This window comes from Iodobacter violaceini, from assembly GCF_011601265.1.
In the GTDB taxonomy this organism is placed as follows: Bacteria; Pseudomonadota; Gammaproteobacteria; order Burkholderiales; family Chitinibacteraceae; genus Iodobacter; species Iodobacter violaceini.
The window spans coordinates 1-57,671 of sequence record NZ_JAAOLX010000001.1 but is presented as its reverse complement, the minus strand read 5'-3'; the positions used below and the strand labels follow the sequence as shown (position 1 = coordinate 57,671).

Below are 57,671 nucleotides of genomic sequence, written 5' to 3'. Positions count from 1 at the left end.
TTGTTGTGCTGAAAACTGAGGAAAAACAGCTGTAAACATTAGGATTGTTTTTGGATTAGACATCCCGGTAAGCATCCCTTTACTGAATAAATCTTTAAAGTTTTTAAGGTCTATATGAGTGTTTATTTGTATTTCTTTTCTGGTCCATTGTTTGTAAGCAAGATAAATAATATAGCTGATACCTGTGAGTTGAATGGTATGAGTGAGAAGTGGGTAATCCTTAATTATTTCTGAAAGGCCTATAGCAAAAATAATGATTGAAATTAAATAAGCAAGGCTTGCACCCATTTGTGCAGGGAGCGCACTTTTCAATCCACTTTTCAGACCAAGGCTAAGCAAGAAAATGGTCATTGGCCCCGGGCTGAATGTCATCGTAAAGCAAAAAATAACAAAATAGCTGAAATTTTCTAGAGTTAATCCTGTTGTCATTGTCTTTTCTTTTGTTCCGGGTGAGTGTATTTGCGAGGCAGAAATACTGCCTCTTTTCTTATGCCAGTGCTACATCCCGAATGGCTTGATGTAAATTTATTAATTCTTGCAGGCCTTGTTCTGTAGATTGATTCCTTGTTTCAAATGCAACAAGGCCACTCCATTGGGTCTGGTGTATAGCTAAAATTAGCTCAGCATAATCAATAGATCCATCACCAATTCCTAAATGCTGGTCTTGTATGCCATTGTTATTGCTAAAAGAAATTCATTTTAATTTTTTGTGATAATTTATAATCACATCTGCTGGTTTCCCTTCTCCGATGTGAGTATGTCCAATATCTAAAAAAAGATATACGTTTGTATGGTTATTCAGATTTCTAAGAATGAAATCATACTCTTCAGCACAAGTGAATATATAGTGGAAAGGCCGATAGTTTTTGTAGTTAGAAAGATTTTCTAAATAAATATCTACGTTTTTTTTCTTTGCGCAGTCAGCAAGCTCAATGATTGATTTAAGGTAATTTTCTAATGCAATTTTTTTGCCTGTATAATGGTTTTTGGTTCAACAATACAACCGCCGTTAATAATTAACGGTGCGTTTAACTGGCTTGCAATATCAATTTTTTTTTGTATAATCCACTGCCGCTGCGCGAAAATCTTCAACATCGCTGGCGAGTGGTGCTTTGAAATTACCATGAAATAGTGGCTGAATTCTTGTTGAAAGGATAAGTTCATTTAAATTTGAAATACGTGCTTCATTCCAGTCGCTGACCATTTCTTCAATAAGGCTTCCATCAATATACCAGTGGCTGCATCCCATCTCGTAGGCTGTTTTTATTCCTTTCTCTGCAGTTAAATATTTTTGGTGTGTAATTTCATTGCAAAATGGTAGTTTTTTATTAATGTTGTTCATGGTCTTTTTGTTCTTTATTTATATTTCAGTAAGTATAAAATCTGATTTTCCCATTCCGCAGTCAGGGCATGTCCATGACTCAGGAATCTCTTGCCATGATGTGCCTGGCTCTATTCCTTCGCCTGGGATGCCTTCTTTTTCGGAATATATAAATCCACAGATAATGCACATATATGTTTTCATGTTTAATTTTATTTTTTCTTGCAGAGTTTCCTTAACTTTCATTTTAGAAAATAAATGGGGAATGGTGTTTACGCGGTGTTTTTTTACTGAGTGCTAACTGATATTTCTTCCTGACGTGTGATTTAGCAAGTGTAGTTTGAATAACAAGGGGCATACAGCTTAAGTAATGATTTAACCGACCTTGCTTTACCGGTAAAATAAGCGGCAAACAAAGAGAGTTCCATGACATTTCCTGCTATTCATTTTCAAAAAGGGACTTCTAAAGTCCGGCAAATTATTGAGGTTGTATCTGCGTCAATAGAGAGCGGCGTGTTGCCTGCGGGTAGCAAGTTACCCTCCGTCAGAGAGTTAACTTTGCTTCTGGGGGTGGGTAAATTTACGGTCATTGATGCGCTGGATCGCTTACGTGCGCGAAATTTACTGATATCCAGGCAGGGCAGGGGATATTTTGTGGTGGCGCAAAGTCCACAGGCGATTTATCCGCCGCAGGCTGATTTATTGCCCCAGGATTTGATTAGCGTGCTGCGCCGCTCCTTATTGGTGGATAACGGTGAGCTGCGCCCCGGCTGCGGTCATTTACCTGAATCCTGGCTGGATACCGATGCGTTTCGCCAGGCGATGCGCGCCACTGTTCGCTCCCCATTGCTGCGTGTTTCTGCTTACGGCAGCCCTGCCGGATATTTGCCTTTGCGTGAAGCATTGCAAAAAAAACTCTCTGAACAAGGGATGCCGGTGCATTTGGAGCAGATTGTGACCACATCAAATACGGTGCAGGGTATTGATATGCTGCTGCGTTTATTGCTTCGCCAGGGGGATACGGTACTGCTTGATGACCCCTGCTATTTTAACTTTCATGCAAATTTAGCTTTGCATGGCGCTCAGGTCGTGACGGTGGAGCGGGGAGCAGAGGGGCCTGATTTTGAGCGTTTTCAAGCTGTGCTGGCCAAGCACAGGCCCAGCGTTTATTTAAGCTGTGGGTTGCTGCATAACCCAACTGGGCATTCATTTACGCCTGCCCAGGCTTTCCGGCTTTTACAATTATGCAAAGAGTATGGCTGCCATATTATTGAAGATGATTTGTATGGAGACCTGCACAGCAATCCTCCCCCCAGGCTGGCCGCATTGGCAGGAGCAGACCATGTGAGTTATTTGTCGGGATTTTCTAAGATTTTAAGTGCGAATACGCGAGTGAGTTATGTGATTGCTGCACCGCAATTAGCTGCAAAATTAAGCCACCTTAAATTAATGAGCGGTGGTGGTACTTCAGAGCTATTAGAGCAATTGCTGTGCCGTATGCTTAATGAAGGAAGCTATGGCAAGCATCGTAAAAGGATTGCTGATCGTTTGCTGGAGTCCGGTGGGCGGGTCTTTGCGTGGTTGAAGCGGGCGGGATGCATCCTGCCCTTTCCATTTACAGGAGGGATGTTTATTTGGGCGAAGCTACCCGCAGGCGTGAATAGTGAGATGCTGGCGAGGGAGGGAATGAAGCAAGGCTTATTGCTCGCTCCAGGTGCACTGTTTAGCCGTCAGCCGCACACAGAGCAATATATGCGATTTAATGTTGCGTATAGTGATGATGCTGCTGTTGAGCAAGCGTTTAGTGCTTTGTTAAAGCCGTGTTTATTGAGTGTATAGGGAGCAGATTTAGGACGCATATACAGGATGTGATGGTGCCAAGCAAAAAAAGAATTTTGCAGGCAGAGGTGTATACAGGGCATGAAGACAATCCACCCTAAGTCATTATCTTTTCAGCGCTTTGCCATTGGGCCAGTTGGCAAATTTCCAGTCCTGATAGGTGTTTTGATTGGCGAAGCTGGCAAAGTCGGCGGGGAAGCGCTGTTGTTTGAGGGGTTTGCCTTTGGCCTGGCTATAGACGCCCATAAAGCCACCGCCGGGAGCAGAAATATAGCCCCAGTCTTCCCCTGTCATGGGGTCTTTATAGGCTTTGCGGATAAAGCGCCTTGGTGTGGGGCTGCGCGGATCCTGTACCAGTTCTTCCAGTGTTTTGGGGTATTGCGTGCCTTGCATCATATTTTGCTCGCTGTACAGCCGGATGCCACGGCGGATTTCAGCGCCTGCGCGCAGCAGTTCTTCTTCTTTGGCGCGCTGGGCGCGGTTTTGCCATGCTTCGCCCACTTGGGCGAGGTAAATGCCCATGATTAATACGGCCATTAAGGCCCATGCGTAAGCAAAACCGGACTGCTGTTTACCAGCTGCTGTAGGCCGAGCCGTCATTGCCGTTTCCTTCTGCGCCGCTTTTTATATCGTATACACCGCTGGCGTTTTCAGATTTGATGATTTGCCAGCCATCATTTTTGCCGGTGATGGGATCCATCGGCATTTCTCTCAGGTATTTGCTGCTGACCAGCTCGTCTATCGTGGCAGGGTAATGGCCGGTATCGGCATAAAATTTATCGATGGCATCGCGCATGGCAACAAGGTTGTGTTTGAGCACGGTTTCGTTGGCGCGCTCAGTCTGGTGAAAATAGCGGGGTACGACTAAGGTAAGCAGGCTGGCCATAATGGCGAGCACGACCAGCAGCTCGATCAGGGTGAAGCCTTTGTGGCTGGTGTGGCCTTTATTGGCAGACGACGCATGCGCCATGGTGATCCTATTGATGATGTGGTTTTACTTATTACGCGAGAACTAAAGTCAAAAATGATCAAAAGATCATTTTAGTGCCTTTGGCACGTTGATTTTGGAGCGGTAGCCACCGCGGGGGCCTCCCTTTCTTGAACGGCCAAGAAAGGAAGCAAAGAACGCCGCCCCACGAAACACGAAGGCTCCTGCGCTGCGGACAATCGAGGCGGCGGCAGGTGGGATTGGCTGGATCCTCCTTCCCTGGCCGAAACCCGCCCCGCTTGTTCCTCGCTCCGGCGTGTCTCAAGGGGACTTTAAAAAGCCCCATGCCACAAGCAGCAATAAACGACAGATAACTGGGTTTGAAAGTATTTAAAACCTATTAAAACACCTTAATTCTCCCTTGTTTTTCTCCGTGAAACTCCGTGTTCTACGTGCCCTCCGTCGTTCAGGACTTGGGTTTCCACCGTTCACTATCTACCACTTCCTGTAAGCCGTACCATTCAGCCCAACTCCGCTGCTGAGTGAATACACGTCAAACACATCGCGGCCTTCCTGGGGTGAGTCGGGGGGGCTGGTGTAGCTGCGCAGACCCCATGTTTTTTCATCTGAGCTGCTTGGGCAATCGCAAAAAGGATCTCTGGGCAGGCGGCGCAGAAAGTAGATCATTTTACCATTGGGGTCTTTGGCGTCTTTTACTCCTTCTGTTAAGACGCTCAGATTGGGCGGGTAGCCGCTTTCGTCCAGATTTTTTTTAACTTGCCCCTCGTCTGCCGCTTGCTTATAGGCATCGATAGCACTGCGGATTTGCCAGAGTGCGCGGCGCAGCTCTTCTTCCCGCTGGCGGGCAGAAGCAATTTGCGAAAGCGGCATGGCCACCGTGGCCAGCACGGCCAGGATGGTGAGGGTCACCATCAGCTCGATCAGGGTAAACCCCAAAGCGGGCCGGTAAGCAGGCAAACGGGGCCACATCTTTAGCGCCTTCCCATGCCATTGCCTCTGCCGGTTGGCGGCGTAACGGCCTGAGGGTTGTCTTCTGCAGCTTGCGCCACTGGTGCCGGGGCCGGCTGGGGAGCGGGCTCCGGTACAGCTTGCGGCATTATGGGCTGAGGTGCTGGCATCATGACACTGCCTGCCGCTGTGCTATTAATTTTGATGCTGGAGCTTGGGCGTAAACGCAGCGGGCTGGTGCTGATTGCGCCTTCGGTGCCGCTTTCAAAGGTCGTGATATGGGGCGATGGAATCGCTAAATTACGCACTACGCGGGGGGTAATTAAAAGAATCAGCTCGGTTTTTTTATTGTCGTCACTCTGATTGCCAAATAATCGATTCAGCACCGGCAGCTCACCAAGGCCGGGCAGCGCATTCCCGGTGGATTGGTTGGTGCGGGATAAGAGGCCCGCCAAGACCTGCGTTTCACCGTCTCTGGCGCTCATATTGGTTGTGGCGTTTCGCGTACCAATGGTGTAAACCGTGTTGCCGCTGGTGGTTTTGCTTTTATCGGTTACGTTAGAAACCTCTAAAGACACTTTTACGCTGATGTCGTTATCGATGGATAGCGTAGGCTCCACATTCAGGGTTAAGCCCACATCCAGATAGGTAATGGATTCCGAGGTGACGCCATTATTAGTGGTGCTGGTAATCACGGGCACCCGGTCACCAATTTGTACCTTGGCTTTTTCGCGGTTTTTAACTCTGATTTTAGGATTCGCCAGAATATTGGTATTGCCTTTATTATGGGCAAAATTGGCCGTCACGGCCGGGCTGCCAATATTCACCAGTACATCGCTTTTATTCAGATTATTCAGCTTATCCAGGCTGATTGAATTCCCAGCCGTAATGGCACCCAGGCCATTCGGTACACCAATTGAAGCCGAAACCTTTTGTGGATATTCAATCCCCATATTCAGTAAATCGGTACTGGTTACTTCAAGAATTTCCACATCTAAAATAATCTCTGATTGCGGTAAATCCTGGGCAGCAATCAACCGCTCGGCCACAGCAACCGCTTCGGCGGTATCGCGCATCACCAGCATGGATAAACGCTCGTCGATATACACGTCTTTGGTTTTAACCATTTGTTTAATCATGGCCAATACCTGTTTGGGGTCGGCATTGGATAAATAAAAGGTGCGCATGACCAAGTCTTTATAATCGCGGTCTTTATCCGGGCGTTTGGGGTAAATTAAAATGGTGTTTTCATTTAATACTTTTTTATCGAGCTGATTCGTCGTTAAGATTAAATTAATCACATCTTCTACGCTGCTGTCGTGCGCATAAATAGTGGTGCGTAAATTAGGCGCAACATCACGATCAAAAATAAAATTAACTTTACCAATACGCGAAATAATATCGAATACGCTGCTGATGCTTTGATCTTTAAATTGCAAAGAAATCGGGTTTTTTAAAGATTGCGCCAGGCCGGGGCGCAGCGTGACTTCACGTGTTTTGCGGCTTTCTACCTCATCACGCAGCTTAAGTGCCTGCGTGTTGCGCGGATTGTCGGTCAGCATTTGTGCCAGTACATCCAATGCTTCTTCCGGCTTATTGTCTTTGATTTCCCGCGCATATTTCAGCATGGAATCCTGCCGCGCTGCGATTTCACTCAGCCTTAAGCCTTCCAGTGCCCGGTAATTACCCTTATCGTGCGACAGCATCTGCTGATAGCGATTGGTCGCCAGCTCGATATCGCCACGGGCGCGGGCATTGTCGGCTTCTTTGAGCAAAGCGCTAAGCGTGATATCTAATTGCCGCTGAAAGCTGGCACGCAGTTTGATATCGTCAGGGTATAGCTTGGATTTTTCTTTTAATAGCTGCAGGCCTTGCTCTACTTCGCCTTCATAAATTAAAGACTCACCCTGTTTGCGGGCCATGTCGGCGGCGCAGCCAGTCAGCAAGCTGGCCGCGATAAGGGTCATGCTAAATGCGCGCTTCAAAATGTAGCTCCAAAAGAAAACATCCGCAGCTGCTTGAGCGGCAGGGAAATAATAGGTCGCTGTGTAAGTTGGGTTACGCGATAAAGCCTGCTAACCCAACCTGCAGGGGTGATGGGCTTCAAGGCGTCGCTCCCAGGGAAAGTACCTGCTGCTGATTCAGCGGCATAAAAGTAAAAATAATTTGCTGGCGGGTTACCTGATCCACCCGCCATGAGCCCAGCAAAACCTCACCTTTTTGCACACGGCCAAGGGCATTGCAGCTTTGGCAAACCACCATCTGCTGGCCGCCCGCCTCAAGCACCACGTAGTCAATGCTGCCCTCGTGCCAGGTGGAAACCACTTGAAACGGCAAAGGCGGGGCTACCGGCGGCGGGGTGGGCGTTGGCTTGGGAGTTGGCGTGGGTTTAGGTGGCGGCGGAGGAGGCGGCTGCCATGTCTGAACCGGGAATAAATTCACCGCCACGCTGCTGGCTGCCGGGGCCGAGGATGCTTGTGCAGCAACGGCCGATGCTTTCGCGCTGGCTTCACTGGCCGCGGCCGCATGTTGCTGGCGGCGGGCTGGTATGTCATCAGGCTGGCTGTCTTGCCATGCTGAGTAAAGCGTGAGCAAAACAGTGATCGCCAGAACAATTTGCAAGGGGCGCGAGATCATGGCTGCACCTTACTTAAATAAGACATTTGCACCTGAATACTGAGCATGGCCTCGCCAATTTGTTGCCGTGAAAGGCTGAGGTTTTCGATGCGCACGCCGGGCATGTTTTCCAGCTCTGCAATAAATTGCTGAAGATCGGGGTAAGTGCCATTAGCCGGAAACTGCAAGCCGTAGCGCAGCAGCTCACCGCCCACTTCGGGCGTGGCTTTGTAATCACTTTGCTGCAGCACAATATGTTTTTGCTCGGCCAGCGCATTGAGCTTAAGTAAAAACGCCGTAAATTGATTCGATTGCGGCAGGCGCTCTTCTGCCACACTGCTGGCGGTGGCAGAGGCACCGGATGTGGCCTGCTTCAGCTTACGCGCGGCCTCCTGCAGGCTAAGCTCGCGGCGCTCTAAATCTTTTTGGATGGGTTTGAGTTTTTGCACATAAAGTGCGCCGGTCAGCAGCAGCAAAACTAAGGCCGCAATTGCCAAAACGCCCGCATATTGCCGCCATTGGCGTAAATACCAAATGATCTGTTGTATGAGTCGCTGCATATTCATCGCCGCGGCTCCCAAACGATATCCAGGTTCACCTGCACCGGATGGAAAGGATCGCTGGCACGCAAATTATGCCGGGATAAAGAAACTGTTTTAACCCCCTTGGTGCTGCCAAGGCGATCAACCAGTGCCAGTGCATCGGCAAGCGTTTTGGCTTCTAAATCCAGCTTAATCAGATGCTCGGTACTTGCCAGCTCGATACGGGTATAGGCCACGGTGGGCAGCCATGTTTGCTCCAGCACGGCCAGCACCGGCCCGATAGCCTGTTGCTGAGCCTGATGCGCGGCCAGTACTTTTGCATTACTTGGGGCTTCTTTTTGCTCTTTATTACGCGCCTCATCCAGGCGGCGGCGCTGCCAGCTGATTTCATCTTCACGCGCATCCAGCTGCTGGCGAGCCTGATCGCTGATATCAAGGCGGGTCATCACCCAAAGCAGGGCAATCACTGCCACGACGACAAGGGCCAGGCCCAGCCAGGGGGTAGAGCGGGGTGATTGGTGAAAATCGAGTTGCATGGGCTTCATGCGGTAAAGTCCGGTTGATTGCGCTGTGATGGCAATATCGCAGGGAGGGTGAAACCCGTCATTGTGTGTGCATTTTGAAAATGATGATTCAAATCTATTTGCGTGGCATAGGGCTTAGAGCTCCCCTTAGTCCAGCCGAGCGAGGAACAAGCGGCATGGGGTAGTCGTCGATTCGTGTTTGAGCGAAGCGAGTTGAATCGACGCCATGCCGATTGTCCGCAGAGAGGGAACCCCGCGAAGCGGGGCGCAGACGCCGGGGTCGCCTTCTTTTGGTTCTTTTCTTGGCGAAGCAAGAAAAGAACGCCCCTGCGGGGGCTCCCGCACCTGAATACTGTGCCGAAGGCACTGAGCTTGGTTTTATTGCCGTGGTTTATGGATTCAACTAGTTTCATAAAGCCCAATCCCCGGCAAATAAAGGATGCACTGCGCCCAAATAGCTGACTTCGCATTCTGGCAGGCTGAGTTTGGCGAGCGGGTGGGTGCTGGAGCTGATATAGATTTGTGGTGGCAAAGACACCTGCGCCAGCATGGCGGCCTGGCGCAGCAGCGCGGCCATGCCGCCATTAAGCAGTGCTTCGCTGTCCTGATTCTGCGGCAGGCTGATTACGCCCTGCCATGCCCCATCGCGCCAGAACCCGCAGCAGAGCTGATCGGCCTCGCTGATGACCAGTGCAAATTCGGGGGCTTTGAGCTGTTTTCGGTACAGCTGATGCACAGCAGAAAAGAGCGGCTGCACCTTGCTTAAACGCAGCTTATTTGTACGGGTCAGCTCGATGATGACCTGGTAAACAGATTCATCCATAGCGGCCACCAAGCGCGGTTCGCCAAAGCCCGCCGGGTTGATGCACAGCCGCCAGCCTTCGGCAGAGCCAGCAAATTGCTGGGCTAAAATCAGCCGGGCATAAGCATTCCAGTCGTCTGGCTGATACAGGCCATCCTGCCAGGGCAGCACGGCGTAACGCACCCAGTCTCCACTCAGTAAAATATTCAGTGTGCTGATGCTGCTTTTTGGACGAGTTTCCAGCCGCTGCTGCAAAGCCAGCGCAGCAGATTGCGCATCGATTGTTGCCGATGTCCACTGCTTATCTGCTTTTTGTAAGCGCGGCTGGCTGGCTAAAATCAGCTTCTTACTCGCCAGCCAAACGCTATGCTCAATCCATAAAGGGGGCACGATTGCTTTCCATTAGTGGGTTGGGTTAGTGATGCTTTACCGCTTAACCCAACATGCGCTGGTGAAAGAAATTCTAATAATCAAGATGCTTCAGCTTGTTGCGGTGCATAACACCTGCGGCGTTTTGCACCCTATGAATCTACAAAGAGGCCCAATTTAATCCACAAAAGTCACACGATTGATTTCTTGTAAGGTCGTTTCTCCGCTGGCCACAACGCTGAGCGCTTGCTGGCGCATGGACAAAAATCCAAAGCGTGCGGCAAGTTGTTTCAGCTCTACAGCTGGCGCGCGGCTGGCGATGGCTTGCTTTAGCTCGTCGTTCAGCCGCAATACCTCGGCAATGGCCTTACGCCCCTGGTAGCCGGTATGACGGCAAGCCTTACATCCCACGCCTTTTTTAAAGCGCCAGCCTTTGACTATTTCACTGTTTAGCCCCGATGTGGCGAGCAGCTCTTCATCGGGCTCGTCGTCCACTACGCAATGCAGACACACTTTGCGAATCAGGCGCTGGGCCACCACGCCGATCAGCGCATCCACAAAGCTGTTCGGTTCTACGCCCATATGAATAAAGCGGTCGAGCACCGAGAACACATTGTTGGCGTGTACGGAAGTGAGCACCAGGTGGCCGGTCAGCGCGGCTTGCACCGCAATATTGGCCGTTTCACCATCACGAATTTCACCCACCAGAATCTTATCCGGATCATGGCGCAGCACCGAGCGCAGGCCGCGGGCAAAGCTCAGGCCTTTTTTATCGTTTACTGGGATTTGCAATACGCCGGGCAGCTGGTATTCCACCGGGTCTTCGATCGTGATGATTTTTTCTTCGCCAGTATTGATTTCAGAAAGCGTGGCGTAAAGCGTGGTCGATTTACCTGAGCCGGTAGGGCCTGTGACCAGTAGCAAGCCGTAAGGCTCGCGTGCAAGACTTCTGATCCGGCCCATTGTGCCGTCATCAAAGCCAAGAATATCTAAACGCAGCTGCTTAAAAGCGTCGCCGCCGTTTTGCTTATCTAATACCCGCAGCACGGCATCTTCGCCATAAATCGACGGCATGATGGAGACGCGAAAATCCACTTCGCGGCCATTAATTCGTGCTTTAAAACGCCCGTCTTGCGGTACGCGGCGCTCTGAAATATCTAAATCGGCCAGTACCTTAATCCTCGAAATCACCTGCTCGGCGGTCTCCAGGCCATTTGCGCCGCCGATATGCAGCAGCACGCCATCAATACGATATTTAATGGTTAATCCATTTGGCGTGCTTTCCATATGCACATCTGAAGCCTTGGCTTTCAGCGCGTCATACAGCGTGGAATTCACCAGTTTGACGACGGGCTTTTTATCTGCGGCCAGGGTGGCGAGTGAAATTTCGACGATACCGTCCTGATTCACCTCGCTTTGCTCGCCAACGCCGAGCTGATCCATCGCCCGGTGTGAGGTTTCAAACTGATCCAGGTAAGTACGCAGTGCCTGATGATGGGCAAAAGCCGTCTGATAGCTGACGCTTATGCGCTGGCGCAGCCAGTTACGCAGCGCGGCATCAAAAGGATCGGCCAGGACAATGCACAGCCCCTCCGGGCCTTCGAGCAGCAGACATTGCCTTGCTACGGCTTCGCCATAAGGCAGCAAATCGTAGCGCGGGCTGAATGTGCTGAGCTCTTCCTGGCTTAAAAACGGCAGGCCCAGAAAGCGGCTAAGCTGCCCGCCGTAATCGGCATCGCTCAGTTGCAATACTTGTTGCAAACGCGGCGCAAGCGGGGCCTGATCCTGGCGTAATGTTTGAATCAGCTCCAGGCTAAGCCTGGGTAAAGATGGTGTGATCGCTTCAGTCGCAGCGGGTTTATATGTGGCATCTGTCATTGCATATTCCCAGCCAGCTCAAAAATCGGCATATACAGCAAAAAAACAATTCCGCCGATCAATACACCAATAATCAACATTAAAATGGGCTCAAAAAGGCGGGTAAACATATCGATGGCGCGTTCCAGCTCTTCATCGCAAAACTGCGCCGAGCGCTCGCACATGGTGGCCAGCTCGCCGCTTTGTTCCCCAACACGCAGTAAGCGCTCTGATACGGGGGTGGTCAGCTGATAGCGGGGCAGTGCTTGCGAAAGGGACTGGCCCGATTTCACATCAACCAGGGCCTGCTGTAAGCCAAGCTGCATTTTCAGCGGCAACAATTGCGCGGCCAGCTCCATTGCATGCACGACCGAAATCCCGCCAGCCAGCAGCAGGCCCACGGTGCGGTAAAAACGGGTCAGCGAAAATAAACGCCGGTACTGCTCTAAACGTGGCAAGCGCCAGAAGGTCTCGCGCAAAGCATTTTTTGCTGCAGCGGTACGCAGCAAAAACACCGCCAACACCACGCTGAGCACCATGCCGCTAAACATCATTACGCCGTGCTTATGCACCAGATCGCCCCACCACAGCATCACTTGTGCGGCAAAAGGCAGGTTTTTCATGGATGCATAGATCTGGCTGAACTTTGGAATTACATAAAACAGCAAAAACAACATAATGCCGCCGCCAATACCAATGACCACCAGCGGGTAAATCACCGCCGAGATGACTTTCTTTTTGACCGCAGCCAGCCGGGATTCGTAATGGTGATAGCGGCCCAGCGCATCGGCAAGGTGGCCGGTCTTTTCGGCCGAGCTGACAGTCGCAATATATAAAGGCGGAAAGTGCTGGCTCATTTGTGCCAGTACTTTAGATAGTGGTAAGCCCTGGTACAGGCCTTCAATCATGCGGCTTAATACTTCGCCATTGGTATCTTGTGCGCTCTTTTCTTTAAGTGTTTCTACCGCTTCAACCAGCGTCAGCCCCGCTTGCAAAAGCGCGATCAGCTCTTGGGTAAAAAGCGAGAGGCCAAACTCTTTGGAAGAAAGCTTAAAGGCGCTGTGCGCTCTGGCAGATAAAAATTGCTGCCCCTGCGCTGTCAGCTTATCCCGTAGCTCGCTTTCATTAGCGGCGTCGATATCCAGCTGCAGCAGCTTACCTGCCTGCAAGGCTTTAACGGTGTAGCGCATGGGGAATGGGCTTTATAGATTAGTAGCTGACGTCGGTGTCTTCGCCCGTACCACCGGCTTTGCCATCTGCGCCTAAAGTAAGCAAATCGTAGTCGCGGCCGTTTTCACCCGGTTTGCTGTAAACGTAAGGCCTGTCCCATGGATCGGCCGGTACGTCTTTCATCAGATAAGGGCCTTGCCACTTTGGCTCGTCACTGGGCTTTTTGGTCAGCACATTGATGCCTTGTTCGGTACTTGGATAGTGGCCGGTATCAAGACGGTAATGATCCAGTGCATCCGCAATGGATTTCATCTGGCTTGCCGCAGTCTTGGTCTTAGCTTTGCCTACTTCACCAAATAGCTTAGGCCCAACGTAACCGGCCAGCAGGGCAATAATCAGCAAAACAACCAATAATTCCAGCAGGGTGAAACCTCTGGAGAGGCGGTGATTCTTCATATAATTAGTCTCTTCCCGTGAAGGCTGGCAGGAGCCGCCTTTCATCTTCTATCCCCGCATCGTAATACGACGCTTCTTGCGGGATCAAGCCTTTTTCTCAGCTTTTGCCTAGTTGGAAAAATACCATATCAATGTGTCTAAGGCGGGCGCCTTCGGATCTGCTTGAAAATGAATGATTTGGTCTGAGTTATGTGATGAATAAACAGGCTGTAAATCGTAATAAACAGCACCCTGCTGATATTTAATTATCAGCATTCAATCTTCATGATTCTGTACCTGACAGCAGCCAGGCTTACCACTATTTGTTGAAAACAAAGCGGTACTCTTATCTTTGAGTTGCTTACAAAATTTATGCTTTATCATTACCTGCTCATCATGGTTTTTTATCATAAAAACACCCATATTTTTGCGATTGTTGCTTTTTTATGGCTGTATTTATGATTTTTTTGAAATATGAAAAATGCATAATCTATTGTGGTATCAAGGCTTAAGCTGTTGAGTTCCTTTTTATATGCTTTTTATTTGTTTACTTATTATGTAATGATCGTTGACAGCCAGATGGCGGGTTGAAATACTTGATTGTCATTCTTTATTGGCACTGCCGGTAAAGTGACAAGCAGGTCAATTATTAGATACCCACTATTCCAAGGGAAGCCATGAAGCTGATTAAAATTGCAACGATTGCACTGGCCATGATGTCGGCTTTTGCGCAGGCTGAAATTAAAAACGATTACTTATCAAATGTCCGGCCGCAAATTACTTTTAATGAATTAAGCAGGGCCGATAAACAAACGCTTGCAGAGCAGGCGCAGTTGTTTTTACGTGATTTATATGTTAATCGTTATGCAAAAGATATTTATTATGGTAATAGCCCAGATTGGAATAAAGGCCACGTTAATCCGGCAGATGCAGTGCAAAAAGTCATTAACAATATTGATAAGCTGAGCACCGCCCAGCTGCATGCCCAGCTGAGCCAGATTTTTATTAATCAGCGTGATTTGCATCTTAATTATAATTTCCCGCTTCCCCATGCTGCATTTTTAAGTTTTCTGCCGATTAATTTTGCCCGTACTGCAGATGGTGCAGAATTAAATGAAGTGCGCATTGACCGGGTTTATGCCAATTATTTTGATGCGCTGCTGCCTTCTTTAAGAAAGCCGGAGGTGGGCGATCAGGTACTTGAATACGCAGGATTACCGGTTAAGCAGGCCGTGAATAATGTGCTGATTAATGGCGCGGGTGCAAATCTGTATGGCGGATTTTCGCGCGCTATTCAATATATGACGCTGGTGCCACAATCAGGGAAATTGCCTCCTGCAAATGACCGTGTGCTGATTAAATTGCGCTCTGCCAAAACGGGGGAAGTGTATTCAATTGATTTACCATGGCTGGTGCAATACGACGATGCCGCTTTAGAAAACAAAGCTGCCACAGCGTCTGCTAAGGCACTTACTGATAAGGCATTTGCTCAGAGTGTTGAGGGCTATCAGGAGCAGTACAATCAATTTGTGAGCCGCAATACGGCTGAATCAGATATTCAGGGCTTTAGTAAAAATCCTACGGCAGAGCCAACCATTAAATGGGCCATTGTGCCTAAGGGTGAAAAACGTTTGGGCTATATCAGCCTGAGCAGCTTTGTGCCTGCCAACCCTGATCAGGCCGTTAATATCATTTACAACCTGCTGCGCAATCAGCTGGCTAAAACCGATGCACTGATTATTGATGTCCGTAATAATGGTGGTGGCTATATCAGCTATGCAGATCAATTGCCGCAGCTGTTTAAACCGGGTAAGGCAAGTACCGGATCTGCGCGCTTATTGAATACTAAGCTGAATAATCAGTTTTTAAATCAGGATGATTTCAGACAATATTGGCCTGAATGGGTAAAGCTGATTAATGATGCAGCCAAAACTAAAAACACATATAGCAAAACAGGGGTATTTACTTCTGCTGAAGATGCAAATGCACTGGGGCAGGCCTATTACAAACCTGTAGGTGTTTTAGCAAATGCGCGCAGCTATTCGGCAACCGATTTATTTACTTGCCAGATGCAGGATAATGGCGTGGCAACCATATACGGTGAAGATCCTTCTACCGGGGCGGGTGGTGCAAATGTGCTGGAGCATGGCTTTTTTGCAGAATTAGGCCCGGATTGGTTTAAACCTTTACCAGATGGCGTTTCAATGCGCGTGTCATGGCGCCAGTCTGTGCGCGGTGGTTATAACCCAAATACCATTATTGAAGATTATGGTTGCCAGGCGGATGTGAATGTTCCGCGCGCATTAAGTGATCTGGTAAATGGTGATCAAACCCAGTTTGATAAAATTGCGGCCGATTTATTAGCCAAGCCTGTGACTAAATCGGGCTATCAGTTTACTGGCCCGGTGGGGAATATCATAGAGCAAAAAGAGGGCAATAATACGCTGGATATTCAGGTGGCTGAAACTGAGCTTATTAAAGTGTATATAGATAATCAGCTTTTTGAAACACAAGCGGTTTATGCCTATGGCACACCTAAAACAGTGCGTATTTCCTTACCTAAAAAGGCACCGGGGCATATTTATCAAATTGGCATTGTGGGGGCTGATGCAGGCCAGGTTGCTTTATGGAATACCAAACGTCTGGTTCAGGTGAAAGCACAATAAGCTGATTTGAATGCCTGTTTGTGGGCCTGTCTCAGTATATTAATACATTGAAACAGGCCCGTTTTTATTGCTTTTTTTTTGTTAAATTCTGATGGTGAAGCAAGGTATTTAAAATGCGAAGTATATTGTGGCGCAAGGCGGTGGCAGAAGGTATGTAAGTAAGGGCGTGAGCTAAATAATGTCATGGTGTTTAATGCCTTTGGTATTTAATGTGCTGATGGTGGCTGTGTTTAAAAATACGCTGTGCTGAGAGGAATGGCTGAGGGCAGACTTATTTTCCAGCCCGTAAGGTGAAATGAGTACTGGCTGTTGATGGCTGATTTTTGCTACTGTAGTTGGGAAACAGGACGCAATGTTTTTAAAAAATCGCTATAGTTTGCAGAGCGTGCGCTCTTCATTTTTTGCTTTTATTAAATAAGCAGCCAAAGGATATTTAAAATGAAAAAATTACTCATTACTATGATTTTAGGTTTGCTGGCCACTACGGCAATGGCCGGGCCTAAGGAAGAAAAAAACAAGGCGCTGGTGCTTAAATTTTACGATACTGCATTCAATAAGTTAGATGCTGAAGGGGTTTTACCCTTTATTGCTAAAGATTATATTCAGCATAATCCTGAGGTAGCGAATGGCGTGCAGCCTTTGCAGGATTTTATTCGTTATCTTAAAACAAATGCTCCGAATTCGCGTGCCACAATTAAGCGTGTGATTGCTGAAGGTGATTTGGTGATGTTGCATGTGCATTCACAAGATAAAGCAGGTGAGCGTGGTGTGGCGGTGGTGGATATTTTTCGCGTGAAAAAGGGCAAGATCACCGAGCATTGGGATGTGATTCAGGCTGTGCCAGAGAAAGATGCTAATGGCAATGGCATGTTTTAAATAGTTTGAGCCGCTGAATTTATTATTCCCCCCATACTTGGGCATAAGTATGGGGTTTTTTATTGGCCCCAGGGCTAATCATGAATTGACATCCCTTGCAAGCTTCAATAGATTGGCCGCTGCTACGCGGCCATGCCCGGTTTGATCTTCAGGGCTTGCCGCAGCCATTGCAGGAGAGACTGCTTCCAGCGAGCAGCGCCGAAGGGGAATCGCCCCGGAAACTCTCAGGCAAAAGAACTGTGATGGCGTTGGCAATCTGGAGAGAAGGCAGGTTAGCCTGCCTCGCCGAAGGAAGCATGGCCGGTGCGCTGCATCTGCCGCAATCTCTCAGGCAAAAGGACAGAGGGGCATCGTTCGGCTCACTGCTGAGCGGGCACTGTCATCTTTGTCTGCTCTGTTTACGCGTGCCGCTTTGCCTCTTAACCTTTGTAAGCTGCGCGCTTTCAATCAGCTGTCTGAAGAAAATACAGGCAACGGGCACCTTATTTGGTGCTGGTGCTGAACGATATTCTGTAAAAACAATCTGTCTGACTATACATATCAACAATAGCCGCGCTGCAAATGGGCAAATGCTCAGTGCAGCAGCAGGCAATATCCGGGATACACAAAATGGCAATCAGCGTTTTTGATTTATTTAAGATCGGCCTTGGCCCATCTAGCTCGCACACCGTTGGCCCGATGCGGGCCGCGCGCACTTTTGCCCGTCGTTTAGAAAAAGACGGCATTCTTGATAAAGTCGCAAAAGTAAAAAGCGAATTATTTGGCTCCTTAGGGGCAACCGGTAAGGGGCACGGCTCGGATATCGCTGTGTTGCTGGGCTTGCAGGGCGAATCGCCCCGCCTTGTGGATACCGATAAGGTGGATGAAATGGTGGCCGCCATTCGCGAAAATCGCAGGCTACGCCTTTTAGGCACGCACGAAATTGCATTTATCGAGGCCGAACACCTGATTTTGCATAAGCGTAAAACCCTGCCTTATCACCCGAATGGCATGATTTTTGAAGCCTTTGATGCGGCAGGCGAAAGCATCTCTAAGCGTGCTTATTATTCTGTGGGCGGTGGTTTTGTGGTGGATGAGGCTGCGGTAGATGCGGGCTTTAACCCGCCCGGCGTGACCGAACTGAAGCATCCGTTTAAAAGCGGGGCCGAGCTGTTGGCGCTGTGCGAGCGCCACGGTAAAACCATCAGCCAGATCATGCTGGAAAACGAGCTGGCCTGGCGCACCGAAGATGAAATCCGTGCAGGCTTGCTGGAAATCTGGGCTGTGATGCAAGCCTGTGTAAAACGTGGCTGCGAGCGGGAAGGCACTTTACCTGGTGGCTTAAAAGTAAAACGCCGTGCAGCCGATATGTATCAAAAGCTGCTGGCCTCCCCGGAGGCCGCGCTGCGTGATCCGCTTACGGTGCTCGATTGGGTGAATTTGTACGCGCTGGCGGTAAATGAAGAAAACGCCGGCGGTGGCCGGGTGGTGACTGCGCCTACCAATGGCGCAGCAGGCATTATCCCCGCCGTGATGCACTATTACGCCCGATTTACACCTAATCCAACTGACGACGGTATTGTGCGTTTCTTTTTGACTGCTGGCGCGATCGGTATCTTATTTAAGCTGAATGCTTCTATTTCTGGTGCGGAAGTGGGTTGTCAGGGCGAAGTGGGCTCTGCTTGCTCGATGGCTGCAGGTGCGCTGGCTGAAGTCTTGGGCGGCACGCCCGAGCAGGTCGAAAACGCAGCAGAAATTGGCATGGAGCATAATCTGGGCCTGACTTGCGATCCGGTAGGGGGCCTCGTGCAAGTGCCCTGTATTGAGCGCAATGCCATGGCATCAATCAAAGCCATCAACGCAGCCCGCATGGCGCTGCGCGGCGATGGCCAGCACTTTGTATCGCTTGATCGCGTGATCAAAACCATGCGCGACACCGGCCGGGATATGAACACCAAATACAAAGAAACCGCCCGCGGCGGCCTGGCCATTAATGTGATTGAAGTGCCGGTAAATATTGTGGAGTGCTGATTCTATTGAGCTTGAGCAAAAAAACGGCGGGGAAACCTGCCGTTTTTTTGTGGGTGTGATCAGCTTCTGGTTTGGGTTGCAGGTATTCGCTTTGGGCAGCTGGCCAATGGTTCTAATTATGATAAAAACGTTGTTCAGGTCCGGCGGGGAAATGAAATTCACTACAAAATACTTCAGCAATTTGCCATGAGACTTTGGCAGGCTCTGTGTGGAAATAAGGTGAAAGCTGGGGCGTCTACTGTAATTATGAATTGACGTCCCTTCAGGGCTTATTGCTGAAAGTGCAGGATTCTTTGCCGCAATATGGCAGATCTGGCGGGGGATTAGCTTGTTGCCAGACCTGCAGCAATTTAAGGTACGAATTAAAACTTTGTTTGCAAGCAAATCGTTGATCTATTTGCACCGGCGCCAGAGGAGCACAACGGTTTAATCATTGTGCTCCTTGCAAATCGGCTATTGTGCGTAGTTTTAATCGCCAGCAGCTGCCTTACGCCGCTCTATCTCTGCCATAAATTCCAGCAATTCTTGCGGAATATCCTGCTCCAGCCTTTGGTAAACGCGGCAATCCGGGGTGCGGGTGATCAGTTTGTAATTCACCAGCTCACGGCGCAGCAGTACGTGATCGCCGATGGCTTCTGCGCTTTTAATCCATTCATTCGCGGCTTTTTCGCTCATTTGCTGGTTGGCGGGAATGCTGGCCCAGATTGGCCAGATGCAGGGCAGCTGCTCAGAAAACTTCGTTGGCCAGCGGATTAAACGGCCCTGTTCATTAAAATGCCGCAGCAGACGTTTGGTCAGAATAGAAAAGGTGTTACTTGCAGCAGGGGCTGGTGTTTCTGCGGCAGCGCGTAAGTGCTGGAAATTACTAAAACCAGCAGCGCGTGCCAGCATATTGAGAATTTGCAAGTGGCCAGGTGCGGCAGGCTCAAGCGCCCATTGCTGTTTAAGCGAGCGGGCAAGGGCGGAAATATCAGAGGTATAAAAAGGATAGGTAGTGCGCGACATGGTCGAATCTCCTGTCGTGCCTGAGTCTGAAAAGACTGCCGCTGGTCGCCGTTACGGCCTGGCACTAGGGTTCGGGCCAAGCTTTGATGCAAAGATTTAATTCGCCAAAGCAGGTTTAGCGTGGTTCATATGAACCGGCGACGCCTGGGTGAGCTGCAGACCCGTTGCAGATCATATACCAGAGTTGGGTTTTAATTCAAGTTGCAGTAAGTATTAAATGTTTTTTCATGATATTTGCTTGCTCGTGTCTCTTTGTGTCTTTAGACTGATTAAGGTTTGTGTAAGTAGATTGTGAGTAAATTTCCCCGCAGTACCCACTCATCCTCTTCCCTGTGTTTTGAATGGGGAAGCCACATTTGGGCTGATGTCTGATGGATACACGCTGGAATGATGCAGCTTGGGTTAAAGGCAGTGAATCAAAACTAAATAGCAGGCTCTGAATACGGAGCCATTAAAGGGGGTACCAGATGAAGCAGCGCTACGCCTGTTTAAGCAGCCTGATGGTTTTGGCCATGTCGGCCTTTGCCGATGAAGGAATGTGGACTTTTGATAATCCGCCAAGCGCCTTGGTGCAACAGCGCTATGGCAGCAGTTTAAGCCCCGCCTTACTTGAGCATTTACAGCAGTCTGCCGTGAATTTTGGCGCGTCTGCTTCTTTTGTTTCCAAAGACGGGCTGATGCTGACCAATCATCATGTGGCGATGAATTGCATTGATAAGCTCTCTACCACCGAGCGCGATCTGCAAAAAAATGGCTATGTGGCAAAAAAATCCAGCGATGAATTAAAGTGCCCGGGCGGGATGGCGCGGGTGCTGATTTCCAGTGATGACGTCAGCGAGGCGGTAAGCCGTGCTGTGGCTGCGGGCAAGGATGATGTAGAACGCACGGCGCTGCGTAAGGCAGTAATTGGGGATTTAGAGAGCAAATGTAAGCAATCCACCGCTTTACAATGCGAAGTGGTTTCGCTTTATCAGGGCTCGCTCTATCACCTGTATCGCTTTAAAGAATGGAATGATGTGCGGCTGGCTTTTGCACCAGAATATCAGGCCGCATTTTTTGGCGGAGATGCAGATAATTTTGTTTACCCCCGCTTTGCCCTCGATTTTGCGCTGTTTCGGGTGTATGAAAACGACAAACCGCTGAACCCAAAGCACTATTTAAAAATGGCCGATAAGCCGGTGGGCGAAGGCGATGCCGTGTTTGTCGTTGGCCATCCGGGCAATACCGATCGATTGCAAACGCTGGCGCAACTTAAAGCGCTGCGTGATATCAATATGCCGATTCAGCTGGCCAGTGCAAAAATGCAGCAACAACTGCTGCATGCGTTTTCTAAACGCTCGCCCGAAGCGGCAAGGCAGGCACTCGATGTGTTATTTGGCACAGAAAACTGGCAAAAAGCTTTATTGGGTGAGTATGCCGCTTTGAAAAGCCCGCAGTTGATGGCGCGTAAAGAAGCCGATGAGGCAATCTTTCGCAAGGCTTATCAAGAAAAAGGGTTAACGGGCGATCCATGGGCTGAGATTGATGCAGCAACGGCAAAAGGCGTTGCAAAAGCCAGGGAGTTTTGGGCGGTGGGCTATGGCCAATACACCCTGTTTGATAAGGCAGGCAAATTAGTCGAGCTTGCCTTTGAGCGGCAATTGCCCGATTCCGTACGTCTGAGTGCCTACCGTGATGCGCGAATTACCGCGGTGGAGCGACAGCTACGTGCAGATGTGCCCGTTTACAAAGAGTTGGAAACAATCCGCCTTGCCGCAGGGATTAATGAAGCGCTCGATTTATTGGGAGAAAATCACCCCTTTATTCAAGCCACGCTGGGCGAAAAATCGCCGATTGTTTGGGCAGAGGCGGTTGTTAAGAAAAGCCGCATCAATGAGGTAAAAGAGCGGGTGCGCTTATTAGAAGGCGGCGTAAAAGCGATCGAAGCCTCGGAAGATCCGCTGATCAAAATCGCGCTCGCGGTCTACCCGCTGCGCCGGGAGCTGCTTAAATTTAAAGAAGAGCAGGTAGAAACGCCGATTAAACAAGCGGCAGAAAAGCTGGGGCAGGCCCGCTTTGCGCTTTACGGTAAGACATTACCGCCGGACGCCACAGGCACATTAAGGCTGTCTTACGGTAAAGCTGCGGCTTACACCTCTAATGGTATCGCCACACCATGGAAAACCACGATTGGCGGGCTGCTTGCCCGTGCCGATGGCTTTGCAAGTAAGGCCCCTTTTGATCTGGCCGGAACCATTGCCCAAAAACGCAGCCAGCTTGATCCGCGTGTCCCGCTTAATTTTGCCAGCACTGCCGATATCATCGGCGGCAACTCCGGGTCTCCCGTGGTTAACAGCAGGGGCGAATGGGTAGGGCTGATTTTTGATGGTAATTTAGAAAGCCTGGGTGGCCGCTTTGTCTACACCGATGAAACCGCCAGAGCCCTGTCGGTTGATGCGCAGGCCATTTTATATGCCCTGGACAAGGTCTACGCAGCGCCGCATCTGGCTAAGGAGTTGCGGGTGAATTAACTGCGAAGTGAGCAGGGTCTGCCCAAAGCGCAGCGCAGTACGCCTACCGCCAGGCCAAACTCATCGCCTGGCTAACACTTCTTATCCGAATTGCCATTGGGCGTAATGCGTCTGGAAAAAGCACCCGGATGTATTACGCCCTGCGAAATACTGCAATTTATGCTTGGAAATATCTGAAAAAGTACCTGTTTTATCCAGCCTTAAGGGTCTTACTTAGGAAAGGTTTATGGAAGGTAAAAAGATCGGGGTTCAGCTTTACACTTTACGAGCCGAAATGAAAAAAAACCTTCAGAAAACACTGGAGAAGGTGGCAGATATTGGATTTAAAGAAGTCGAATTTGCAGGTTATTTTGAAAATAAACCCCGTGATATTCGCTATCTTTTAGATGATTCAGGTTTAAGTGCTCCTGCGGCGCATATCGCTTACCAGGATTTAGGCCCGTCACTTTCTGAAGCCATTGAGAATGCGCAGCTGCTTGGCCATCAATATCTGGTAAATCCTTGGATCGATGCTGCTATTCGTGAACAGCCTGATGGGTGGAGGCGTATTGCTGAGGTCTTTAATCGGGCGGGGGAGCAGTGCAAGCGGGCAGGAATTCAGTTTTGCTACCACAACCATCATTTTGAATTTGTGCCGTTAAATGGCGAGCTGCCTTATGATGTTTTGTTACAGGAGTGTGATGCAGATTTAGTAAAGATGGAGCTGGACCTGTGCTGGATTACCCTTGCCGGAAAGGACCCCGAAGATTATTTTCAGCGCTATCCAGGTCGTTTTCCCTTAGTGCACCTGAAACAGTTAAAAAATTTACCAACGCAAGATTTTAGAGTAGCTCTGCCTTTTGATCAGGCGTTCCCTGAGATAACCGAAGTAGGGCCGGGGGTGATTGATTGGGAAAAGCAATTGTTCATGCCACATTGCGCAGGAATACAGCATTATTTCGTTGAGCACGATGTAGCAAAGTCTCCGTTTGACAGCATTCAACAAAGCTTTGATTATTTAAAAGAATTAAATTTTTAATAATATGTTTTATTACTCCGCAGCAAAGAGAGTAGGGCGTACCTAAAGTGAAGTGCAGTGCGCTAATCTCCAAACCCAGCCGAAACGCCTCTTCTGCAATTTCTAATCCACATTACTAAGCGGTGCATGTGTTTTGAAACGGCTTGAAAAATGCCAGACTTATACACCCTGTGGATTCTGTGAAGTTCTAATTTTTTATATGCAAAATAGATTGATTAAAAATAATCAATCATCATTTTTTGCTATCATGCTCATTTTTTTGAGGCTGAATCATGATTATTGATTGTCTTGCTCTCGCAAAAGAACTGAATGCTTTCAATGTTCGGGCTGTTAAAGAATTAAAACAGCGCGGTATTGCGCCTAAACTCTGCGAAATTTTGGCTACATCTGATGCGGGTGTTTTATCTTATGCAGAGACTAAAAAAAGGCAAGCTGCAGAGCTGGGGGTTTTATATGAATCATTTATCTTTGATTATGATGCAAGTCTTGATACGGTGCTGGAAAAAATACGGCAATTAAATCAGGATAAAAGTGCGCATGGTATTGTGATTGGCTTGCCTGTTTTTGCCCATCTTGATTCTGATATATTGCTAAATGAAATTGCCCAATATAAAGATATTGATGGTCTGGGCTCTAAAAATACCAGCGCTCTGTTTACTAATCAGGAGCAAAGTGCTATTGCTCCGGCTACACCCGCTGCAGCTTTGTATATTCTTGAATCGCTGAGTGCGGTCTCAGGCAAAAAAGTATGTATTTTAGGCCGGGGCAGGACAGTAGGCAGGCCATTACTTGAAATGCTGATTAATCGCAATGCTACGGTGACGGTCTGCCATTCAAAAACAGCGGTGATTGATATTGAAATGGCGATTGCACAAAGTGATATTGTAATGACGGCGATTGGCATTGCCGGTACCGTAAAAAGTGAGTGGTTTAAAGCAGGGCAAATTGTGATTGATTGTGGTATTTCATTTATCAATGGCAAAACTTCGGGCGATGTAAACAGTGCCGAATTATCTGATCTGGGCGCATTTGTTACACCTGTGCCTAAAGGCGCAGGTGCGGTGACTAATGCCATGATATTTGCAAATTTAATAAAGGCGGTTGATCTGCAATGAGCGCATATATATTACCCGATTCATTAGCTGATTTATTTGAAACAGCGGCTTCAACAGATGCTGTGCCAGGTGGCGGATGCGTGGCATGCGTATCTGCCCACATGGGAATTGCCTTATTATTAAAGGCGATTCGGATTACATTAAAATCCAAACCAGAATTAGCCGTATTACAAGAGGCAGAAAGGCGTTTATTGGGCTATGCCGCGCAGTGCATGGATTGTGCGCAGCAAGATGCAGAGGCTTTTTTTCAATTTCTTGCCGCGTATAAGTTGCCTGTATCGACCGTGGCAGAGCAAACTTTACGCTTAAAAAGTATTGAACAAGCCGCGGTATCGGCCACCCAATTGGGGATTACAATTGCGGCCATGGGAAATAATGTTTTGCAGCTTTGTTGTGAGATTAAACCGGATATCAAATTATCTATCGTGGCCGATATTGTTGCCGGTGCTTATTTGGTGTCTGCCATGGTTGCAGTTGCAATAGAAAACGCCAATGCTAATTTATCTGATATTCAAGCCATATATCCGGACTTAAAGGCTTCAGTTTTAAAAGCACAGATGCAAAATCAGGCCTTGCTGGCCGCTTTGGTTTGATTTAATAAAGGCAATGCGCTGTGAATTTTTATTCTAAAATATTGATTATTGGCACCAGCGGCTCAGGCAAAAGCACGCTGGCCAGGCATTTAGCAAAGCGTTTGCAGCTGGCTGATATTGAATTAGATGCTTTATATTGGCAGGCGAATTGGACTCCAGCGGGGGCGTCACTCTTCAGGGCCAGGGTGGAACATGCCATTAACAGCCATTCTGCCTGGGTAATGAATGGCAATTATCTGGAGATTAAGGATTTAAGCTGGGGCAATGCCCAGCAATTGATCTGGCTGGATTATTCATTAGCAACAGTTATGTGGAGGGTGATTAAACGTTCATTGTTGCGGGTGATTAAAAAAGAAAAATTATGGGCGGGCAATACCGAAACGTTAAAGAATAATTTTTTCAGCAAAGACTCTATTATTTTATGGGCATGGCAAACTTATGCCTTAAGAAAAAAACAATATTCGGAAATGATTGCAGACCCATCTTATCGCCATTTGCAGGTGCTGCGGTTTAAATCGCCAGCAGCGCTTGAGTCTTATCTTGATGGTTTAAAACTCTGATTGGTGTTTTTAAACATTGCGGGGCTTATGCTCCTGCTTAAACCCCCCAGCTCTGATTAACAGGACTGGGGGTTTTAAGCAGGATTTTGTATTAATGCCTGAAAGGGTTAATAACGCTTGCCTAAATACTGCGGATTAAGCAGATTTTCATTTGAGAAAATATCATTTAATTGCGCCTGGCTGAGCAGCTTTTTCTCTAAGCACACTTCCATCACGGTTTGCCCGGTTTGCGCGCAAATCTTGCCAATTTCATCGCATTTAGCATGGCCTAACACCGGGTCCAGATAGGTGACAATGGCGATGCTGTTGAGCACATTGCGGCGGCAGGTTTCTGCATTGGCGCTAATGCCATCAATGCATTTCTCTTTTAGCCCCTGCATGGCGTTTTGCAGTAAATGGATGGATTCAAATAAGGATGATGCAATGACCGGCTCCATTACATTGAGCTGCAATTGTCCTGCTTCTGCTGCCATGGTAATGGTTAAATCATTGCCGATTACTTTAAAGCAAACCTGATTCACTACCTCTGGTATCACCGGGTTTACTTTGGCAGGCATAATGCTGGAGCCTGCTTGTAATTCTGGCAGATTAATTTCTTTTAAGCCTGCACGAGGGCCGGATGATAAGAGGCGCAAATCATTGCATATCATCGATAATTTGGTGGCGGTGCGTTTTAATGCGCTTGAAACCATCACATATGCACCGCAATCTGAAGTCGCTTCAATTAAATCTTCAGAAGAAGTAAAAGCGTGGCCGGTGATTTCGCAGAGTTTTTTTACGGCAATTTCGCGGTATTCTGCAGGGGCGTTAATCCCTGTGCCAATGGCGGTAGCGCCCAGGTTAATTTCGAGCAACAGGTTTTTTATTTGCCCGATTAAGCGGATATCTTCTTTAATTAATGTGGCAAAGGCATGAAATTCCTGCCCTAAAGACATCGGTACCGCATCCTGCAGCTGGGTGCGGCCCATTTTAAGTACGTCTTTAAATTCAATTGATTTGGCAATAAAGCTTTGTTGCAGCGTTTCCATATGCCGCATTAAAATCAGCAAATGATCAAACAGCGCTACTCTGAATGCGGTTGGGTAGGCGTCATTGGTGGACTGGCATTTGTTGACGTGATCATTAGGGTGAATAAATTGATATTCGCCTTTGCCGTGCCCTTGTAATTCTAAGGCTAAATTGGCAATCACTTCATTGGCATTCATATTTACCGAAGTGCCTGCGCCACCCTGAAATACATCGCTGGGGAATTGGTCCAGGCAGCGGTTATTGTTGATGATTTCATCGCAGGCTTTAGCAATAGCTTCAGATATTTTCTTTTCTATGGTGCCAATTTCACCATTGGCTAAAGCGCAGGCTTTTTTTGTTTTGGCCAATGCTTTTACCATAATGGGGTTATCGCTGATTCTGGCTTGCGATATCTTGAAGTTTTCTATGGCTCGCTGGGTGTGGATGCCATAGTAAGCATCAAAAGGAACTTCTTTTTCGCCTAATAAATCGTGCTCGATTCTAACGTTTTTCATCAGATAAAACCTCCACAAAGAACGATATTAGCAGTGAGTGCTTTTAGTTTGATGATGTTAAGCAATATATTGCGCGTTAGGCTGTAGGTAAAATCACGTACCTGGCGGTGCCTGGCTCGCTAGCTGGCTCTGGGGGCCAGTAAAATCACCGCCATGCCGGTTAAGCTGATCAGGCTGCCAATCATATCCCAGCGATCGGGCGTAATGCCGTCTACCTGCCACAGCCAGAGCACCGCCACACTGACATAAACACCGCCATACGCCGCATACACCCTGCCACTTGCTGCAGGGTGTAGTGTCAGCAACCATACAAACATCATCAGGCTAAGAGCCGCAGGCAGTAATAAAAATACTGAGCCGCCTTTGCGCAGCCAAAGATAAGGCAGGTAGCAGCCGGCTATTTCTGCAATGGCTGTAAGGGTAAACAGGCTGAGGGTTTTTAGGAAAAAAACAGATTGATTCATGGCAGATAAGTAAAGGGCGGTAATTCACAAAGTATACTGAAGCGTTTGTACCGCTGTATTGAAAAAAGCATCGTAAAAAACAGCATGGCGGGTAAAAAGATTTTATTGCTTATTTATGTTTTTATTTAAACAGGTTAGTTATGTGGAAAAAAATTAGAGTCGTGATTTTATTGCTGATTCTGGCCAAGGTTGCACAGTGGATGTGGCTGGATAAAGGCGCGCTGGAGTGGAAAAAGAATTTATATGTGGCGGTATATCCGGTGAATGTCAGCGGCAGTGCCAGGGTGAGTGCCTATTTGCAAACCTTAAGTAAGGATGATTTTGAGCCGCTGAGCCAGTATTTTGCGGCTGAGGCTAAGCAATATCAGCTGGCTGTGCACCGGCCATTTGAGTTTCAGCTGGGGGCTGAAGTCAAAGCGGTTCCGCCTGCACCGCCCTCTGATGGCAGTGTATTAAGCACGGTGCTGTGGAGTCTGAAATTCAGATACTTTGCTTGGGCCAACAGCCCTAAAGTGAGCGTGCCACCGGATATCCGCCTGTATTTACTCTATTACGATCCGGCTACTCACCCTCAGCTTAGTCATTCCACTGCGCTGAATAAGGGGCGGATAGGGCGGATTAATCTTTTTGGTGATCGCTCCTATGCCAGGCAAAACCTGGTGATTACAGGCCACGAGCTGCTGCATACCTTGAATGCCACAGATAAATATGATTTGAGCACCAATATGCCCGTTTATCCGGATGGCTTTGCCGAGCCGGATCTGCTGCCGCGTTACCCCCAGGGTTTTGCCGAACTGATGGGCGGGCGTGTGCCGGTGAGTGAAGTGCTGGCAGTGATTCCTGATCATTTGGGCCGGACGCTGATCGGTGAGAAAACAGCGAGGGAGATTGGGTGGGTAAAGAGCGCTCCCTGATGGTTAAATTTTTATTTGGGCCGGGGATGTATCTGGCCCGTGTATGAAGCTTTCTGATAGCAATCTTTACTGGTTTATTAATACGGATTAGTCATGTTAACTGAGCACAATGCCTTGCATTCTTTACGCCCATTTTGGGCTTCTTATCAAAGCATGCTGAAAGGGATGCAAGCAGGCGGGCGTTTTTCTGCCAGCCCGCAAGAAAGCTATGCAGCGAAGCAATTTGAAAAGCTGTATGAGCTGGAGCACGATCTGAGCAATCTGAAGCGGGCAACAGGTTTTATTCGCGATTTAGCGCCTGATTCCGCAGAGGGGTACGACATTTATCGCTATCACGATGAGCATTTTTCTATGCGTTTTGCAGGCATCGTGGATAAGGCGCACCGGCTGGCTGGCGCTTCTTTATTATTAAAGGCTGATAAGTGTGAGGGCAGTGGCGGAAATGCTTTTGTGATCAGGGCGGCCAAAGATCACTACCCCGAGGTAGCCGCTCATCTTGAGCGCTTAACTGCACTTGAGGGCAATCATAAAAAACTGCGAAAGGCTGCTGTCGCCCCGGAGGCAAGCATGCAGGTGGCAGATATTGCCCTTGAAGCCGCGTATCTGGATGAGCTGAATAGCAAAATAGCCGCAGCACTTGCTGCTTTGCTGCTTACATTAAAGCCTGTTTATGAATTAATTTAACAAAAAAAACAGCAAGCAGCGGGGGGCCGCCACTTGCTGTTTTTTAATTTAAAGCTGAATGTTTAAACTTTAGACAGCTTCATGCTGGATGCTTCTGCAGTCAGATAACCCACAGCACAACCAAATTTGTTTTTATAGTTGCTGTTAACAATTGGGTTAACCAGTGCTTTGGCTGCGGCATCCATTGTGCTGATCCAGTCACCAGCATGTTGGAAATTGCTCATGATATAGGTCCAGCCATTTACATCATCGGCAACCACCAGCCCCGTGGCTTCTGCACCAGCCGGCATGGAAATCAGACGTGAAAGCACTTTAGTGTCGATATTGTAAGCCCACACAAAGTTATTTACGTGCTGGCTGCTGTCTTCACCAATAAACAGGGTACGCAGTTTTTCTGAGAATTTCAGATTATCCGGGTTGGCAATCTTGTCTACATTTGCTGTATTGCCTAAAGCATCTTTGGCGATATCTTCACCAACGATCAGGGCTTTGGTTTTTACCGGTACCCATTCGCTGTTAATGGCTGCGCCGCCTAAGTCTTTTTGGCCGCCTGCTAAGGTGTGCGCCATGACGCCACCCGCTTTTAATGCTTTTTCCAGTGCAACGCTGTCATTTGGGTTATTGGCTTTATCGCCTTTCACCATTGAGGCCACGATGTTTTGCAGTGCAGAGTAAGCGATCTTGTCTTTTGCGTTAACAGTGGTGCCTTCCATCTTGGTGAATACCATGCTGGCACCCACAAAGCTGGCGTAACGGTGGGTTTCAAGGAAGGCCGCTGCTTTTTCCATGCCTGGCTTGATCTTAATCCACTCAACTTTACCGCCGTTGTAGATTTTGGTGAAGCTTGCGTCAGCAGGGTCTTTGCTTACAACTGTCATGATATCGTTTGGCTTGAGGGTGTCAGCCAGTTTTTCGATTTCTGCGCTGGTGGCGGAGCCAAGCTTAATCCATGTCAGTGCGGCACCGGCTGCTGCCGGGTCGATAGAGAAACCTGTACCGACTTTAGCCACGTACAAGGAGCCAGAAGACAGGTCTTTTTCTTTATCAGCAACGAAAACAAATAAGCCGCTGTTGGTTGCATCGTCACCCATTAAAGCGGTGCGGTTATCCGGCATAACCTGAATCAGCTCGTGCGAGATACGGCCCAGGCAGTAATGCTTTTTGATCGAGCCAGTACCATCCGGATTAACTGTTACTTCAGGCAGGTGGCCATAGTGGTAAGGATTTGCTTTGGTTTCATCGCCGAATACATTTTTGCTGAAGCCTTTAAACTGCGAATCTGTTGCGGCAGTAAAAGCATCCGGCTCATATTCTTCGCTGGAAAGGTGGGTATTCCAAGGTGACATGCTGGCACCACAGGTAATCCACAGCATATGCGCTGGCGAAGTATCCACATTGTGGTATTTAACCAGTGTCAGCTTACCTGTGGCCTGATCCTGATCCAGCGTCAGTACGGCGATAGGGGAAGGCAGCTGGCCATACATGCTTTGCCCGGCCTGGTTGTTGGTGGTGTATTCAAATTGAACAACCGCAAACACCGCTTTGCCCTTGATACCGGCAACAGTTGCTTTATCCAGATTAATCAGGGATGTGCCGTCAGCACAATCAGAGAAGAATTGTCTTTCCAGGCCTGGTACGGATGTGTCCAGAATCGGCTTGTTGTTGATATCAACATAGCCGCCAGACAGGTTGTAACCGCCTTTACCATCAGGAACATAATCACCTGTGATAAAGAAAGGCTTGTAAGCCAGTTTAAAGCTTTGGGTGGTGCCATCGCTCAGTTTTACATTCAGCGCGGAGCCAACGCTGGTGGTGCCCATTGCGTAAGGGTCTGCAATGCCAGGGGCTGCCATGCCGCTAAAGCTGGCTGATTCAAAGCTGACTGTGGCCGGTGGAGTGACAGTCGTTGTATCGCTGTCTCCGCCACAGGCGGTCATCAGCACGGATGCGGCTGAAGCACCACCCAGTGGTAAAAGTGGAATGCTGGAGAATAATTTTAAGGCTTGGCGGCGGGAAGCTTGCATTTCATCTAACAATTTATAACTCCTCAGAAATTCCGGTCACAAAATCGTGCTTGTTAAATGCCTGATTAAGTACTAGCGGCATTAATTCTGCGTAAGTTAACGTGTTTACATGACAAGCTCATGACATATTGCGCCAGGCTTTCACGATCTGCTCCGGGGTGTTAGGTAAAAATATTGTAGATTTTTGTAAGCTACATTAAGCCCTGCGTAACCATCTGGCCTAAAAGGGTGGCTTCCTTAATAGAGAAGGCGAATGGCGGCAAACCAGATTTTTTTGTTGATAACGCTTAAAGCCCGTTTGAACCAGAGCATATGCATATTGTTTATTTTGTTAATAAAAAACTGCATTTTGGGCTGCAGAAGTGTTTCAAGAGCAGCGTTTTGTATGATGAATATGCATGTTTGAAATTTAAAATCCAGGACGAAAAAAAGCCCGCTATTTACGCCTTTACGGGCAAATAGCGGGCTTTTTATTGCTTACAAAAACTAAATCAACCACACGCTCCAACAAAGCCGCAGGATACGCAGCGGCTGCAGCCGTCTACTTTTTGTAAGGCATAGGCACCGCATTCGGGGCATTTTTTGCCGGTGGCGATCGGGCTGACCGGTGCCAGAGGCGCTTCATAATGGCTTTCATCAATCATATAAGTCATATGCTTGTTTTTGAATCGCTCGGCCAGCAGTTTGGTTGGAACCTGATTGCCGGATGCATCCAGAAAGCCCCGTTTGGTCAGAATTTGCTGCAGGGCATAGCCAATCGCAGCCACTTCAGATTCGTGGAATAAAGGCGCTTGCGTGCCGTCTTCCTTATTAATCATGCCACAACGGACAGTGCCCTTGCCCCAAATAACTTCGCGCATATCGGCCAGCGATTTAGCAATCGAGCCACCCGAGCGGGCCGCCATGGATAACAGCCGCATGCTGGCGGTGATCCACTGCTGATCTTCGCTTTTTTGGCTGGCTGGCATAAAGAATTCAAACGGGCGCTCAATCGTCACCAGCTCGCCGCCCACCATGCCGGTGATATGGATAAAGCTGACGGTGAGGTAAACCACTTTTTTGCCTTCGTACGTCATATACACGATCTTGGAAGTTACTGATTCCAGATCGCCATTCGGGCGGCGGTCAAACTGCTTGCGCAGTAAATCATCATCCGGCACCACCTCGGCTTCTGCCGCTGCAGGCGCTTCGCTGGCAACCGACAATACGCTGCCCAAAATGCTGTTCGGACGATAAGTTGCAAGGCCCTTCAGGCCCGCACGCCATGCATCCATATACAGATTCTGGAAATCTGCGTAAGGATATTCAGCAGGCACATTCACCGTTTTAGAAATCGCTGAATCAATAAAGGGCTGCACCACTTCCAGCATCTTCATATGATCGCTGGCCGACATATTCAGCGCAGTCACAAAGGGCGCAGGCAGTTTGCTGGCATCCGATACATCGTTGCCCATATGGCGGTACAGGCGCCATGCGTGATCAGCCACTTCATAAGTTTGCGTGGTGCCATCGCTCATGCGTTTTTTGCGGTTATACACCCATGAGAAGGCTGGCTCGATACCATTAGAGGCGTTGTCTGCAAAGGCCAGCGTAATGGTGCCGGTGGGCGCAATCGACAAGAGATGCGAGTTGCGCAGGCCATGCTTGGCAATCGCCGCACGAATCGCCTTAGGCAGGCGTTTAGCAAAGTTACCTGCAAGGTATTTATTGCTGTCAAACAGGGTGAATGCGCCTTTTTCTTTGGCTAAATCCACCGATGCCAGATAAGCCGCATCGCGCATCACCTCAGATATTTTTTGTGCCAGTGCACGGCCTGCATCAGAATCGTAGCGCAGGCCCATCATCACCAGCGTGCTGCCCAGGCCTAAATAGCCCAAGCCAATACGGCGTTTGGACATGGCTTCGGCTTTTTGCTGTGGCAGCGGCCATGCGGTGGCTTCCAGCACATTATCCAGCATGCGGATACCAATGCTGACGACCTCCTGAAAGCCTTCAAAATCAAAGCTCACATCGCTGGAAAAAGGCGATTTTACAAAGCGGGTGAGGTTAACCGAGCCCAGGCAGCAGCAGCCGTAATCCGGCAAAGGCTGCTCGGCACAGGGGTTGGTGGCTTCGATGGTTTCGCAGTAATACAGATTGTTATCTGCATTCATGCGGGATAAAAACAAGATGCCCGGCTCTGCGTGATCGTAGGTGGATTTCATCACCTCATCCCAAAGCGTACGTGCGCGGATGGTTTGGTGTACCCAAAGGCCATCTTCACGCAGATAAGCACCCGCCGCGATTTTTTCCGGGCCAGGCTCGGCTTTGTGCACGAGGCAGAAGTCTTTGTCCTGGTTTACGGCTTCCATAAACTCGTCGGTGACCCCGATCGAGATATTAAAATTAGTCAGCCCGCCCTGATCTTTAGAGCGGATAAATTCCAGGATATCCGGGTGATCGCCACGCAAAACACCCATCTGCGCGCCGCGCCGCGCACCAGCAGATTCAACTGTTGAGCACGATGCATTAAACACCTGCATAAAGGAAACCGGGCCGGAAGCGCGGGAGCGTGTGCCGCGCACCAGCGAATCTTTAGGGCGAATCGTCGAGAAATCGTAGCCCACACCACCACCACGGCGCATGGTTTCTGCCGCATCAGAAAGCGCGGTATAGATGCTTGGCTTGCCATCGGTGCTGCCAGAAACCGAATCGCCCACGGGCTGCACAAAGCAGTTGATCAGCGTGGCGTGTAAATCCATACCCGCGGCAGAGTTAATCCGGCCAGCCGGTACAAAACCATTTTGCTGCGCCCATAAAAACTTCTCTTCAAAGTAAGCTTTAAAATCAGGCTGCTCTACGCTGGCCAAAGCGCTGGCAACGCGCGTCTGCACGTCGCTAATCGAGGCTTCTTCGCCCTTGGCGTACTTTTCCAGTAATACATCCAGAGAAATTTCTTGCGGGGCCATATTGGTGTTTCCTAAATAATTAATCGTGTTCGGTGTCTGGCGGGCTGCGGGTTGATCGCTAAGAAGTGCGGGGCGCAGCTCTGTGCAGAGATCCTGCGCGGCCTGCTTAATAACAATATCTGATCTGGCGGCCAATGGCGGCGGCTCTTTGAGGCGCGCACGGACGAGAGGGCAGGATTCTAAGCGAAACGCGCTTATGCCGTGTGGGATTTAAAACATGTGGTAATAGTTTTGCTTTGTCTGGTGTTTGTCATATTTACGGTGGCGAATGGCTTTATCAAAACAATTTTTGGTCGGAAGCATTATCCCAGTATGGGGTGTCTTGCCACTGTTGCCGGTCAATAAAATCCAGAAAAGCCCGCACTTTTGCCGGTACGTGTTTGCGTTCAGGAAATACGGCGTAGATGGCATAGCGTGGCAGCGGGTAGTCGTCGAGTAAAGTAACTAAGCTGCCCGCAGCCAGATCGGCTCCGACTACAAAGGTTGGCATATGACAAATGCCAACGCCTGCCAGCAGTGCATCCCTTAGTGCTTCGCTGTTATTTACATGGTAATTGCCACGTGGCAGCACTTTATTTGCACCTGCCGGGCCAGCAAAAATCCATTCGGTTCCTCCCCGGTAATAAGAATACTGAATGCAGTTGTGCTTAAGCAGATCAAGCGGTTGCAGCGGATGGCCATACTGCGCCAGATAAGCGGGCGAAGCACAGAGCACGCTTTTACAAGGGGCGATTCGCCGGGCAATCATTTGGGATTCGGGCAGGTGGCCAATCCGGATGGCAAGATCAAAACCACCTTCAATCAGATCGACCATCTGATCGTCCATCACCATATCCAGTTGTATCGCCGGGCAGGCTTGTAAAAAAGCAGGCACAAGCGGGGACAGGTGCAGTCGCCCAAATGCCATGGGCACGCTGATGCGCAGTAAGCCTTGGGGTTTTTGCTGCAGGCCGGCGATAAAATCCTCTCCTTCGCGGGCAAGTGCTAACGCCTGGCGGGCGTAATCATAGTAGCTTTCCCCTGCTTCAGTCAGGCTTTGGCTGCGAGTCGTACGTTGCAGCAAGCGAGTGCCCAGTTGGGCTTCCAGCTGCTGAATACGCTTGCTGACTGCTGATTTGGTCAGCCCCAAACGTGTTGCCGCGGCTGAAAAGCTGCCACATTCTACGACGGCCACGTAGATTGGTATCGCTGCCATGTACTCCATTAGATCGTCAACCTTTTCGCTACAATTCGTTTCCAATTACCTAGATTATCTTAAAAATAAAAACAATGTAAATTCAGTTTTGTAACGTGAATCTTATTTTTAACTTACTAATTGGTGATTGGCCGGTCAGGCTAAAAGGATAAAATGGAAACGAGTCTCGCCGTCGGAATGAATCGCAGCAGAAATATATGTCTTGCTGTGCTCTCTTTGGCGCAGTTTATGATTGCGCTGGATTATTCAATTGTTTATGTGGCCCTGCCTGAAATTGCACGGCATTTACAGATGGATCAAAGTCTTGCTCAATGGCTTGTATCGTCTTATGGCCTGATGTTTGCCGGGTTTTTACTTGTGGGCGGGCGGCTTTGTGATCGCTTTGGTGCTGCAGTTGTTTTTATACGGGCAATGGCCCTGTTTGCCGCAGCCTCACTTTTAGGTGGTTTTGCCTTATCAGGGGTGTTTTTGCTGCTGGCAAGAGGGGTGCAGGGTATCGCTGCAGCTGCATTGCAGCCTGCAATTATTGCCCTGATTGCTCTGAGCTTTGCAGAAGGGGCAGAGCGTGCCCGGGCATTGTCTGTCTGGGGGGCTGTGGGGGCATCGGGTTTGGTCGCCGGTGTGGTGCTGGGCGGAGTATTGGCAACGCTGTCATGGCCACTGATATTTTTGATTAATGTACCTGTGGCGCTGGTTTGCTTACTCGCGGCGAACAGGGTGTTTCCTGCCGCTTTGCCTTCCCTGTTTTCAGGCCGGATTCCGCTGTTTGCTTCCGCTTTGGGTACTGCTGCGGTTCTGGGGGGTGTATTGTTGCTTACAGTTATCGCTGAGTTTGGTTATCAGCATTTTTCCATTCCATATTTACTGCTCGGGTCAGTGGGCTTATTGCTGGCTTTTTATGCGACTGAAGTGCGCTCAGCTGCCCCTTTGATTTCCCCCGTGCTATGGGCAATACCCAATTTAAAGATTGGGTGTATGGCCAGTGCGCTATATATGGCAGGCGTGGGCACGGAGTTTTATATGGTGACTCTGCTGCTGCAGGAGGTGTATGGCTATGATGTGCTAAGCACTGGTTTATTGTTTTTACCACTGTCTCTGACGATTATTTTGGGCAATATCCTGGCCGGGCGCTGGATTGGCAGGCTTGCTGCAAAGCATGTGCTGGCGTATGGATTTTTTTTAGGTGCTGCGGGCTTGTTGCTGCTGGCGCTGAGTACTCATGTAAACGACTACTGGCGATACACATTTCCTGCATTGGTGATGAGCGGTTTGGGCCATGGCCTGATTTATACATCGAAGTTTGCTGTGGGCATTGAAGGCGTGTCAGAGACTCAGCAGGGGTCGGCCAGTGCTTTAATGGTGACTGCTCAGTACAGTAGTGGTGCTATGGCATTGGCCCTGTTAGTTATTATTTTGAAAGGGCTGCCTGTACATCAGGCATATCCTGCGTGTTTTGGTTTATTGGTGATGTTTTCATTGTTGGGGATGGTGGTGGCACTTAAGTCTGCCCGCATGGTGTAGCAATATTGTTAAATAAAAAGCCCTCTCTGAATTTTCATCGGGGGCTTGTTCTGCCACATGATCAGGATCATTCATGAGCCTGGCCTGATCGCTACCAAACAATACTTTTGATGACAGGTTGCCGTTGCACAGATCAGCCCGTCGTTCAGCTCTCTTTGGCTATGCCGCTTTTAAGACCTTTGCCCTGGTTTGCTTAGCGGCTTTGTTGCGCTGTGTAATCAATGTGAGGGCCATTTATCCTTTTTCTTTGCCATGAATAAATATTTTATTTATTGAATTGAGTACTTTTCCTGGTGGTTTTTTATTGTAATGAAGTTTTATATTTTTTTAATTCTTTGTGTTTAATTAAATTTGCATGGTTTTATTTAAACGGGCTGATCTGTTTTTACGGATGATAAATTAAAATAACCAGGGTTTTTTATTATTGTATTTCTTATGGTTTGTTTTTAATGTTCGACAGGGGGGCAGCTTTTGTGTGTTGAGGAATTGGCCATGTTTTAAGTTTATTTGCTCTTTTGTAAAAAAACATAAGCATGTTGTTTCATTTTGGCTATCGTTATGTTGGCGGCCTGATTTTTTCTTCAGAATCATTTGTGCATTGATGTGTTTAACTAATGGAAGTACAGATAATGAAACTCAGAACACGGATCTGGATTATTGTGATTGCTGCTTTGTCCGGCATCATGATTATGGGGGCCGGAGGCTTATATCAGTTGCGTCAAAGTATGATGCAGGAGCGCCGGGCGCAAATTGTTCAGCTGCTGGATTTGGCAAAAGCCCAGCTGACGCATTATCAGGAGCTGGAAGCCAGTGGCAAGCTCAGCCGTGAGGAGGCACAAAACCGGGCTATAGAGGCATTGGCTTCGCAAAGAGCGGGTAATACTTATTTTTTTATTCGCAGCATGACCGATGATACCTTTGTATTTCATATCGATCCCAAGCGAGTGGGTAAACCGGATCAGGGCGCAAAATCGCCGGATGGCAGAACAGCCGTTCAGGTGATTCGTGATGGCCTGGCTCAAAGCAAAGATGGTAAAGCGTTTGCATTAACTTTTACCGCCCGCCCCGGTAGCGAGGATAAAACGCCATATCCAAAATTAAATGGTGTTATTCAGTTTGAGCCATGGGGCTGGATTCCGGGGACCGGTTTTTATCTGGACGATATTGACCGTTTATTCTGGAACAGCGCAATTAAAATGCTGGTGGCTGTTGCTGTTATTCTTGCCGTGATGGGCGCTTTAGCCATGGCAACAATGCGCAGTATTCTGGGGCAATTAGGCGGTGAGCCGCAGGATGCGGCGGATATTGCACTCAGTATTGCAAATGGTGATTTATCACAACGGATTGATACCAGGGCAGGCAATCATAGCTTAATCGGGTCTATGCGCTCCATGCAGCAGGGTTTGCATGATATGGTCAGGCGCTTTAATCAGGCCTCGTCTACTTTGGCCAATGCATCTGAGCAATTAAATAAAGAAACGGCACAGATCAGCCGGGGCAGCCAGATGACTTCGGAGGCGACGTCATCCACCGCCGCAGCTATTGAAGAAATGACGGTCAGCATCAGCCATATTTCATCCAGCGCCAGGGAAACTGAGCTTAATTCACATCAGGCTGCAGAGCTGGCGACTGAGGGTGAAAAAATGGCCCAGCATGCCGCAGACGAGATTCGCCGTATTTCGGGTGATATCAGCTCTGCAGCAGAGTTGATTCGTGGTCTGGTTGATCGTTCACGCGAAATTGACAGTATGAGTGCGGTAATTAAAGAAATTGCAGATCAGACCAATTTGCTGGCGCTTAATGCCGCAATTGAGGCGGCACGTGCGGGTGAGCAGGGCCGGGGCTTTGCAGTAGTCGCCGATGAAGTGCGTAAATTAGCTGAGCGTACCAGCGGTGCAACGCAAGATATTACCCGTACAATTCGCGCCGTGCAGGACGATACGGATATCGCAGCAGGCTCAATGGATTTAGTGCAATCACAGGTGGCTCAGGGGGTAGACCTGGTAGAAAAAGCGGCTGCTGCATTGCGTGAAATAAATGGCATGGCCAGGGTTACTTTAGAAAAGACGCGCGATGTGGCTAACGCCACTCAGGAGCAAAGCCAGGTGAGTAACAGTATTGCTGGCAATGTGGAGCGCATCGCCCAGATGGTGGAAGAATCCGATGCATCCGTTCAGGCTGCCCATGAGCAGGTACGCAGCCTTGATGAGCTGGCGCGCGAGCTGACTCTGGAGGCGGCCAAATTTAAGCTTTAGGCGGGCTGAGCGTGGCTTGATCAAAGCTTGGCTTTGTTTGCCAGGCTGATTTGTACCTGATAAAAAAAGCCCCTGCATCAGCAGGGGCTTTTAAGTTTGAATGTATGGAATAAAACGCTGGCGTTTATTTCAGTTTCACATTCCAGTTTTTTTCCACGCACTTCACATAATTGCCTTCGATCAGTGCGTTGTATGGGGTTTGGTAATCGACCAGCTGGCACTGATTATCCTGCCCCGCACTCCAGGTTTTTTCCCAGAAAATAGGGTAGGCGGCGGAGCTGCCTTTTTCGAAGCGCTGCATATTGGTGCAGTTCATCGATTCTTGCTTGATGTCCCAGCCTAAATCACGTGCAAACTCGGTGTAGTAGTCGATGCGGTTTTTAGCCGCTGGTTTGAGGGTGGCATCCTGGCATTCGGCGTTAATAATTTGAATGGTGGTTGGGAAATCATTACCCAGGCCACGTGCCTTATCTTGTGCATTAGGCACCCATGTACCGTCGATCACGTGCAGCATCGATGGTTTTGGTGGCTGTGGATACACAAAGAAGAAGGTGGCGGAGGCCATATTCAACCAGCTTTCAGCAACCTGATCAGGATCATTTAAAAGTTTGGTCTGATCGCCACTAAACATCACTTGCGAGAAGGGGCCGTAGTTGTAGTTGTAAGAAAGTTGTTTAGCGCCACGGCCATAATACTTTTTAAAGCTGCCGTCAGCGTTCTTGCCGCAGGTCCATACGCCGTTAAAGACCGGATCGGTACATTCAGTGTTGTAGCCGCAGCCTGTGCCGGTTTCGGTGCAACCCATTTCACGTACATGCACCAGCGCCTGACGCCATTCATCAATGCCGTATTGGGTAACGCTATGGCCGCCGGTTTCCTGGGCAAAGTGAGCAAACATAGTAGCGAGCGAGCGGCGGCAGATTTGGTCTGCATTGCGGCCATCGCTGTAATCGTCACAAATGCCCGGGAATTTGGCGATGGCTTGCAGGAAGCGCTGATAGGTATAGCTTGGATGACGCACTGAGAAATAGTATTGAAACTTTTGCTCAGGTACGAGCGCTTCAACCCGTTTTACATTCAGCGGATTATCGCTTTTGCCAGGGGCAACTGCATCGACTATGGTGTTGCTGGCAGTACGTACCGATGCTTTTACCTTGCGGAAGAAGTCGTTATTAGTCAGCTCGGCTTCGCGGGCCAGAGCCTGGCTCAGCGTTGGTACGCCATCTGGCGGAGGCGTTGTGCCACCGCCGCTGCCACCACCACTGCCTGTGCATGCACCGCTATCGGTCCATGTGGCGCTCTTGCCAGGCTCTTCGGCCGCATTAACCCACCATTTGGCTGTGTAGTTGTGATTTGCATAGCTCACAACACTGCCACCGGCATAGCTGCTGCTGGATACCCAGGCGGCTTTGCAGGCGATGGTTCCCGGAGTGGGTGTTGGTACGGCTGTAGGCACAGGCGTTGGAGCCGGTGTCGGCACTTTTGTCGGCACAGGAGTCGGTGCTGGAGTTGGTACTTTTGTGGGGACGGCGGTTGGTACAGGGCTTGGGGCAGGCGTCGGTACTTTAGTCGGCACCGGGCTTGGTACTGATGTAGGTACGGTATTGACTAATTCCCACGGGCCCCATTGCTCTGCGCCTGGCACATTTCCCTGGGTCCACCACTTGGCTTTCCAAGTTTGGCCATTGTAGCTTGCGGTTGCGCCAGCAGTGTAGGTGCTGCTGGCGCTCCAGTCGGCCGCCATCAGAGAGGCGCTCATAAACATCGCGGCTAAAAGCGCCGTGATTTGGATCTTTGCTTTCATTGTCTCTTGCTCCATCCAAAATAAAGTCTGTTGGCTGTGCCCGGGATGAGCAGCAGCGCAGATCAGGTTTAAAAAGGTTTGCGGGCTTATTGCCCGTCTGTTTTGCTATGAAGTGGTATCTTCATTTGTTGTTGTAAGGTTTGCGGATAGTAGCAGTTGTAGTCGTGGTGTCAATGACTACGGGCACCTGTTTGATGATTAATTTAAGCTTTGTTTTATTTTGATGACCTAAAGCAATTTGGCACAATATTCTGCTAATTTAAGCTAACTTATTGTTCTTAAAGAAAGTGGCGCCGGGGAGGAGTTTCAGTGAGATGTTTTTTGATCAACTGCATGTCCGCGTTTCAAATACGGGGCTCATTCTGGCTAAAAGCGGCCAATTACGCTGTAATTGGTATTACGTAGCGTGTTGTTGTGGTTGCTATTTAATTGACTTGGGCGGGCGTTAGAAAAGGGGTGAATCCGGTATACTTGCAGCTGTTTATTTCCTGGCTGACGAGATGTTCATGCGTGTTTTTTTCCCTATTTTGCTTTGTGCAGCATTACTGCCTTTTAGTGCTCAGGCTGAAGATGCTCCTTTGCCCTTTGACGTGCCCTCAGCCGCACCTGCAATTCAGCGTGTACCTGTTGCAAATAAAACGGTATTGCATTCACCAGCCGCACGGCCCGCAGTGCAATCTGGCCGCCATAAACATGCAGCAGCCCGTAAGAATAAAAAAACACAGGCTGGTGTGACTAAAAAACACAGGGGCAAGCAACAGGTTGCCACGAGCACCCGGCAAAAAAACAAAAAAAACCGCGTTGTGACTCATAAAAAAGCTGCTGGCGTTCAGCATGCAAAGAAGGTTTCAGGGCACAAGCACAAGACCGTGCATAAACAGTCTGCACATAAACGGCCCGCTCATAAAAAAGCGGGGCATAAAAAACGCGCAGGGCATTAAAAAATTAAAACAGAGTGTTTTTGTATAGCCACCCGGGGCGGAATGCCTTGAGCGCTGTGTTTTGCTTATTTTTTGAATTTGGCGGGTGTTTTAAGCTGAATGCCATAAAAATACTGCCCGCTGTGTGTAAAAAAGCCTTGTTTTTCCGGATGGAAAAACAAGGCTTTTTCTTGAGGCTATGGATTTTGCTACTAAATAATATGGCGGGTTGTTTAGTAAAGATGAATTCATCATGGCAGAGTGGGGAGGTGCTGATTAATCTTTAATTTTGATCATCTCATCACTGCTGCCCAGCCAGCCCGCGCGCCTGAAGTAAAGCCACAAGCCAATATCCAGTATCACCATCAATACTAAAGCGGATGGATATCCTAATCCCCACTTCAGCTCGGGCATATGCTCAAAATTCATGCCATATACCCCGGCAATCATGGTTGGCACTGCAAACAATGCAGCCCAGGCTGCGAGTTTTTTGGTGACCGCTGATTCGCTCAGTGAAATCATGGATAAGTTGACTTGAATTGCTGTATTAAGCATATCCCGAATCCCTTCAATCGTATGAGTGATACGGCCAAGGTGATCGTCCAGATCACGGTAATACTCTTGCAATTGGCTGCAAACCTGCGGAACACGGCCACCGTGCAGGCGGGTTACGGCCTCATGAAGGGGGGTGATGCTATGCTGCACCCGCATCAGTTTGCGTTTTAATTTGTAGATTTCCTCAATACTTTCGCGTGTGCTTGATCCGCCGGAGAATATTCTGGCTTCAATGTTTTCCAGCTCAATTTCAAGAGAGTGAATAATCGGGAAGTAGCGGTCAATTACGGCATCCATCAATGCATACAATACAAAACCCGCCCCATGAACCAGTAAATGGGGTTCTTGTTCGCATCGCTCCCGTACATTCAGAAAATTAATTTGTGAGCGGTTGCGAATTGAAAGCACATAGTTAGGCCCGACAAAAATGCCGACTTCACCAAGCTGAATGGTTGCATCGGCATCCAGTTCCAACAGATGTAATACAACAAATAAGGTTTGCCCGTATTCCTCAATCTTGGGCATCTGATGGCCTTTTTGCACATCTTCTACAGCCAGCTCGTGCAGCCCGAATTCTTCGCGCATTTCTTCCAGCTCAGCCGGCTCCGGGTCGCGCAATGCCACCCAGACAAAAGAATCGGGCTGCTCAATGTAATCACTGATTTCAGGCTTTGGAATATCGGCGATTTTCTTGCCGTTTTGATAGGCTGCACAGTTAATTAACAAATCATTTACTCCGAAAATTCAATAAAGTGAATGACCGCCAATTTTTAAATGGTTTGAATCCATTCATCAGATGGTGGGGCAGTGTGCTTTATGTGAGCGGTTTATTTTGTATCTTAAGGGGCTTTATCTCCGGCTGGATTAAGCCCCGCTCATGATTAGTTGTCTGAGTCGTCTTCAGGGAGTTTTAAACGCCCTGTATGATAGTCGTAATCAAAAATTTCACCATAGCGGCTCCATTCAATCGCGGTTCTGAGTACGGCATGTGCCTGGTCTGCATCCATTGATTCTTCCAGCAGCTCAAGAACCGGCTCCTCTGTCATTTCACCTGAGGCACTATCTTCTAACATTTGCCGGATATGTTTGGCGAGCGAGACATGAGCGAGCAGTTGCTGGCCAAAAATAATCTGCCTGACCGATTGTTCTGCCTTTGCATAGCGATGGCCAATGCTGGTCAGGGTAATATCGCCCGCTTCAATGTGTGCCAGCCCTAATAAGGTAAGTGCTTCATAGGCCGGGAATGTTTCTTCATCGGAAAGGCCAATTTCTTCACTGAGTTTGGGTAAATCAGCACGACCATAAAACGGTGTGTCTGCTAACAAATCAATTACGCCCTCAATCAGCCCGATGCCTGCTTCAGGGTGGCAGTAGCTTGTTGTTACGGGCTTGCCTGAATCCGGCTCAGTCGCTGTTCTGATGGTCATCAAGGCATAAACTTCATCGACTAAAGCGCGGATCTCTGCCGAATCGGCATTGCGCGGGCGTGGCAGGTCTATTTTCAGCTCACTGCGAATTCGTCCGGGATTGCTGGAGAAAATAATAACCCGGTCCGCCATCATCACGGCTTCTTCAATATTGTGAGATACCACCAGGATGGCCCGAGTTGAGATGCGTTTTTCTTTCCACAGATCAAGCATATCGTTTCTGAGTGTTTCACCCGTCAGCACATCCAGGGCAGAGAACGCTTCGTCCATCAGTAAAACATCCGGGTTGGTGACCAGGGCACGGGCTATCCCGACCCGCTGTTTCATCCCGCCAGAAAGCTCCCGCGGTAATGCACCGCCAAACCCCGCGAGGCCAATCAGCTCAAGCACTTCATCAGCGCGCTGTTCACGCTCGCGCGCCGGCACGCCTTGTGCCTCCAGCCCCAGCTCAACATTTTGCTGCACGGTTAACCATGGAAACAGTGCAAATGACTGGAATACCATGGCTACGCCTCTGACCGGGCCGTAAATGGGGTTCTCTCGGTATTCACAGATGCCCTGATCCGCAGGAATCAGGCCCGCCATAATACGCAGCAGGGTTGATTTTCCTGAGCCAGATTTGCCCAGCAAGGCGACAATTTCTCCATCGTTGAGCGAGAAATCGACGTTATCAAGTACGGTACGATCACTGCCATCGGATGCACGAAAGGATTTGGCAACATTTTTCAGGTGAATTAATGCGTTCATAGTCTGACCTGCTTATTAAGCTTTATGCGGAGGTTTAGCGTTTATCTGCAAGCACATAGAGCTTGCGCCAAAAGAAACGGTTAAGCGTCATTACAAAAATGCACATCACACCGATCCCCAGGGCAATCCGGTGAAAATCACCTGTTTCGGTCATTTGCTTGATGTAGCTGCCCAGCCCGTCGGCCACGAGCGTTGTTTTTCCCCAGCTCACATATTCCGCCACAATGCTGGCATTCCACGAACCTCCGCTGGCGGTAATTGCGCCTGTGACATAGCTGGGGAAAATAGCGGGCAAATAAATCCGTTTCCACTTCAGCCAGCCATTGACGCCCAGATTATCCGCAGCCAGCCGCAGCTCATTAGGAATAGCCGATGCGCCAGCCACGACATTGAACAGGATGTACCACTGCGTACCAAAAACCATTAAAGGTGAGAGCCAGATATTGGGCGTCAGCTTAAATGTCACTAAAGCCAGTACGACTAAAGGGAACATCAGATTCACGGGAAAAGCCGCCAGAAATTGTGCCAGTGCCTGCACTTTTTGCGAATAATGAGGGCGAAGACCAATCCAGACGGCAATAGGCACCCAGATCAGCGAGGCGAGAGCAATCAGCAGCATGACGCGGGTCAGGGTGATCAGGCCAAGGCCAAACACATGGGCTACTTCTTTCCAGCCCACTGCCCCATGAATAAACACCGCCATCTGCCAGATTGCGGTGATTGCCAGTAAGACGAGCGCGGCATCCCATACCTTTGGCCATACAGGGTTTGCTATCTTGTGTTTTCTTTGCTGCAACTGAGGATGACGCACACTAAACCAGCTCAGCGTCAGCCGTAACAGAGCCCAAATTTGTGTGGTGAATGCATGCATCCAGCGGCTGCGTCTTAACCAGTCGAGCAGCCATGATTGTTGGGCCGTTTCACCTTGTGACTCTTCAAATCGAAATTTATCTGCCCACGCCAGCAGGGGGCGAAAGAATAACTGGTCATACAGCAAGATGCCGGACAGCATCGCGCCAATCGCCCAGGCAATCGCCACACCATTGCTTTGCTCAATCGCGACAGCAATATAAGAGCCAATTCCGGGAAGCTTAATATCTTGATTTGCTACAGAAATCGCCTCGGCAGCAACCAGGAAAAACCAGCCGCCGGACATCGACATCATCATATTCCAAAGCAAGCCAGGCATTGCATAGGGCAGTTCCAGCCTCCAGAAACGCTGCCAGCCTGACAGCTGGAAAATACGCGAGGCTTCATTCAGCTCAGCTGGGACAGTGCGAAAGGATTGAAACAGGCTGAATGCCATATTCCAGGCCTGGGATGAAAAAATAGCGAATATGGCCGCGCATTCAACACCCAGCAAATTGCCTGGAAACAGCGCAATAAACGGGGCGATCGCAATAGCTTGAAAGCCCAGGATGGGTACAGATTGCAATACATCCAGCATTGGAATCATGGCTTTTTCGGCGCTGCGGTATTTTGCGGCAATTGCGGCGAAAACCAGGCTAAACAGCAGGGAAAAAGCCATCGCAGTGAACATCCGCAAAATCGTGCGCAGCAGATAGTAGGGCAGATAAACCGGATCAAGCGATATTTGCAGCGATTCACCGACGATAAACGGACGGCTCATTTGCATGGCTGCAAAGGCTAATAGAAAAAGTACGGCCAGCACTAAGGGCAGTAATACCCAGTCCCAGCGGTTTGGGCCGCTGTCACGGTGGGTTTTGGGGGTGAAAAGCTCGAACATAAGCAACTCCCGGGCAGGCAAAAGCCATGCCTGTCCTTCTCAATGCAAAGTGCATGCGAAGTTCATCACCCATGCCCGGAGCATGGGTGAATAAGAAATATTGGGAGAAGAGTTTGTCCTGATCCAGACAAAATCCGCTGCCCGCCAGAATGGCAAGGCAGCAGTAGAGCTTACCTTACCTGAATGAAATTAACGTGTAATCGCTGACTATAACAGTCCACAGGTAATGCTCATGTTGTAAAGAAGGGCGAAAGATAGCACAAACACGGGTGCTGGGGCCAGACAGATTAAGTAGCGAAATGTATCACTGAATGGATTTAAATTATGCTGCTTTGATTGCGCCGCTGTTCTGAGTTGGATCAAAATTTGCTTTCGGATAGCTTCAGTAAAATATAAGTAAGGTGCTATGATTCGGCCTGAATGCCTCCGTCTTTTCTTACTCACACCATTCTATGGTTGAAGCTCAGTATGTTTTGCCGTCACTTACTATTTGCTTTTTTATGCGGCACTCCTTTTCTGCTGCAGGCGGCGGATTTAAAGGTTCTGGTTTTAGATGGCGATTCCATGCCATGGGCAGAGGTCAGCAATAACCAGCTGAGTGCAGGTCTCTATTTTGATCTTGGCCAGGCACTGGCTGCGCAAATGGGGCGCAAAGCCCAGTTTGTGCTTTTGCCGCGTAAGCGTTTAGTGCATGCCATTGAAAGTGGCGGGGCAGATGTGCTGTGTAATTACCTGCCTGTCTGGCTGCCCGGAAATTTTGACTGGAGCACGCCGTTTATTCCCAATGCCGAGTTGCTGATCAGTGATCAAAAAGCAAACAAGCCGGCCTCGCTGGATGGCTTTGCAAATGTGCGGATTGGTACGGTACTGGGTTATGTGTATTCAGACCTTGATCAAGCATTAGGCGCGCATTTTTTGCGTGATGATGCGCCCAGCATGCGTCACAATTTGCGAAAAATGACGGCTGGACGGGTGCAGCATATGGTGATTAATCAGTTTGAGCTGGAATATCTGCAAAAGCAGGGGCAGTTTAAGACGCCATTGCATCCGTTTACAGTGCTGCGCAGTTTTAAGGGGCAGTGTGCGGTTTCCCGGTCCGGACAGGTGACTGTGGCTGAGGTCAATAAGGCGATTGTGGCTTTACAAGCACAGCATGTTTTGAAAAAGCTGATAGAGCGCTATCAGTAATTGGCAATCCATTTTAATGGCTGGTTAAAAATGGATTGCCTGCAGTTTGCCGGCCTTATGCGGAAATCTTGGCCAGCTCTTCAAAGTAAGTTGGGAAAGTCTTGGCAGTGCATTGCGGATCGTTAATCTGAACCGCTACGCCTTTAACAGCCACCAGCGAGAAACACATCGCCATGCGGTGATCGTCGTAAGTATCAATTGCTGCGCCTGCAATCAGTGATTCAGGTGGTGTGACGGTAATAAAATCTTCTCCCTCAATCACACTTGCACCTACTTTACGCAGCTCTGTGGCCATGGCGCTCAGGCGGTCGGTTTCTTTAACGCGCCAGCTGGCGATATTTCTGAGTGTGGTCGGGCCTTTGGCAAAGAGTGCAGCCACTGCAAGGGTCATGGCGGCATCGGGAATATGGTTCATATCCGCATCTATGCCGGTTAACTGGCCGCTCTTGGGGGGGGCTGCTTCAATAAAATTACTGCCCCATGTGATTTCTGCGCCCATTAAAGCCAGCGCTTCGGCAAAGCGCTTATCGCCCTGAATGCTGTCGCTGCCCATGCCGGTGACGCGTACCTTGCCGCCGCCCATTGCACCTGCGGCTAAAAAGTATGAAGCCGATGAGGCATCGCCTTCTACTTCGATGATGCCGGGGCTTTGGTAAGTTTGGCCAGCGGCAATGCTAAAGCTGCTCCAGCCGTTTTGCTCAACCTTTACGCCAAATTTGGCCATCAGTTTAAGCGTGATATCGATATAGGGTTTGGAGATTAATTCACCGATTACTTCGATGCTCACCGCCTGGCCGGTGAGCGGCAGGGCCATTAAGAGCGCGGTTAAAAACTGGCTGGAGACATTGCCTTTGACTTTGATCGTTTGCCCGTTGAATCTGGCAGGTTTAATCGCCAGAGGCGGGTAGCCTTCCACGCCGGTGCAGGCAATATCAGCACCTGCTTCACGCAGTGCGTTGACCAGATCGCCAATCGGGCGTTCGTGCATACGGGCCACACCGCTGAGGGTGTAATGGCCCTGGCTGAGTGCCAGGGCGGCGGTCAGCGGGCGAAAAGCTGTGCCTGCATTACCCAGGAATAATTCTGCTGTTTTAATCGGAAACGCCCCAGCTGCGCCGTGCACAATAAAATCACGGCTATCGCCAATCTGCTCCCATTTAATCCCTAATGCTTTCAGTGCTTCAAGCATGTAATGGATATCGTCTGCAGCCAGCAGGCCTTTTACGGTTGTGGTGCTTTGCGCCAGTGCGGCAAGCAGCAGAGTGCGGTTTGAAATGCTTTTGGAGCCGGGCAGCGCTACGGTGCCGTTTACGCGGGCGATAGGGGCAAGATCGAGGTATTCCATGGAGCCTTCCGTTTAAAAGGTGGGATATCAGTTCAGTAGTTTTTCCAGGGCGGCCAGTACTTTGTCTGGTTCGAGCTGATTCAGGCAATTCATATGTTTGAGCGGGCAGACACGCTCAAAGCAGGGGCTGCATTCCAGATCTAAAGTCACGATTTTTGCATTGGCCGATAATGGCGGTGTGAATTCGGGCGAGCTGGAGCCGTAAATCGCTACCAGAGGGCGCTCCAGTGCGGCGGCCACATGCATTAAGCCAGAATCATTACTGACCACGGCGCGTGCAAGCGACATCATATCGATGGCTTCGGCCAGCGAGGTTTTGCCGCAGTAGTCAATCACTTCGGGCGCGCCAGCCAGAATCTCGTCAGCAATTTCCCGGTCTTTATTCGAACCAAAAATACATACCTGAAAGCCACGGCTTAGCAGGGTTTGGGCAAGGGCAGCCATATGGCTGCCCGGCCAGCGTTTTGCCGGGCCATATTCTGCGCCGGGGCAAAGTGCAATCATCGGCTTGCAGGCATCAAAGCCTAATTTGGCTGCGCTGGCGGCACGGTCCTGATCGTTTACCACTAAATGCGGATGGGGCACCGGACGGGCAATCGGCTGGCCGGCATCTTCGGCCAGTGCGGCAAAGCGCTCGACCATTTGTGGCAAAGCCAGCGGATCAAGTACACGGGTGTCATTTAAAAAACCATAGCGGGATTCGCCCACCCAGCCGGTACGAATCCTGATGCCGCTAAAGAGCGGCAGCAGCGCAGATTTAAGTGAATTAGGCAGCACAATCACCTGATCGTAGCCGCGTTTTTTCATTTGCCGCGCTAAAGTCCAGCGCGTGCCCAGCTTTAGCTCGCCATGGCCAAAAGGGGTGTCAAATGATTCGCTTACTTCAGGCATGCGGGCGTGCAGAGGGCGTGTCCAGGCTGGGGCAAGTACATCCAGTATCAGGCCGGGATGGCGCTGATGCAGGCGTCGGTAAAGCGGCTGGGCCATGATGGCGTCGCCAACCCACGCCGGGGCAATAATCAGAATTTTTTTCATAAGCTCAGGAGGGACGAACTGGCGCTTATTTCTGGCGGATGCCAAGCCAATTCATCCGTGCACAGGGCGGGGGGTACCCGCCACAGCGTGTTTATCACACAGGGTAAAACGGCAGGTAAGCCTGCCCTTAATTAATGGCCTTTTACAACCTCACCCGCTTTCAGGCGGTAGTGCGTGCCACAGTAAGGGCAAAGTGCTTCGCCGTTTTTTGCAACAGGTAAAAACACGCGCGGGTGTGAGTTCCAGCTCAGCATATTTGGCATCGGGCAATGCAGGGGTAAATCACTGGCGAGCACTTCAATTTCACGCTGGGTATTTTCTTTCAGTTCCATGGATTTTCTCTTTCAAATACGGGGTGATTGCATCACCCTGGACTAAGAGGGTGGATAAAGTCCACCCTCTGCTTTAAATATTAAATCAGTGTAAGCCAGTCTTCGTGTTTAGGATCTAAGCCTTTCACACAGTCAAAATAGCGTTTTTGTAAGCGTTCAGTAACCGGGCCGCGGCTGCCAGTGCCAATCGGGCGGTTATCCAGCTCGCGGATCGGTGTAACTTCAGCAGCGGTGCCGGTAAAGAATGCTTCATCTGCGGTATAGACTTCATCGCGGGTGATGCGTTTTTCGATCACTTCGAAGCCTTCTTCCTTCGCCAGCGTGATGACGGTGCTGCGGGTAATACCATCCAGGCAGCTTGATACATCGGGCGTATAGAGCTTGCCTTTTTTCACAATAAATAAGTTTTCGCCCGCGCCTTCAGATACATAGCCTTCGGTATCAAGCAGCATGGCTTCATCATAGCCATCTGCCGCGGCTTCCTGATGCGCCAGAATGGAGTTGATGTAATAGCCGCTGGCTTTGGCCCGCACCATGGATACATTCACATGATGGCGGGTAAAGCTGGATACTTTGACGCGAATGCCTTTTTCCAGGCCTTCTGTGCCCAGGTAAGCACCCCATGGCCAGGCGGCAACGATGACATTAATCGAGTTGCCCGTTGCGGCAATGCCAAGTTTTTCTGAGCCAACAAAAGCCAGCGGGCGCAGGTAGCAGGAGGCCAGTTTGTTTTCGCGAACCACCGTTTTTTGCGCTTCGAAGACTTCTTCAAAGCTGAACGGGATTTTCATCTGAAAAATTTTAGCCGAGTTAAACAAGCGCTCTGTGTGGTCGTGCAGGCGAAAGATCGCGGTGCCCTTTGGGGTTTCGTAAGCGCGTACACCTTCAAACACGCCCATGCCGTAATGCAGGGTATGGGTTAACACGTGTGTGGTCGCATCGCGCCACGGTACTAATTTACCGTCATACCAGATCAACCCATCGCGGTCAGACATCGACATATTGCAAACTCCTGCCCAAAGCATTGATGAAAAAAAGTGAGTGCTGATTGTAACCGAAAAAGAGGGCGTTGTTGGCTGGCCTTCAATGGGCTGTAAAAAACGGGAGAGGCTTGATGTCCGGGCGATGAGCGGTAAAGGTAGAGTGCCTTATTTACACCGGGACGCGTCTATCTTAAATCTAGGGTTTGACAGCTTGTGTGAATGTTTTGTTGTGTTTACGGGGTGTGAAATCTGGCTGAGCAATATCCCGGAGTGCATTCGTAAGGATAAAAAATATCTATTCATCATTATTTCACATGTATTTGTGTAATCAGGCATTAGTATAAGAAAAGTCTAATACTTAACAGAGTGAGAGGCATTGTGGAAACGGATGAAATGACAGCACCTTCAACAGGAAATGCAGAGCTGGCGGCGGTGCTTGCAGCCAGTCTGGCGCTCGCTGCCTGCGGTGGCTCACAGGATGAGCCAGCATCTGCACCAGCCCCTGTTGCGGTGAATAAACCTCAGAGCGATGCAGAAGCGGCCCGCTTTTTGGCGCAGGCGGGCTTTGGCGGGCGTCAGGCTGAAATCAATACACTGAAAGAAATTGGCTATGAAGCGTGGCTTACACAGCAGTTTAAGACTGCGCCACTCCCTTCCCGCTGGGCCTATGGCAATGATTTGCGTATTAAAGATTTGCCTGCCTATCAAAACTGGCAGGCTTTGCCCAATATTTTGTGGCAAAGCATGCTCACAGGCAGTGATGTTTTGCAGCAGCGTATGACTTTGGCGTTGTCTGAAATCTTTGTGATCAGCTATGCAGGGGTTGATGTGCCGGGGTCGGTTAAATCGCTGATCATGGCTGATTTTATGGATATTCTGCAAAGAAATGCTTTTGGCAATTTTTATAATTTGCTGCGTGAGGTTACGCTGAGCGTGGCAATGGGGCGGATGCTGGGGACGCTGGGCAATTTAAAAGAAGACAATAAGGGCCGCCGTCCGGATGAAAATTATGCACGCGAAGTGATGCAGCTTTTTACGATCGGGCTTTACGAGCTAAATATTGATGGCTCGCTAAAGAAGGATTCGAAGGGGCTTCCGGTAGAAACCTACAACCTCGATACGGTTTCTAATTTAGCCCGTGTTTTTACCGGCTGGACAGCTCCTTTGCAATTTAATGTGCCTAATCCTGATATTGAATTAACCAGAAAGCCAATGACTTTGCAGAGCGCTAACCATTCTGTTTTAGAAAAGAGCTTTCTAGGTGTGACTATTCCGGCAGGCACTGATGGTAATGAATCGCTTAAAACGGCTTTAACAACATTATTTAACCATCCCAATGTAGGACCATTTATTGGCAAGCAATTAATTCAGCGCTTTGTATGCAGTAATCCCAGCCCTGCTTATATTGCCAGAGTGGCGGCCGCTTTTAACGGGAACGGAACAAGCGGCAGGGGAGACATGAAAAACGTGATCTCAGCCATTTTACTGGACCCTGAAGCCCGGCAGGCACCGGATGGTAATGTATTTGCAGGTAAGCATCGTGAGCCCATGATCCGTTTGGTGCAGCTGATCAGAACCCTGGATTACAGAAGCCCGGATGGCGCTTGGCGGTTGGGGAACACCACTGATCCAGGCTGGCGTCTGGGGCAGGGGCCATTGGGAGCGACCAGTGTCTTTAATTTCTTCAGGCCAGGTTACGCACCACCAGGCTCCGAGCTTGCAAAGCAAGGCCTGGTTGCACCAGAAATGCAGATTGTGTCGGAGATTTCAACCATTGTTCAGCTTAACTATTGGTATAACCTGCTGACTGCACCTGAAAACAGCACCTTACGCACATACAACGATAGCAATGGCAATAGCGTGAATGATAAGAAAGAAACAGGGCTGTCGCTTTTTTTAAATGAGGAAAAAGCTCTGGCTGGCCAGCCTTCGGCGCTGGTTGAGCGCTTTAATCTTTTATTTGCCTGTGGTCAGCTGAGTGCGGAAGTAAAATCTGCGATTGCAGCCAGTGTCAGTAAGCTGGCTCTCAGTGATCCCAATCCTGCGAAGCTTGAAGTCCAAAAACAAAATCGCGTTATTGCGACTTTGTTAATGGTGCTGAGTAACCCCGAATATCTGGTTTTAAAATAAGGAACTCCGATGGATAAGCATCTTTCACGTCGCGAGTTCTTACGTCGCGCAGGTATGTTAGCGGCAACGGGGGCTGCGGCTCCAATGGCATTTAATTTGTCACTCATCAGCGAAGCCGCTGCGGCAGCCATGCCGGGGGATTATAAAGCGCTGGTATGCGTATTTTTATCCGGTGGGAATGATCATCAGAATACGCTGATCCCCTATGACCAGGCCAATTACAATGCCTATGCGGCCATCCGCCAGACATTGGCAACGCCGCGGGCACAGTTGAGTGCGCTGCCCAATGCCCTGAGTGATGGCAGGCAAATGGCGCTGGCCCCGCAATTGTCCGGATTGTCGTCTTTATACGCGGCAGGCCGTTTGGCGGTGGTGGCTAATATGGGGCCGCTGATTCAGCCAACCACTAAATTGCAGTATCAGAATCGCAGTGTTCCTTTGCCGCCCAAATTGTTTTCGCATAATGATCAGCAGAGCTACTGGATGTCTTCAATGGCAGAAGGGGCTGATTCGGGCTGGGGCGGCCGGGTGGGTGACTTGTTTTTAAGTGGTAATAGCAATGCCGCGCTCAGTTGTATCTCTGTAGGCGGGGTCGGGCTTTATCTGAGCGGCAAAGAGGCAAGAAGCTTTAGCGTGGGGGTGAGCGGTAATCCGCTGCTGTTATGGGGCTCAAGCTATGTGTTCGGGCCTGGATTTGTCAGTGATTTAAAAGGGATGATGACGGCAGATAAAAGTAATCATCTCGAAAACGAGTATGTAAAAGTAACCCGGCGTGGTCTGAATACGTCTTCAACGCTGGACGCGGCCTTAAAGGCTGCGCCTGTTTTAACGACGGTGTTTCCTGCCGGGAATGCTCTCGCTGATTCGCTGAAGATGGTGGCTAAATTAATCAGTGTAAACGGGCAGCTTGGTAATAAGCGGCAGGTGTTTATGGTGCAGCTGGGCGGTTTTGATTTGCATGATGGATTGCTGGCTAAGCATCCCGTCCTGCTTAAAACCGTGAATGATGCCCTGATGGCTTTTGATGGCGCGCTGAACGAGCTGGGTTTACAAAATCAAGTCACCACCTTTACCGGCTCGGAGTTTGGCCGTACTTTAAGCAGTAATGGCGATGGCTCAGACCATGGCTGGGCGAGTCATCATTTTGTGATGGGTGGTGCTGTGGCTGGAGGGCAGATTTTTGGCCGGGTTCCCCTGCCGGTTATTGGCGGGAATGATGATGTGGGGCAGGGGCGCTATATCCCTGATTTATCTGTTGAACAGCTGGCCTGGCCTCTGGCGAAATGGTTTGGTGTGGCCGATTCTGATCGCTATCTGGTCTTGCCCACTTTGGCCCGGTTTGATGAAAACGCACTCAAAATAATGAAAGTATAATTGCCGGGCTTAGCGGGTTTGCTGGCTTGCCGGGTAACAATCCGGCAAAAGAAGCTTTGTGTCAGCGGGTGGGGCGTTCAGGCTCCACCCGCTGCGCTGGGCGTTTGGTCTCTTTTGTCGTTTTCCGGCCCGGCGCAAGGCTGAATTAGTTGCCAGCAGGGATCAGGCTTCTGATTCCATTTTTGGGCTGCGCCCCATCAGCTCGGATAAAATATCTTGTACCGGCATTTGCTCAAACAGCATCTTGCATACAGCTGCGGTAATCGGCATGTCTATGCCCAAATCGTTCGCCTGGCGCAGTACCTCGCGTGCGGTTGGTACGCCTTCAGCGACATGGCCTAAATTCTTTAAGATATCGTCCAGACTTAAGCCTTGTGCCAGCAATAAACCCACGCGGCGATTGCGTGACAGATCGCCCGTTGCAGTCAGCATTAAATCACCAATCCCGGCGAGGCCCATCATGGTTTCTGTTTTACCGCCCAAAGCTGCGGCAAAACGCGCCATTTCAGCAAGTCCCCGGGTGAGTAATGCCGCCCTGGCGTTAAGGCCAAGGCTTAAGCCATCGCATACACCTGCCGCAATCGCAATGACGTTTTTAACTGCGGCGCCAATTTCTACACCGATTAAATCGTCGCTGGCATAAAGGCGCAGTACCGAAGTATTCAGCTCTTCTACGGTATGGCGCGCAAATTGAGCATCACTTGCGGCGATGGTGACTGCCGCAGGCAGGCCTTTGGCCACTTCCTGAGCAAAACTGGGGCCGGATAGCATGCCGCGCGGCACTTCGTCTGCCAGCTCTTGTCTGGCTACCTGATGAGGCAGCAGCATGGTGCCGGCCTCAAGGCCTTTGCAGGCCCACAGTACTGCAGCTTTGGAATTTAAATCACGCAATGCTTTCAGTGAGCTGCGTAAACCCGACATCGGAGTCACAATTAAAACCAGCTCTGCATCGGCTACCGCGCGGGCCAGATCATGGGTGACGGTGAGTGATGCAGGAAAAACAGTCTCGCTTAAGTAGCGGGGATTGGCGCGAGTCGCCTGCATTTCTTTGACTTGCTCTGCATCGCGTGACCAGAGTGCTACCTGATGGCGGTCGGCAAAACGAATGGCGAGTGCAGTACCCCAGGAGCCTGCACCCAATACGGCTAATTTCATACGCCCCACACTTCCTCAATACGAATAAACCCGGATGCACCGTCACGATGCTTAACTTTCAGCCAGCCAGTGCGGGTGTTTTCTTGCAGATCGAGCAGCAAATCTTTGCCTGCGCGATAAATAATGGCTGATTTTGCATCGGCCGCTTTATAGATTGTTGCGTCTCTGAGTACTTGTACCGTGTGTTTGGTGCTCAGGTCTTTTTTTCTGAGCCAAGCCAGGCTGCCAGCCTTGTCCCGCACTCTTGCCCAGTCGCCCTGTTCGGCAAGCAGCTCAAGTGGCATTCCTTTGCTGGCTAAAAACAGCTTTTTAGCTTCGTCCCCGGGGGCTTCGGATAATACAGCGCCATGCCGGGCAACTGATCGGTATTCAAGAGCAAAAGCTGCGTTGGCAGATAAAACCAACGCAGCAATTACACTCAGTTTAATGAGTGGTTTGTGCATTTGCTGCCTGCTCTTCTGCTTGCTGACGCTGTTGCAAGTAGATTGCTTCAAAATTGATAGGTTGCAACATTAGCGGAGGGAAGCCCGCGCGTGTTGTTAAATCGGAAACAGCTTCGCGCAGGTAAGGGAACAGAATGCTTGGGCAGCCAATGCCCAGTAGCGGATCCATTTCTTCTGCTGGTACGTTTTCGATATTAAATAAGCCGTTTTGAGTCACTTCAACCAGGAAAATGGTGCGGTCTTCAACGGTAGCCTGTGCAGTAACAGTCAGTGAAACTTCGTAAAAGCCATTGTCAAAGCTGCGTGCCTGGTTGCGGAACTGAATATTGAATTCAGGCTCAGCTTGTTCCAGGAAAGATTGAGGGGAGTTTGGGGATTCAAGCGAAATGTCTTTTACATACAGTTTTTGAATGGCAAAAACGGGCTGAAGCTCTTGGTTCTGTTCGCTCATGGCAAATCCTTATCTTCTATTTATATAGGTGGGGTAAAACGTGAGGCGAAATCATCGCACGAATCGTGCGCAGATGACTACCGTCTGTCTTGGCGTGATTGTATTACGCGGCTAATAAAGCATCCAGCCCGCCAGCATGATCCAGCGCAGCTAAATCATCAAAACCACCCACATGATGCTCGCCAATATAAATTTGCGGCACGGTACGGCGGCCTGTACGGGTCATCATCTCATCACGGCGCTCAGGGTTTAAATCAATACGCACCTTTTCAATTTCTGTAATGCCTTTTTTATTCAATAAACGTTCAGCCATTACGCAGTAAGGGCAGACCCCGGTGCTGTACATTAAAACATGGGCCATTTTGGGTCCTTAAAGTCGTTAAATAGATATGCTATCAGATGAGGGCGGTTTGTGATTCTACAAGGAGTATGATTGAGCTCCTTTTTGATTTTATATAAATCAATGGCTTAGTGGATTTTGTGGCTTTTGTTGTGAATCAGGTGTTGACCTGTGTGAGTGGGGTGCGTATATTTCGGTCTCTCGCTGCAGCACACACGGAAACGAAGTGATGCAGAAGCAGCGAAACGATCTTTAAAAAAATACAGTCGATGAGTGTGAGTGCTTGATTCGGAAGCGAAACAAGTGCTTGCATTGGTAAGGAGTAACCAGCGATGGTTGCTCTGAATAAAGTAAGCCAGTAAGTACTAGCTTAGCGATTAAACTAAAGAGTTTGATCCTGGCTCAGATTGAACGCTGGCGGCATGCTTTACACATGCAAGTC

The 57,671-nt window shown here is 49.3% G+C and carries 52 protein-coding genes, 1 rRNA gene and 1 riboswitch (1 of these 54 running past the window's edge); of the genes, 20 read left to right on the top strand and 33 right to left on the bottom strand.

Annotation, left to right across the window (positions count from 1 at the left end; translation table 11 throughout):
• The 4 genes from HA050_RS00260 to HA050_RS00250 form a co-directional block, all read right to left on the bottom strand.
• Positions 1–429, bottom strand: partial view of a LysE family translocator gene (locus tag HA050_RS00260; protein ID WP_166820627.1) — the 5' portion only. 201 nt of this gene lie to the left of the window's left edge; 429 of the gene's 630 nt are visible here — the first part of the coding sequence; it begins with the start codon at positions 427–429; the stop codon falls past the left edge of the window.
• Positions 430–694: 265 nt separating this feature from the next.
• Positions 695–964: a TIM barrel protein gene (locus HA050_RS22500; RefSeq protein WP_369698411.1), complete on the bottom strand. Its 270-nt coding sequence runs from the start codon at positions 962–964 to the stop codon at positions 695–697.
• Between the two features lie 81 nt (positions 965–1,045).
• Positions 1,046–1,342, bottom strand: a complete 297-nt coding sequence (locus HA050_RS21895) for a hypothetical protein (RefSeq protein WP_205836233.1) — start codon at positions 1,340–1,342, stop codon at positions 1,046–1,048.
• 18 nt (positions 1,343–1,360) lie between these two features.
• On the bottom strand, positions 1,361–1,513 hold the full coding sequence (locus tag HA050_RS00250) for a rubredoxin (protein ID WP_439898212.1): 153 nt from the start codon (positions 1,511–1,513) through the stop codon (positions 1,361–1,363).
• Positions 1,514–1,747: 234 nt separating this feature from the next.
• On the opposite strand from HA050_RS00250, the gene HA050_RS00245 reads away from it, so the two are divergent.
• Positions 1,748–3,160 carry an aminotransferase-like domain-containing protein gene (locus tag HA050_RS00245; protein WP_166820625.1) on the top strand — a complete coding sequence of 471 codons (1,413 nt, stop codon included), beginning with the start codon at positions 1,748–1,750 and terminating at the stop codon, positions 3,158–3,160.
• 105 nt (positions 3,161–3,265) lie between these two features.
• Here HA050_RS00245 and HA050_RS00240 read toward each other — a convergent pair whose 3' ends face one another.
• From HA050_RS00240 to gspG, 11 genes are all read right to left on the bottom strand, one after another.
• Complete coding sequence (locus HA050_RS00240; protein ID WP_166820623.1) at positions 3,266–3,760, bottom strand: type II secretion system protein; 495 nt, start codon at positions 3,758–3,760, stop codon at positions 3,266–3,268.
• The gene (locus tag HA050_RS00235; protein ID WP_166820621.1) at positions 3,732–4,130 is read right to left on the bottom strand and encodes a type II secretion system protein; all 399 of its coding nucleotides are present in this window, start codon (positions 4,128–4,130) and stop codon (positions 3,732–3,734) included. The genes HA050_RS00240 and HA050_RS00235 overlap by 29 nt, the downstream gene beginning before the upstream one ends.
• Before the next feature lie 453 nt (positions 4,131–4,583).
• Positions 4,584–5,078 (bottom strand): type II secretion system protein, encoded by a 495-nt coding sequence (locus HA050_RS00230; protein ID WP_166820619.1) that lies wholly within the window; start codon positions 5,076–5,078, stop codon positions 4,584–4,586.
• Positions 5,079–5,080: 2 nt separating this feature from the next.
• Entirely contained in the window at positions 5,081–7,024 is a 1,944-nt protein-coding gene (locus tag HA050_RS00225; RefSeq protein WP_166820617.1) for a secretin GspD/PilQ domain-containing protein, read from the bottom strand.
• Between the two features lie 136 nt (positions 7,025–7,160).
• Positions 7,161–7,694 (bottom strand): hypothetical protein, encoded by a 534-nt coding sequence (locus HA050_RS00220; RefSeq protein ID WP_166820615.1) that lies wholly within the window; start codon positions 7,692–7,694, stop codon positions 7,161–7,163.
• Complete coding sequence (locus HA050_RS00215) at positions 7,691–8,233, bottom strand: GspMb/PilO family protein (protein WP_166820613.1); 543 nt, start codon at positions 8,231–8,233, stop codon at positions 7,691–7,693. Before HA050_RS00215 ends, HA050_RS00220 begins: the two co-directional genes overlap by 4 nt.
• 2 nt (positions 8,234–8,235) lie before the next feature.
• Positions 8,236–8,760 (bottom strand): hypothetical protein, encoded by a 525-nt coding sequence (locus tag HA050_RS00210; protein ID WP_166820611.1) that lies wholly within the window; start codon positions 8,758–8,760, stop codon positions 8,236–8,238.
• Between the two features lie 388 nt (positions 8,761–9,148).
• Positions 9,149–9,931: a hypothetical protein gene (locus tag HA050_RS00205; protein ID WP_166820609.1), complete on the bottom strand. Its 783-nt coding sequence runs from the start codon at positions 9,929–9,931 to the stop codon at positions 9,149–9,151.
• 156 nt (positions 9,932–10,087) lie between these two features.
• Positions 10,088–11,788 carry a GspE/PulE family protein gene (locus tag HA050_RS00200; RefSeq protein WP_166820607.1) on the bottom strand — a complete coding sequence of 567 codons (1,701 nt, stop codon included), beginning with the start codon at positions 11,786–11,788 and terminating at the stop codon, positions 10,088–10,090.
• Positions 11,785–12,957 (bottom strand): type II secretion system F family protein, encoded by a 1,173-nt coding sequence (locus HA050_RS00195; RefSeq protein WP_166820605.1) that lies wholly within the window; start codon positions 12,955–12,957, stop codon positions 11,785–11,787. The genes HA050_RS00200 and HA050_RS00195 overlap by 4 nt, the downstream gene beginning before the upstream one ends.
• 19 nt (positions 12,958–12,976) lie before the next feature.
• Complete coding sequence (gspG, locus tag HA050_RS00190) at positions 12,977–13,393, bottom strand: type II secretion system major pseudopilin GspG (protein ID WP_099399166.1); 417 nt, start codon at positions 13,391–13,393, stop codon at positions 12,977–12,979.
• Between the two features lie 656 nt (positions 13,394–14,049).
• On the opposite strand from gspG, the gene HA050_RS00185 reads away from it, so the two are divergent.
• From HA050_RS00185 to HA050_RS00170, 4 genes are all read left to right on the top strand, one after another.
• Positions 14,050–16,038: a S41 family peptidase gene (locus tag HA050_RS00185; RefSeq protein ID WP_166820603.1), complete on the top strand. Its 1,989-nt coding sequence runs from the start codon at positions 14,050–14,052 to the stop codon at positions 16,036–16,038.
• 438 nt (positions 16,039–16,476) lie between these two features.
• A complete protein-coding gene (locus HA050_RS00180) occupies positions 16,477–16,914 on the top strand; it encodes a nuclear transport factor 2 family protein (RefSeq protein ID WP_166820601.1) in 438 nt (145 codons plus the stop codon).
• A gap of 160 nt (positions 16,915–17,074) precedes the next feature.
• Positions 17,075–17,164: riboswitch (glycine riboswitch) on the top strand.
• Positions 17,157–17,543: a hypothetical protein gene (locus tag HA050_RS00175; protein ID WP_166820600.1), complete on the top strand. Its 387-nt coding sequence runs from the start codon at positions 17,157–17,159 to the stop codon at positions 17,541–17,543. It overlaps the preceding riboswitch by 8 nt.
• Positions 17,524–18,924, top strand: coding sequence for an L-serine ammonia-lyase (locus HA050_RS00170; RefSeq protein WP_166820598.1), 1,401 nt, complete (start codon positions 17,524–17,526; stop codon positions 18,922–18,924). Before HA050_RS00175 ends, HA050_RS00170 begins: the two co-directional genes overlap by 20 nt.
• A gap of 468 nt (positions 18,925–19,392) precedes the next feature.
• Here HA050_RS00170 and HA050_RS00165 read toward each other — a convergent pair whose 3' ends face one another.
• On the bottom strand, positions 19,393–19,929 hold the full coding sequence (locus HA050_RS00165) for a DUF2087 domain-containing protein (protein WP_166820596.1): 537 nt from the start codon (positions 19,927–19,929) through the stop codon (positions 19,393–19,395).
• A 467-nt stretch (positions 19,930–20,396) separates the two neighbouring features.
• On the opposite strand from HA050_RS00165, the gene HA050_RS00160 reads away from it, so the two are divergent.
• From HA050_RS00160 to HA050_RS00140, 5 genes are all read left to right on the top strand, one after another.
• Positions 20,397–22,439, top strand: coding sequence for a S46 family peptidase (locus HA050_RS00160; RefSeq protein WP_166820594.1), 2,043 nt, complete (start codon positions 20,397–20,399; stop codon positions 22,437–22,439).
• A gap of 226 nt (positions 22,440–22,665) precedes the next feature.
• Positions 22,666–23,457, top strand: a complete 792-nt coding sequence (locus HA050_RS00155) for a sugar phosphate isomerase/epimerase family protein (protein ID WP_166820592.1) — start codon at positions 22,666–22,668, stop codon at positions 23,455–23,457.
• A 272-nt stretch (positions 23,458–23,729) separates the two neighbouring features.
• The gene (locus HA050_RS00150; RefSeq protein WP_166820590.1) at positions 23,730–24,572 is read left to right on the top strand and encodes a bifunctional 5,10-methylenetetrahydrofolate dehydrogenase/5,10-methenyltetrahydrofolate cyclohydrolase; all 843 of its coding nucleotides are present in this window, start codon (positions 23,730–23,732) and stop codon (positions 24,570–24,572) included.
• Positions 24,569–25,165: a cyclodeaminase/cyclohydrolase family protein gene (locus HA050_RS00145; RefSeq protein ID WP_166820588.1), complete on the top strand. Its 597-nt coding sequence runs from the start codon at positions 24,569–24,571 to the stop codon at positions 25,163–25,165. Before HA050_RS00150 ends, HA050_RS00145 begins: the two co-directional genes overlap by 4 nt.
• A 20-nt stretch (positions 25,166–25,185) precedes the next feature.
• A complete protein-coding gene (locus HA050_RS00140; protein ID WP_166820586.1) occupies positions 25,186–25,725 on the top strand; it encodes a P-loop NTPase family protein in 540 nt (179 codons plus the stop codon).
• 107 nt (positions 25,726–25,832) lie between these two features.
• On the opposite strand, the gene aspA is transcribed toward HA050_RS00140, so the two are convergent.
• On the bottom strand, positions 25,833–27,248 hold the full coding sequence (aspA, locus tag HA050_RS00135; RefSeq protein WP_166820584.1) for an aspartate ammonia-lyase: 1,416 nt from the start codon (positions 27,246–27,248) through the stop codon (positions 25,833–25,835).
• A gap of 119 nt (positions 27,249–27,367) precedes the next feature.
• A complete protein-coding gene (locus HA050_RS00130; protein ID WP_166820582.1) occupies positions 27,368–27,712 on the bottom strand; it encodes a YnfA family protein in 345 nt (114 codons plus the stop codon).
• Positions 27,713–27,852: 140 nt separating this feature from the next.
• Here HA050_RS00130 and HA050_RS00125 point away from each other — a divergent pair, with 140 nt between their 5' ends.
• Positions 27,853–28,626, top strand: coding sequence for a hypothetical protein (locus tag HA050_RS00125; protein WP_166820580.1), 774 nt, complete (start codon positions 27,853–27,855; stop codon positions 28,624–28,626).
• Between the two features lie 93 nt (positions 28,627–28,719).
• Entirely contained in the window at positions 28,720–29,310 is a 591-nt protein-coding gene (locus HA050_RS00120; RefSeq protein WP_166820578.1) for a hypothetical protein, read from the top strand.
• A 62-nt stretch (positions 29,311–29,372) separates the two neighbouring features.
• Here HA050_RS00120 and HA050_RS00115 read toward each other — a convergent pair whose 3' ends face one another.
• From HA050_RS00115 to HA050_RS00105, 3 genes are all read right to left on the bottom strand, one after another.
• Positions 29,373–31,346, bottom strand: coding sequence for a PhoX family protein (locus HA050_RS00115; protein ID WP_240928932.1), 1,974 nt, complete (start codon positions 31,344–31,346; stop codon positions 29,373–29,375).
• Between the two features lie 479 nt (positions 31,347–31,825).
• Positions 31,826–34,417, bottom strand: coding sequence for an adenosylcobalamin-dependent ribonucleoside-diphosphate reductase (locus tag HA050_RS00110; protein ID WP_240928931.1), 2,592 nt, complete (start codon positions 34,415–34,417; stop codon positions 31,826–31,828).
• Between the two features lie 142 nt (positions 34,418–34,559).
• Entirely contained in the window at positions 34,560–35,477 is a 918-nt protein-coding gene (locus HA050_RS00105; RefSeq protein WP_240928930.1) for a LysR family transcriptional regulator, read from the bottom strand.
• Positions 35,478–35,630: 153 nt separating this feature from the next.
• Here HA050_RS00105 and HA050_RS00100 point away from each other — a divergent pair, with 153 nt between their 5' ends.
• A complete protein-coding gene (locus HA050_RS00100; protein ID WP_166820574.1) occupies positions 35,631–36,998 on the top strand; it encodes an MFS transporter in 1,368 nt (455 codons plus the stop codon).
• 629 nt (positions 36,999–37,627) lie between these two features.
• Complete coding sequence (locus HA050_RS00095; RefSeq protein WP_166820572.1) at positions 37,628–39,253, top strand: methyl-accepting chemotaxis protein; 1,626 nt, start codon at positions 37,628–37,630, stop codon at positions 39,251–39,253.
• 124 nt (positions 39,254–39,377) lie between these two features.
• On the opposite strand, the gene HA050_RS00090 is transcribed toward HA050_RS00095, so the two are convergent.
• Complete coding sequence (locus HA050_RS00090; protein ID WP_240928929.1) at positions 39,378–41,057, bottom strand: glycoside hydrolase family 19 protein; 1,680 nt, start codon at positions 41,055–41,057, stop codon at positions 39,378–39,380.
• Positions 41,058–41,563: 506 nt separating this feature from the next.
• On the opposite strand from HA050_RS00090, the gene HA050_RS00085 reads away from it, so the two are divergent.
• The gene (locus HA050_RS00085; RefSeq protein WP_166820570.1) at positions 41,564–41,998 is read left to right on the top strand and encodes a hypothetical protein; all 435 of its coding nucleotides are present in this window, start codon (positions 41,564–41,566) and stop codon (positions 41,996–41,998) included.
• 255 nt (positions 41,999–42,253) lie between these two features.
• On the opposite strand, the gene corA is transcribed toward HA050_RS00085, so the two are convergent.
• The 3 genes from corA to HA050_RS00070 all read right to left on the bottom strand — a co-directional run bounded on the left by corA (position 42,254) and on the right by HA050_RS00070 (position 46,453).
• Entirely contained in the window at positions 42,254–43,258 is a 1,005-nt protein-coding gene (gene corA / locus HA050_RS00080; RefSeq protein ID WP_166820568.1) for a magnesium/cobalt transporter CorA, read from the bottom strand.
• Between the two features lie 155 nt (positions 43,259–43,413).
• Entirely contained in the window at positions 43,414–44,706 is a 1,293-nt protein-coding gene (locus HA050_RS00075) for an ABC transporter ATP-binding protein (protein ID WP_166820567.1), read from the bottom strand.
• Positions 44,707–44,740: 34 nt separating this feature from the next.
• Positions 44,741–46,453, bottom strand: coding sequence for an ABC transporter permease (locus tag HA050_RS00070; RefSeq protein ID WP_166820565.1), 1,713 nt, complete (start codon positions 46,451–46,453; stop codon positions 44,741–44,743).
• Positions 46,454–46,921: 468 nt separating this feature from the next.
• Between HA050_RS00070 and HA050_RS00065 the strand changes: the two genes are divergently transcribed.
• Positions 46,922–47,641 (top strand): substrate-binding periplasmic protein, encoded by a 720-nt coding sequence (locus tag HA050_RS00065; protein ID WP_166820563.1) that lies wholly within the window; start codon positions 46,922–46,924, stop codon positions 47,639–47,641.
• Between the two features lie 55 nt (positions 47,642–47,696).
• On the opposite strand, the gene aroA is transcribed toward HA050_RS00065, so the two are convergent.
• The 4 genes from aroA to HA050_RS00045 form a co-directional block, all read right to left on the bottom strand.
• Positions 47,697–48,986, bottom strand: coding sequence for a 3-phosphoshikimate 1-carboxyvinyltransferase (aroA, locus tag HA050_RS00060; RefSeq protein ID WP_166820561.1), 1,290 nt, complete (start codon positions 48,984–48,986; stop codon positions 47,697–47,699).
• A 27-nt stretch (positions 48,987–49,013) separates the two neighbouring features.
• Entirely contained in the window at positions 49,014–50,021 is a 1,008-nt protein-coding gene (gene waaF / locus HA050_RS00055) for a lipopolysaccharide heptosyltransferase II (protein WP_166820559.1), read from the bottom strand.
• A 131-nt stretch (positions 50,022–50,152) separates the two neighbouring features.
• Positions 50,153–50,353: a zinc-finger domain-containing protein gene (locus tag HA050_RS00050; RefSeq protein WP_046350861.1), complete on the bottom strand. Its 201-nt coding sequence runs from the start codon at positions 50,351–50,353 to the stop codon at positions 50,153–50,155.
• A gap of 80 nt (positions 50,354–50,433) precedes the next feature.
• Positions 50,434–51,354: a branched-chain amino acid transaminase gene (locus HA050_RS00045; RefSeq protein ID WP_166820557.1), complete on the bottom strand. Its 921-nt coding sequence runs from the start codon at positions 51,352–51,354 to the stop codon at positions 50,434–50,436.
• A 40-nt stretch (positions 51,355–51,394) separates the two neighbouring features.
• Here HA050_RS00045 and HA050_RS00040 point away from each other — a divergent pair, with 40 nt between their 5' ends.
• From HA050_RS00040 to HA050_RS00030, 3 genes are all read left to right on the top strand, one after another.
• Complete coding sequence (locus tag HA050_RS00040; RefSeq protein WP_166820555.1) at positions 51,395–51,664, top strand: hypothetical protein; 270 nt, start codon at positions 51,395–51,397, stop codon at positions 51,662–51,664.
• A gap of 65 nt (positions 51,665–51,729) precedes the next feature.
• Complete coding sequence (locus HA050_RS00035) at positions 51,730–53,466, top strand: DUF1800 domain-containing protein (protein ID WP_166820553.1); 1,737 nt, start codon at positions 51,730–51,732, stop codon at positions 53,464–53,466.
• Positions 53,467–53,475: 9 nt separating this feature from the next.
• The gene (locus tag HA050_RS00030; RefSeq protein ID WP_166820551.1) at positions 53,476–54,840 is read left to right on the top strand and encodes a DUF1501 domain-containing protein; all 1,365 of its coding nucleotides are present in this window, start codon (positions 53,476–53,478) and stop codon (positions 54,838–54,840) included.
• A gap of 162 nt (positions 54,841–55,002) precedes the next feature.
• Here the strand turns inward: HA050_RS00030 and HA050_RS00025 are convergent, their stop codons facing one another.
• From HA050_RS00025 to grxC, 4 genes are all read right to left on the bottom strand, one after another.
• On the bottom strand, positions 55,003–55,995 hold the full coding sequence (locus HA050_RS00025; RefSeq protein WP_166820549.1) for an NAD(P)H-dependent glycerol-3-phosphate dehydrogenase: 993 nt from the start codon (positions 55,993–55,995) through the stop codon (positions 55,003–55,005).
• Complete coding sequence (locus HA050_RS00020) at positions 55,992–56,438, bottom strand: SH3 domain-containing protein (RefSeq protein WP_166820547.1); 447 nt, start codon at positions 56,436–56,438, stop codon at positions 55,992–55,994. Before HA050_RS00020 ends, HA050_RS00025 begins: the two co-directional genes overlap by 4 nt.
• The gene (gene secB, locus HA050_RS00015; protein WP_099399757.1) at positions 56,419–56,889 is read right to left on the bottom strand and encodes a protein-export chaperone SecB; all 471 of its coding nucleotides are present in this window, start codon (positions 56,887–56,889) and stop codon (positions 56,419–56,421) included. The genes HA050_RS00020 and secB overlap by 20 nt, the downstream gene beginning before the upstream one ends.
• Before the next feature lie 103 nt (positions 56,890–56,992).
• On the bottom strand, positions 56,993–57,250 hold the full coding sequence (gene grxC, locus HA050_RS00010) for a glutaredoxin 3 (RefSeq protein ID WP_115226100.1): 258 nt from the start codon (positions 57,248–57,250) through the stop codon (positions 56,993–56,995).
• Positions 57,251–57,608: 358 nt separating this feature from the next.
• Between grxC and HA050_RS00005 the strand changes: the two genes are divergently transcribed.
• Positions 57,609–57,671 (top strand): 16S ribosomal RNA (locus HA050_RS00005); the annotation flags it as partial.

Bases quoted from the DNA above. Each gene is read 5' to 3' on its own strand.
- HA050_RS21895 (WP_205836233.1), bottom strand. From the start codon at position 1,342: ATGAACAACATTAATAAAAAACTACCATTTTGCAATGAAATTACACAC.
- HA050_RS00250 (WP_439898212.1), bottom strand. From the start codon at position 1,513: ATGTGCATTATCTGTGGATTTATATATTCCGAAAAAGAAGGCATCCCA.
- HA050_RS00245 (WP_166820625.1), top strand. From the start codon at position 1,748: ATGACATTTCCTGCTATTCATTTTCAAAAAGGGACTTCTAAAGTCCGG.
- HA050_RS00240 (WP_166820623.1), bottom strand. From the start codon at position 3,760: ATGACGGCTCGGCCTACAGCAGCTGGTAAACAGCAGTCCGGTTTTGCT.
- HA050_RS00235 (WP_166820621.1), bottom strand. From the start codon at position 4,130: ATGGCGCATGCGTCGTCTGCCAATAAAGGCCACACCAGCCACAAAGGC.
- HA050_RS00230 (WP_166820619.1), bottom strand. From the start codon at position 5,078: ATGTGGCCCCGTTTGCCTGCTTACCGGCCCGCTTTGGGGTTTACCCTG.
- HA050_RS00225 (WP_166820617.1), bottom strand. From the start codon at position 7,024: ATGACCCTTATCGCGGCCAGCTTGCTGACTGGCTGCGCCGCCGACATG.
- HA050_RS00220 (WP_166820615.1), bottom strand. From the start codon at position 7,694: ATGATCTCGCGCCCCTTGCAAATTGTTCTGGCGATCACTGTTTTGCTC.
- HA050_RS00215 (WP_166820613.1), bottom strand. From the start codon at position 8,233: ATGCAGCGACTCATACAACAGATCATTTGGTATTTACGCCAATGGCGG.
- HA050_RS00210 (WP_166820611.1), bottom strand. From the start codon at position 8,760: ATGAAGCCCATGCAACTCGATTTTCACCAATCACCCCGCTCTACCCCC.
- HA050_RS00200 (WP_166820607.1), bottom strand. From the start codon at position 11,788: ATGACAGATGCCACATATAAACCCGCTGCGACTGAAGCGATCACACCA.
- HA050_RS00195 (WP_166820605.1), bottom strand. From the start codon at position 12,957: ATGCGCTACACCGTTAAAGCCTTGCAGGCAGGTAAGCTGCTGCAGCTG.
- gspG (WP_099399166.1), bottom strand. From the start codon at position 13,393: ATGAAGAATCACCGCCTCTCCAGAGGTTTCACCCTGCTGGAATTATTG.
- HA050_RS00185 (WP_166820603.1), top strand. From the start codon at position 14,050: ATGAAGCTGATTAAAATTGCAACGATTGCACTGGCCATGATGTCGGCT.
- HA050_RS00180 (WP_166820601.1), top strand. From the start codon at position 16,477: ATGAAAAAATTACTCATTACTATGATTTTAGGTTTGCTGGCCACTACG.
- HA050_RS00175 (WP_166820600.1), top strand. From the start codon at position 17,157: ATGGCGTTGGCAATCTGGAGAGAAGGCAGGTTAGCCTGCCTCGCCGAA.
- HA050_RS00170 (WP_166820598.1), top strand. From the start codon at position 17,524: ATGGCAATCAGCGTTTTTGATTTATTTAAGATCGGCCTTGGCCCATCT.
- HA050_RS00165 (WP_166820596.1), bottom strand. From the start codon at position 19,929: ATGTCGCGCACTACCTATCCTTTTTATACCTCTGATATTTCCGCCCTT.
- HA050_RS00160 (WP_166820594.1), top strand. From the start codon at position 20,397: ATGAAGCAGCGCTACGCCTGTTTAAGCAGCCTGATGGTTTTGGCCATG.
- HA050_RS00155 (WP_166820592.1), top strand. From the start codon at position 22,666: ATGGAAGGTAAAAAGATCGGGGTTCAGCTTTACACTTTACGAGCCGAA.
- HA050_RS00150 (WP_166820590.1), top strand. From the start codon at position 23,730: ATGATTATTGATTGTCTTGCTCTCGCAAAAGAACTGAATGCTTTCAAT.
- HA050_RS00145 (WP_166820588.1), top strand. From the start codon at position 24,569: ATGAGCGCATATATATTACCCGATTCATTAGCTGATTTATTTGAAACA.
- aspA (WP_166820584.1), bottom strand. From the start codon at position 27,248: ATGAAAAACGTTAGAATCGAGCACGATTTATTAGGCGAAAAAGAAGTT.
- HA050_RS00130 (WP_166820582.1), bottom strand. From the start codon at position 27,712: ATGAATCAATCTGTTTTTTTCCTAAAAACCCTCAGCCTGTTTACCCTT.
- HA050_RS00125 (WP_166820580.1), top strand. From the start codon at position 27,853: ATGTGGAAAAAAATTAGAGTCGTGATTTTATTGCTGATTCTGGCCAAG.
- HA050_RS00120 (WP_166820578.1), top strand. From the start codon at position 28,720: ATGTTAACTGAGCACAATGCCTTGCATTCTTTACGCCCATTTTGGGCT.
- HA050_RS00105 (WP_240928930.1), bottom strand. From the start codon at position 35,477: ATGGCAGCGATACCAATCTACGTGGCCGTCGTAGAATGTGGCAGCTTT.
- HA050_RS00100 (WP_166820574.1), top strand. From the start codon at position 35,631: ATGGAAACGAGTCTCGCCGTCGGAATGAATCGCAGCAGAAATATATGT.
- HA050_RS00095 (WP_166820572.1), top strand. From the start codon at position 37,628: ATGAAACTCAGAACACGGATCTGGATTATTGTGATTGCTGCTTTGTCC.
- HA050_RS00090 (WP_240928929.1), bottom strand. From the start codon at position 41,057: ATGAAAGCAAAGATCCAAATCACGGCGCTTTTAGCCGCGATGTTTATG.
- HA050_RS00085 (WP_166820570.1), top strand. From the start codon at position 41,564: ATGCGTGTTTTTTTCCCTATTTTGCTTTGTGCAGCATTACTGCCTTTT.
- HA050_RS00075 (WP_166820567.1), bottom strand. From the start codon at position 44,706: ATGAACGCATTAATTCACCTGAAAAATGTTGCCAAATCCTTTCGTGCA.
- HA050_RS00070 (WP_166820565.1), bottom strand. From the start codon at position 46,453: ATGTTCGAGCTTTTCACCCCCAAAACCCACCGTGACAGCGGCCCAAAC.
- HA050_RS00065 (WP_166820563.1), top strand. From the start codon at position 46,922: ATGTTTTGCCGTCACTTACTATTTGCTTTTTTATGCGGCACTCCTTTT.
- aroA (WP_166820561.1), bottom strand. From the start codon at position 48,986: ATGGAATACCTCGATCTTGCCCCTATCGCCCGCGTAAACGGCACCGTA.
- waaF (WP_166820559.1), bottom strand. From the start codon at position 50,021: ATGAAAAAAATTCTGATTATTGCCCCGGCGTGGGTTGGCGACGCCATC.
- HA050_RS00050 (WP_046350861.1), bottom strand. From the start codon at position 50,353: ATGGAACTGAAAGAAAATACCCAGCGTGAAATTGAAGTGCTCGCCAGT.
- HA050_RS00045 (WP_166820557.1), bottom strand. From the start codon at position 51,354: ATGTCGATGTCTGACCGCGATGGGTTGATCTGGTATGACGGTAAATTA.
- HA050_RS00035 (WP_166820553.1), top strand. From the start codon at position 51,730: ATGACAGCACCTTCAACAGGAAATGCAGAGCTGGCGGCGGTGCTTGCA.
- HA050_RS00030 (WP_166820551.1), top strand. From the start codon at position 53,476: ATGGATAAGCATCTTTCACGTCGCGAGTTCTTACGTCGCGCAGGTATG.
- HA050_RS00025 (WP_166820549.1), bottom strand. From the start codon at position 55,995: ATGAAATTAGCCGTATTGGGTGCAGGCTCCTGGGGTACTGCACTCGCC.
- HA050_RS00020 (WP_166820547.1), bottom strand. From the start codon at position 56,438: ATGCACAAACCACTCATTAAACTGAGTGTAATTGCTGCGTTGGTTTTA.
- secB (WP_099399757.1), bottom strand. From the start codon at position 56,889: ATGAGCGAACAGAACCAAGAGCTTCAGCCCGTTTTTGCCATTCAAAAA.
- grxC (WP_115226100.1), bottom strand. From the start codon at position 57,250: ATGGCCCATGTTTTAATGTACAGCACCGGGGTCTGCCCTTACTGCGTA.